Raw genomic sequence first — 57,671 nt, forward strand, 5'->3', positions numbered from 1 at the left:
TACCACCGGCATTGATATTGTGCTGACCGCTAAAATCATTGGTCCCCTCCAAGGTCACTGCCGCATTGGTGTTGATGGTACCGTCACCACTGAGTATGTTAGCCAGTGTATCGGCAGCGTTCAGGTTCAAAGTACCCACTACATCAACATCACCGCTACCCAAGGCATCGGCGGCAGTCAAGGTGACCGTTGCCGGAGCCGCTATCAAGGTATCTGCTGACAGGCCACTATTGGCAGCACTCAGGGTTAATGTGCCGCCATTAACGTTCAATGCACCGCCACCAGTCAGACCACCGGTTCCACTGGAAATACCACCACTGGTTATATCCAGTGTGCCATTAGCCAGATTCACAACACCCGCATTACTCAGTGCAGTAACGGTTTGTTGATAACCCGCTAGATTCACGGTGCCCAGTGCAGCAACATCAAGTAACGAGGTGCCACCCAGGGAATTATCCGCTCCCAAGGTCAAACTGCCAGCATTAACCGTGGTCGCGCCAGTATAATCGTTTGCACTATTGCTGATGGTCATGGCGACGTTATCTGAACCAATCGCCAAATTACCCGAACCGGTTACTTTTGCCGTTAACGTTGTGTTGGTGGCGCCATTGGAGGTCAACGTCAGGGTTTGAGTATCCTGTAAATCCAATTGGGTCAGTTGTTTATTGACTTTCAACCCCGTACCGCTGGTCATATCAAAGTCATAGGTATTAATGGAAACGAACTGGCTATTCTGTTGATAGTTTACGGTAGCCCCACCAAGCAGACTATTGCCTGACAAGTCTTGTAATTGGAGTCTCGCTAAATCAACACCAGAAAGTGTATTACTGCTTTGTACCAACGCAGTTGCGCTACCTGCGTTAAGATCCAACAAATTACCTGACGTCAGTAACGTAGTATCTACTTTAATAATCGAATCACCAGATACCGTGATTAACCCTAACCCAGTCCCCCCACCGGTGCTGATCAGATTGCCCGCAGCAAACTGCAGCGTACCGCCGTTCAACACCAGATTACCGACACTGTTTGTTCCGGCATCCATGGTGATCAAGCCACCGACAGAATCACGCAACGTCGCATTATTCAGCACATTAGGGCTCAGTGAGGATAAATTTAATGTCCCTGTACTGATATCAACAATACCAGTAAATGCATTACCGACCGTGGCACCAAAATTAAACACACCGGCAGTATTGCTAATATTCAACAAACCGTTGCCAGTCAAGACATTGGTCAACGTCCCGTTACTTTGAAGGTTCAAGACGCCATTCAAGTCGACGGCTGCAGTACCGAGTTGGTTGAATGCACTGGCATTCAATGTACCTGATGAATCAATCAACCAATTACCGGTAAGGGTGTTAGCGCCACTTAAGATAACATTAGCGCCTGATTGAACTTCGGCATCCCCTGCGCCGGTCAAAACTGCGGTAAAACCACCGTTATAGGTGCTACCAAACAGCAGTTTATTACCCGTAGCGACATTGACGTTACCACTGGCGATATTGTTAACATAGCCGAGGGTAATATTGGAGCTATTGGTCAGGTTAATGTTGGTGAAATTTTGTAACTGCGTAACATTATCTAAGCTACGAGTAGAGTTATTAAAGTTCAGAGTGTTAGTGCCGGTGCCAGCGTTAAGGTTACCTAACGAAGTGGTGCTAGCATTGGTCAAGTTATAAATATTGAAGGTATCATTACCCACGCCAGTATTAATGATATTATTGGTGGCGCCATCGTAAATATTAACGATATTGGCACCCGCCCCCAAATCAATAATACCGTTGCTGACCGACCCGTTATTGAGCGTTAGCGTATCCACACCCGTGCCACTGGTCAGTGAGCCCAAGGTGCCATTATTGGTAATAGTGTTCCCGCTATTCCCCATGGTGACACTGCCACTGATAAACCCGTTATTGGTCAGTGTCTCGGCGATGCTGTTATTAAAGGTTATCGCTGAAGCACCACCACTGGCATTAATATGCATATTAGGGCCAACAATAATGGATCCCCCTGTTGCCCCTGAAGTGGAAATCCCGGTGGCAGCCGCATTATTAACATTAATATCAAGATAGGCGTTAGTAAAATCCAAAGAGACGGTTGAACTGATCCCGGTAGCGGCACTGCTCCCAGTCAGGTTGATGGCATTGTTCGCTGTACCTGATTGGAAATTGAACCCTGCCAGACTAGTAAACACCGTACCAGCAATGGCATTAAATTGGGTGTTACTGAGGTTAACTGTTGCCGATGCCCCCTTGGTAATTGCCGCCCCAGTGCCATTGAGGTTAAAGATTGTCCCGGTCAATGACTGTGTACCGGTGTTAGATGCACCGATGGCCAAACCCACCGCACTACCGGTAGTGGTGATAGTCCCGTTGCTCAATACAAGAACGACGTTATTATCCAGCGTAATACCATTACCGGCAGTGGCATTGATAGTCCCGCCGGTGCTATCCACAGTGACTAACTTACCCGCAGCGCTACCGGTTAAGGCGATACCTGCACCAGCACTGTTGTTGATCACTCCACTGTTGAAAAGATTGACTGTACCCGTACCGTTATGGGCCAACGCCACCCCAGCAGTAGTGCTGTTAATGGTCCCGGCGTTGGTCACCTTCACCACGCGAGTGCCTGTATCGGTGACCGTAATCCCAGTGGCTTTTCTGATAACGCCACCAACATCATTAAGCACTACCACATTACCTGATGTGCCAGCGCTGACGTTAATACCACTACCCGCAGTCACATTGGTGGTACCATCAGAAATCGTTCCCGCAGAACGGATATAAATCCCGCCGGTACCCGTAGTTTTAGTAGCAAGAATGCCATCATAGGCTGCGTTATTACCTACTACCAGACTTGAACCAGTGCCCAGATTATAAATAACATCACGGGTTGAGGCTGGACCATTGTAGATCATGGCACTTGTTGTGGTACTGGGGGCATTACTGATTACATCCCCCGCCTCGTTATTCATACTAATCAACGCACCCGAGCCAAACACCCCGGTGCCGGTATTATAAGAACCTATCTCCACCCCAAAGTTAGCAACACCCAACGGGTTTTGGCCTGTAATGGCGAACGATACCTTGGCCCCATCATCAATCAAGAAATTATAGGCGGGGGTAGTCTTAGGATTCGCATTTGGGCCATTAGTCAGCCAGTTACCAGTAATGACAGAATCTGCCGTGCTGGTAAAATGGAGCATACTGTTAGCGGCGGTGCCATTACTCCAGAACACCGCAGGGTAGCTAGCACTGGGGATACCGTTTAAATCATATTGCCCCGTTATTGTTATATTACTGCCTAAAACCGATTGGCGATAAGTGCCCAAAGTCAAGGTAATCTGTTGATTGAAATTACCCAGTATAACCGGGCTATTATTGTCTGCACCCAGTGCAGTATCAGCCCCCATCGCCACCATTTTACCATCAGGTACCCTGTTAATATTATCCAGTGTTACCGCCAATCGGGTGGTGGCATCTTGGACATAAACGATGTGTGCTGTAGTACCGTCAACAACAGGCGATGTTGAGGTAATATCGCCAAAATTGACCAGTTTAAAGCTGGCATTGCCCGCAGCCCAGGCGGCATTATTGGTGGTTGCAGCTACCATATTAAAACCATTACTACCAATTCTTAGGTTATACCCCCCACCATCAATCACCAAGTCTCGTCTGGCATTTGCCGTCTGATTGACGGTGATACCCCCAGAATAAAGTGCGGTCAGATCGATATTGTCAGTTAACAATATGGTGGTGGCAGTACTACCCGTTCCGCTAGCACTTAATGCTGTGTTCAACTGAGCCGCTGTTGCCACCTTCACGCAGGTGGTGGGAGCCGCATCACATTCAGCTACCGTAATGGCATAAGCACTATTGTAAATAGCCAGGGAGGAGAACAAGGATAGGGCTATCGCGCTATTTTTAAATAATTTATTGGTTTTCGCGATGCCTTGCTGGCCTTGATGAGCACGGCTACTGTGACTGGCAGTTTTCTGCTTGGTGTTAGCCAGTTCACTGACCACCACCCAAAGTTGTAACGCCGCATTCCAGATCACTCGATAAACCTTGTTCATATTAATCCCTCAATTATGGTGCAACAGTCAGTTAACACCATTGGTGTCTTGCTGTAGGCTTGAAAAACTCGGTACTCAACCCCATTCAAGTTACCGCCAAACGGTAAAATGAAAACTAATTAAGCACCCAAAAGATAGCCTGCTACGTGGTTGGGACATCGCTCACAGCCAATACTCTGGCAGCTTGAATGATCACAGGATACTTAAAGCCTAGTTTGGTGCTGTTAAAAAGCAAGCAACCCGCTGGCTTTGGTAAAATAATTCTCATTGCAATTTTCCGAACCTTGGCTAGCTAGCTGATAATTCCTCCATATTTCCTTCATTCTTCAGCGGCAACCTCTGGCTAAACTAGTATGATGTAAGCATTATCATTGCTGGCAAATGATTGCCTGTACGCCTGCCCCGGGAGAGAGTGTTCTACACCATGAAAGTAAACCTCAAGCACCTGTCAGTGATTGTTATCGTGGTTATTGCCGCCGTCTTTATCTGGCGTCACTACTATTCCTCACCAAATCCTGCGTCACAGAACCCATCTTCACCGAGCCCAGCCCGACAGACTGCCGATAGCGCACCAAGTGCTGGCCCACAGGGTGCCAGTGGTAGAAGCGGTGGCAGGCGTAGTGCTCCCATGCCGCCTGTGCAGGCCGCCACTGCGACACAGCAAACCATGCCACGCTTTCTCTCTGGGTTAGGTACCGCCACCGCGGCCAATACCGTTACCGTCACCAGCCGAGTTGACGGCCAACTGATGGCTATTCACTTCACTGAGGGGCAGCAAGTGAAAGCTGGTGACTTACTGGTTGAGATTGACCCGCGCCCATACCAGGTGCAATTGACCCAAGCCTTGGGGCAACTGGCCAAAGATCAGGCAACCTTGGCAAATGCCAAACAGGATTTGGCCCGCTACCAGCAGTTGATCAAAAACAACCTGATATCGCGCCAGGATCTGGACACCCAACTCTCGCTGGTGCGCCAGAGCGAAGGGGCCATCAAGGCTGGTCAAGGGGCGGTGGACAGTGCCAAACTGCAAATCACCTATAGCCAGATTACCGCACCGATTGATGGCCGCGTTGGCCTCAAGCAGGTGGATATAGGTAACTATATTGCCAGCGGTAACAGCACCAACATCGTGGTGATTACGCAAACGCATCCGATTGATGTGGTGTTCACACTGCCAGAAAGCGATATCGCGGATTTAGTCAAAGCACAGAAAGCGGGCCCGGTGAGCGTTGAAGCCTGGGACCGCACCAATCAGCAGCAGTTGGCCAGCGGCTGGCTATTAAGCCTGGATAACCAGATTGATACCGCCACCGGCACCATCAAACTTAAAGCGCGCTTTGATAACCAGGATGACGCACTGTTTCCGAACCAGTTTGTTAATGCCAGGCTGCAGGTAGATACCCTGCATAACGCGGTGGTGATCCCCACCGCAGCACTGCAAATGGGCAATGAAGGCCATTTCGTTTGGATACTGGGTGAAGAGAATAAAGTCAGTAAGCATCGCGTCACGGCAGGTATACAAGACAAACATCAAGTGGTGATCACTGATGGGGTCAAGGTAGGTGAACGCGTGGTGACTGACGGTATTGATCGTCTGAGCGAAGGGATGCAAGTCGAAGTGGTGATGCCACAGCAAGCATCCGCTTCAACCGCCCCCCACCCGAAACAGCACGGTAAAGCGCAAGGTAAACCCTGATGCAGCCAATCTCGCCTCATTCAACAGGCGGGCCTTCCCGCCTGTTTATCCTGCGCCCGGTCGCCACCACACTGTTTATGGTGGCGATCATGCTGGCGGGTATTATCGGTTATCGTTTCTTGCCGGTGTCATCCCTGCCCGAAGTGGACTACCCCACCATTCAAATCGTGACGCTCTACCCCGGAGCCAGCCCGGATGTGGTGACTTCTGCCATCACCGCCCCCTTGGAACGGCAGTTCGGGCAGATGTCGGGGCTCAAGCAGATGGCGTCACAAAGTTCCGGTGGTGCCTCAGTCATTACATTGCAATTTCAGCTTGAACTACCGCTGGATATCGCTGAGCAGGAAGTGCAGGCAGCCATTAATGCCGCCAGCAATCTGTTACCCAATGACCTGCCTTACCCACCGATTTACAGCAAGGTCAACCCGGCGGATCCACCGATCCTCACGTTGGCAGTGACCGCCAGCGCCCTCCCCATGCCCCAGGTGCAGGACATGGTGGAAACGCGGATTGCACAAAAGATATCGCAAGTGAGCGGTGTCGGGTTGGTCACGCTTTCCGGTGGCCAACGCCCAGCGGTACGGGTCAAACTCAACCCCAACGCCGTCGCCGCTTATGGACTAAGTAGTGACTCCATCCGCACCCTCATCGGCAATGCTAACGTCAACTCCGCCAAAGGCAGCCTCGATGGCCCAACCCGTTCAGTCACCTTATCCGCCAACGATCAGATGAAAACGGTAGCCGACTATCAACAACTGATTGTCGCCTATAAGAATGGTGCCGCTATTCGTCTGCAGGATATCGCCACCATCGAACAAGGAGCAGAGAATAACCGCCTGGCGGCCTGGGCCAATCAAGTACCCGCTATTGTGCTGAATATTCAGCGGCAACCCGGCGTGAACGTACTGACCACCGCCGACAGCATCCGTAGCATGTTGCCGGAGTTGATCAAAAGCCTGCCGAAATCGGTGGATGTTAAGGTTCTGACGGATCGCACCACCACTATCCGGGCTTCAGTCAGTGACGTGCAGTTTGAGTTATTCTTGGCGGTCGCCCTGGTTATCATGGTGATCTACGTCTTTCTGCGCAATATTCCTGCCACCATCATTCCCAGCATCGCGGTGCCCCTTTCTCTGGTGGGGACCTTTGCTGCCATGCATTTCCTTGGTTTTTCCATCAACAACCTGACCTTGATGGCACTGACCATTGCCACCGGTTTTGTGGTGGATGATGCCATCGTGGTGATCGAAAACATTTCACGCTATATCGAAAAAGGCGAAAAGCCCCTTGATGCGGCGCTAAAAGGGGCCGGAGAGATCGGCTTTACCATTATTTCCTTAACCTTTTCCCTAGTGGCGGTGTTGATCCCGCTGTTGTTTATGGGGGATATCGTGGGCCGCCTGTTCCGTGAGTTTGCCGTAACACTGGCGGTGGCGATCCTGATTTCTGCCGTAGTGTCACTGACGTTAACACCGATGATGTGCGCACGCATGCTCAGCCATGAATCATTGCGCAAACAAAACCGTTTCTCCCGCGCTTCTGAACGTTTTTTTGAACGGGTTATCGCACGCTACGGTGTGTGGCTGAAAGTCGTGCTGAATCACCCTTGGCTCACCCTCGGGGTGGCACTCAGCACCCTGGTATTGACGGTTTTACTCTATCTGTTGATCCCCAAAGGGTTCTTCCCGGTACAGGATAACGGCATCATTCAAGGGACGCTGGAAGCCCCGCAAAGCGTGTCGTTCAGTAATATGGCTGAACGCCAGCAACAGGTGGCTGCCGAGATCCTGAAAGACCCTGCGGTAGAGAGCCTGACTTCCTTTGTTGGTATCGATGGCAGTAACGCGACCTTGAACAGCGGTCGTTTGCAAATCAATCTCAAACCGTTGAGTGAACGGAGTGAACGCATTCCTGCCATCATTACCCGTCTGCAACAACGAATGGCACAACTTCCTGGCGTTACGCTCTATCTACAACCAGTACAAGACCTGACTATCGACACCCAGGTAAGCCGCACGCAATACCAATTCACCTTGCAAGCCACCTCACTGGATGAACTGAACCAGTGGGTCCCCAAATTGATGGCACAGTTACAGTTGGCCCCACAACTGACTGATGTCACCAGTAACTGGCAAAACCAAGGGCTAGTAGCTTATGTGAATGTTGATCGTGACTCGGCCTCGCGCCTGGGCATTACCATGAGCGATGTGGACAACGCACTCTATAACGCCTTTGGCCAACGGCTGATCTCCACCATTTATACTCAGGCTAATCAGTATCGGGTGGTGCTGGAACACGACGTCAGTAGTACGCCGGGGTTGGCAGCATTAAATGATATCCGCCTGACCAGCAGCAATGGGGCCACCGTCCCCTTGAACAGCATTGCCAAAATAGAAGAACGCTTCGGGCCACTGTCCATCAACCATCTCGATCAGTTCCCGTCAGCCACTATCTCGTTTAACGTCGCGGGTCGTTACTCATTAGGTGAAGCTGTAGCGGCCATTACCTTGGCTGAGAAAAACCTCAATTTACCCAGGGAGATCACCACCCAGTTTCAAGGGGCGACCCTGGCATTCCAGGCGGCACTGGGGAGCACTCTCTGGCTGATTCTGGCGGCAGTGGTGGCGATGTATATCGTGTTAGGTGTGCTGTATGAGAGCTTTATTCACCCGATCACCATTCTCTCTACCCTGCCCACTGCCGGGGTGGGGGCGTTGCTGGCACTGATGGTGTCCGGGAATGAGCTGGATGTGATCGCCATTATCGGCATCATTCTGTTGATCGGTATCGTGAAAAAGAACGCCATCATGATGATCGACTTCGCGCTGGCGGCGGAACGTGAGCAAGGGATGACGCCCTATGATGCCATCTATCAAGCCTGCTTACTGCGTTTCCGCCCTATTCTGATGACCACCTTGGCGGCCTTGCTGGGGGCATTACCACTGATGCTCAGCACCGGTGTTGGGGCAGAGCTGCGCCGCCCACTTGGGGTTTGTATGGTAGGCGGGCTAATTATGAGTCAACTCCTGACCCTGTTTACCACCCCGGTGATCTACCTGCTGTTTGATAAGTTTGCACGTAACACCCGACAGCCAGTGGATACGCAGGAGTTATCGTGAAATTCTTCGCCCTGTTTATTCACCGGCCGGTGGCAACCACCTTACTGACGCTGGCTATCACTCTCGCTGGCGTACTGGGTTTCCGGCTGTTGCCCGTCGCGCCGTTACCACAAATAGATTTGCCGGTGATCTCAGTGAGCGCCAGCTTACCGGGTGCCGACCCGGAAACCATGGCCACCTCAGTGGCCACCCCACTGGAGCGAGCGCTGAGCCGTATTGCCGGGGTCAATGAAATGACCTCAATGAGTTCACTGGGTAGTACCCGGGTGATTTTGCAGTTCGACCTCGACCGCGATATCAATGGTGCCGCCCGTGACGTGCAAGCGGCAATTAATGCTGCGCAAAGCCTATTACCTAGCGGTATGCCAAGCCGACCCACTTACCGTAAAATAAACCCGTCCGATGCCCCCATCATGATCCTGACGCTCACGTCAGATACTTACAACCAAGGGCAACTCTATGACTTCGCCTCGACGAAATTAGCACAAAAAATTGCCCAGACCGAAGGGGTGGGTGATGTGTCAGTGGGTGGTAGTTCCTTACCGGCAGTGCGCGTTGAACTCAACCCCGGCGCGCTATTCAACCAGGGAATCTCCCTGGATTCGGTGCGAAATACCATCGCTAATGCCAATGTGCGCCGCCCACAGGGAGCAGTGGATTCTCAACAGCAACGCTGGCAAATTCAGGCCAACGATGAGCTAAAAACTGCCGCCGCTTATCAACCACTGGTGATCCACTATGCCAATGGTGCAGCAGTACGCCTGAGCGATGTGGCTAACGTAATTGATTCGGTACAGGATGTGCGCAACGCCGGGATGACTAACGCCCAACCCGCCATTATCCTTACGGTGACCCGCTCGCCCGATGCCAATATTATTGAAACCGTGGATCGTATCCGTGCTGAACTCCCCGCATTGCGCGAAAATATTCCGGCTTCGATTAAACTGGATATTGCTCAAGATCGCTCCCCCACCATCCGCGCCTCCTTGGCTGAAGTAGAACGAGCCTTGGTGATTGCCATTGGCCTGGTGATCCTGGTGGTGTTTATTTTCCTGCGTTCGGGGCGCGCTACCCTAATCCCCGCTGTCGCTGTGCCAGTATCATTAATTGGCACCTTCGCCGCCATGTATCTGTGTGGTTTCAGTTTAAACAACCTGTCACTGATGGCACTGACTATCGCCACCGGCTTTGTGGTGGATGATGCCATCGTGGTACTGGAAAATATCTCGCGCCATATTGAAGCCGGTATGAAGCCCTTTAACGCCGCATTGCAAGGGGTGCGCGAAGTGGGTTTTACCGTGCTTTCCATGAGCATCTCGCTGGTAGCGGTGTTTATTCCGTTGCTGTTTATGGGGGGACTACCCGGCAGGCTGTTCCGCGAATTTGCCGTAACCCTGTCAGTATCTATCGGTATTTCGCTACTGATATCACTGACCTTAACCCCGATGATGTGTGCCTACCTACTACGCTATCAACCTCAGCGCGAACCACGGCGAGCAAGGGGTTTTGGCCGCCTATTAATTGCTTTGCAACAGGGTTATGGCCGTTCGCTCAACTGGGTACTGGGTCATTCACGCTGGGTGCTGGTGCTCTTTCTGGCCACTATCGCCCTTAATATCTGGCTCTATATCAATATCCCGAAGACCTTTTTCCCTGAGCAGGATACGGGCCGTTTGATTGGGAACATCCAGGCAGACCAGAGTATCTCGTTTCAGGCGATGCGTCTTAAGTTGCAGGATTTTATGAAAATTGTGCGCGACGACAAAGATGTGGATAACGTCACGGGCTTCACTGGCGGTGCCCGAACCAACAGCGGTTCAATGTTTATTTCCCTTAAACCGCTGTCAGAACGCAGTGATACCGCACAACAGGTGATCGCCCGCTTACGAGCCAAACTGGCAAAAGAGCCAGGGGCCAGTCTGTTTTTAATGGCAGTACAGGATATTCGTACTGGCGGGCGGCAGTCTAACGCCAGCTACCAGTATACCTTGCTGGCAGATGACCTTAGTGAGCTGCGCCAATGGGAGCCTAAAGTACGTACTGCCCTCGCTGCCCTGCCAGAACTGGCCGATGTTAACTCTGATCAGCAGGATAAAGGTTCAGAAATGGACCTGACATATGATCGCGAAACCATGTCGCGGTTAGGCATATCCATCAGCGATGCAAACAACTTGTTGAACAACGCTTTCGGCCAGCGCCAGATTTCCACCATTTATCAACCCTTAAACCAATACAAGGTGGTGATGGAAGTTGCGCCGCCTTACACCCAGGATGTCAGTGCGCTGGAAAAAATGTTTGTGATTAACAATAGCGGCCAGGCGATCCCTCTTTCTTACTTCGCCAAGTGGCGGCCCGCTAATTCACCGCTGGCGGTGAATCATCAAGGGTTGTCGGCAGCTTCCACCATCTCGTTCAACCTGCCTGAGGGCGGGAACCTGTTAGAGGCGACAACCGCTATCGAGCGCACCATGACGCAGCTTGGGGTCCCGCCGACTATTCGGGGTACTTTTGCCGGCACCGCGCAACTGTTTCAGCAGACCTTGAGTTCACAACTGTTCCTGCTCTTTGCCGCCATTGCGACGGTATATATCGTGCTGGGGATGCTGTATGAAAGCTATATTCATCCGTTGACGATTCTGTCTACTTTACCCTCCGCCGGGGTCGGCGCCTTGTTGGCATTAGAACTGTTTGGGGCGCCGTTCAGCCTGATTGCCTTAATCGGTATTATGTTGCTGATTGGCATAGTGAAGAAGAATGCCATTATGATGGTGGATTTTGCACTGACAGCCCAACGTAAGGAGGGCATCGACGCCCGACAAGCGATTTTCCAGGCCAGTTTGATACGTTTCCGGCCGATTATGATGACCACCCTGGCCGCGCTGTTTGGCGCATTACCCCTGGTACTCGCCAGCGGCGATGGGGCTGAATTACGCCAACCCCTGGGCATCACCATCGTGGGTGGTTTAGTGATGAGCCAATTACTGACGCTCTATACCATACCGGTGATTTATCTGTACTTTGATCGCTTGCAGATAACATTGCGCCATGGCAAGAAACTGACGCCTCTACCAAATTAACCAGCGATAGCCTAATAGACAGCAGCAAGATGAAAGACAACGAGAGATGAACACCAAACAAACTGCATCAGTAAAATGGCAACTCTGGATTGTGGCATTCGGCTTCTTTATGCAGGCGCTAGATACCACCATCGTCAATACCGCACTGCCCTCTATGGCCGCCAGCCTGGGGGAAAACCCATTGCGCATGCAATCGGTGGTGGTTTCCTATGTGCTAACTGTCGCAGTGATGTTGCCAGCCAGCGGTTGGCTGGCAGATAGAGTAGGCGTCAAATGGGTGTTGTTCAGCGCAATTATACTCTTCACCTTAGGTTCATTATTCTGCGCCCGTGCAGAAACGTTGAATGAACTGTTGGTGTTCCGGGTCATACAAGGTATCGGCGGTGCCATGATGGTGCCCGTTGGCCGCTTGACCGTGATGAAGATCGTTCCTCGGGATCAGTATATGGCGGCGATGACCTTCGTCACTATCCCCGGGCAGATTGGGCCGTTAATGGGCCCGACGCTGGGGGGATTTTTAGTGCAATATGCCAGTTGGCACTGGATATTTCTCATCAACATTCCGGTTGGCATCATTGGGGCCATCGCGACCCTGTTATTTATGCCTAACTACCGCATGAAAACTCGCCGTTTTGATATTGGTGGTTTTATGTTGTTGGCGTTCGGTATGTCTACCCTGACGCTGGCGCTTGATGGCCACAAAGGCATGGGGCTTTCCCTCACCACTATCGCCATGTTGGTTGTGGGCGGTTGTGTCGCCTTGATGAGCTACTGGTGGCATGCTAAAGGCAACAGTCGGGCGCTGTTTCCGCTGCGGCTGTTTAAAACACCCACCTATCGAATCGGCCTGAACAGTAGCTTGCTGGCACGAATTGGCAGCGGGATGATACCCTTTATGACCCCACTGTTTCTCCAGGTCGGTATGGGGTTCTCACCTTTTCATGCTGGGCTGATGATGATCCCGATGATTATCGGCAGTATGGGGATGAAGCGGATTGTGGTGCGGGTCGTCAACCGTTTGGGTTATCGTCATGTGCTGATCGCCACTACCCTAATGCTGGCCTTCATCACCTTGTGTTTGCCGTTAATCGCCATGCTTGGCTGGTTTTATCTGCTACCGGTATTACTCTTCTGCCAAGGGATGGTCAGCGCTCTACGTTTCTCTGCCATGAATACCCTGACCCTGAAAGATCTGCCCAATCGCCTGGCCAGCAGTGGCAATAGCCTGCTGTCCATGGTGATGCAACTCTCCATGAGCCTGGGCGTCAGTATTTCAGGTATTCTGGTGGGCAGCTTTGCTCACCACCAGGTGGTTGCCAACAGTCCCGAAATCCACCAAGCCTTTATTTATAGCTATGGTTGTATGGCACTGATTATAGCGCTGGCCGCACTGGCTTTCGCCCAGGTACCCGCCGATACCACCGTTAACCGCCAGTTGAACAGCCGCTCAACGAGGACACCATGAAAATTGGCATCACCGGAAAGCTGTTTATGGGGATCTTCGCCACCTGTATGTTGGTGTTGATCACCATGCATTGGGGCGTTCGTATCAGCTTTGAACGTGGTTTTATCGACTACATCAAGCGCGGAAATGAACAACGCCTGACCCTGCTCAGTTACGCCCTGGAAGATCAATATCACCTCCACGGTAGTTGGGCATTCCTGCGCAATAAAGATCAATCGGTATACCAGATTATGCGCGCGTTTCAGCAAAATAGTGACAACAGTAGCAACCTGCCACCACAAGGTTGGCGAACTCAGTTCTGGGTCGTGGATAGTCAGTATCAGCGCTTAATCGGTCACTCAGGGCAGATTCCCAAAGATAGCCCCCGTTACCCGATCCGTTACAACGATCAGATCGTCGGTTGGGTCATCGCCACGCCCATCGAACGGATGACGCGCGACGCAGATATCAATTTTGATCGTCAACAGCAGCGCACCAGTTGGCTTATCGTTGGGCTCTCGACCTTGCTGGCTGCAGCAGTGACCTGGTTGATGTCTCGTGGCTTGTTGGCTCCCGTCAAACGGTTGGTGTCGGGAACACACCAATTGGCTGCGGGTGATTTCAGCACCCGCGTCACCGTAAACAGCCAGGACGAATTAGGCCGCTTGGCACAAGACTTCAACCACCTGGCCATCTCATTGGAGAATAACGAAAAAATGCGGCGGGAATTTATGGCCGATATCTCCCATGAGTTACGCACCCCATTAGCGGTGCTGCGTGGGGAACTGGAAGCATTACAGGATGGTGTTCGCCAGCCAACCCCCGCGTCACTAAGCTCACTGCAAGCAGAGGTATCCACGCTAACCAAACTGGTGGATGACCTATACCAGCTTTCTCTTTCCGATCGCGGTGCCCTTGCCTACCGTAAATTACCCGTAGATGGTGTGCATTTGGTGCAAATCGCCGTGGCGGTCTTCCGTGAACGCTTTCAGGCCAAACAGTTACAAATCATCACCCATCTGCCCGCCGAGGCCCCGCTGTTTGGTGATCCAGACCGCCTTAATCAGTTATTCAATAATTTGCTGGAAAATAGCCTGCGCTATACCGATGCGGGCGGCAAACTGGAGATCACCATTGAATGCTTACCAGGATGGGTACGGATGTCTTGGCAAGACAGCGCACCAGGGATGAGAGATCAACAACTGGCGCGTATCTTTGAACGTTTTTACCGCGCGGAAGGATCCCGTAACCGTGCCAGTGGCGGTTCTGGGTTAGGACTCGCCATTTGCCAGAATATTGTCGAAGCCCACGGGGGAAAGATAAATGCACAACACTCGCCTTTCGGTGGTGTGGGCATTACAGTAGACCTTCCCTATACCGGTGAATAACAAGGTATCCGAATGGAAAACACAACGCTGCCACAGCAGATCATGATTGTGGAAGATGAACCCAAACTGGGTCAATTACTGGTGGATTATCTGCAAGCCGCTGGCTATGACACCTGTTGGCTGACCCATGGCAGTGAAGTGGTGCCCGCTGTGCATCAACATCCCCCCGCCCTCATCTTGTTGGATTTAATGCTCCCGGGTTGTGATGGCTTAACTATCTGCCGCGAGTTACGCCGTTTTACTGATATTCCAGTGGTTATGGTGACGGCCAAAATTGAAGAGATTGATCGCCTGCTGGGACTGGAGATCGGAGCGGATGACTATATCTGCAAACCCTACAGCCCCCGTGAAGTGGTTGCCCGGGTGAAAACCATTTTGCGCCGCTGCCACCGACCGTTGACCCCTCCGGAAGCTGACGCCCTGCTACATATTGATGAAAGCCGTTTTCAGGCCAGTTATCAGGGGCATATCCTGGATCTGACCCCGGTAGAATTCCGCTTGCTAAAAACCTTGGCTTGCCACCCCGGCAAGGTATTTTCACGTGAGCAACTGCTAGATAATCTGTACGATGATTACCGTGTGGTTACTGATCGCACCACCGACAGCCATATCAAAAACCTGCGCCGCAAGCTGGAACAGATCGACAGTGAGAAAGCCTTTATCCGTTCGGTATACGGTATGGGCTACCGTTGGGAAGCGGAACCGTGTAGCCTATCATGATGGCTAATGACATGCCCTGGCTTTATCTTCAAGCCCCCAGCCGTAGATGCTCATCTTGGTTCCACTTGCTGGTGCCCAATAATTCATTAGAATGAGCGCGGGTTAACAGATAATTTTTCATTTCTGTGCGCTGTAACACATTACCATTGTGATGCAACGCTCCTTTTCAGTCGATTGACTACACTTACTTTCACTTGTTTTGTTGCAACCAGCAGGAGAAGGAAGATGGCAAACGGTCGCTATGAACTTAAGAAATCCAGTAACGGGCAGTATCACTTTGTGCTTAAAGCCAGTAATGGTGAGGTTATTCTTTCCAGTGAAAGATATGCCAGCAAAGCATCCGCAGAAAATGGCATTGTTTCGGTGCAGACCAACTCCCCTCTTAAAGCCCAGTTCGAAATAAAAATCAGTAACGACAACAAACCCTATTTTGTATTAAAAGCCCGAAATCAGCAGGTGATTGGTACCAGCCCGCTGTACAGTTCTGAACTTGCAATACAAGACGCGCTTCAATCTGCGGTGCTATATGGCCCTTCCAGCGAAGTATACGATTTAAGTATTTAAGTCTTATGCCGTTCATGCACCATGAGCGCGAGTGAACTGCATAGCAGCGATATCCGCTTTATTCTTCAAGCGGCTGTGGTGTTGGCTACGTCTAAATACTGGGCTTTTCCTGAGCCTCCCCCCTGGCGGGGGCGCTGCAAACCACCTGAATTATTTTGAGTATCTCGCGGAATTCTTGCCAGTAGTTGCTGATTTCTTACCAGAGTGCCGCTACAATCCCCTGCTTTTGCTGCACCACACGGTGGTGCAGTGCTGACCTGAAATCAGACCGAGAACCACTACTATGTCCACACCTGAATTGTCCACACCTGAATCGTTTATACCTGGGTCGTTTACACCTGAACTGCTCTCTCCAGCGGGAACGCTGAAAAACATGCGCTACGCTTTTGCCTACGGTGCTGATGCCGTCTATGCTGGCCAGCCACGCTACAGCCTGCGAGTGCGTAATAACGAATTTAACCACGAGAACCTGGCGCAAGGCATTAATGAAGCCCATGCGCTGGGTAAAAAATTCTATGTGGTGGTGAATATCGCCCCACATAATGCCAAACTGAAAACCTTCCTGCGCGACCTAAAACCGGTGATTGCAATGGGGCCAGATGCGTTGATCATGTCTGACCCGGGTTTGATCATGATGGTGCGTGAAGCCTTCCCACAAGTGGACATCCATCTCTCAGTACAGGCAAATGCCGTCAACTGGGCTACGGTAAAATTCTGGCAACAGATGGGGTTAACGCGCGTTATCCTGTCGCGGGAATTATCACTGGATGAGATTGCCGAGATCCGCAGCCAAGTGCCGGAAATGGAACTTGAAATTTTTGTCCATGGCGCATTATGTATGGCCTATTCGGGCCGCTGCCTGCTTTCTGGCTATATCAACAAACGTGACCCTAATCAGGGCACCTGTACCAATGCCTGCCGTTGGCAGTACAAGACCGAAGAGGGTAAAGAAGACGATAGCGGCAATATCGTGCATCTGCACGAACCTATTGCGGTACAACAAGTTGAACCCACTCTGGGGGTTGGCGCCCCCACGGATAAGCTATTTATGCTGTCTGAGGTACAAAAGCCCGGTGAGTATATGAGTGCCTTTGAGGATGAACACGGCACCTATATCATGAATTCAAAAGATTTGCGTGCCATTCAGCATGTGGAGCGCCTCACCCAGTTAGGGGTACATTCACTGAAAATAGAAGGCCGCACCAAATCATTCTACTACTGTGCCCGTACCGCGCAGGTTTATCGCCGTGCTATTGATGATGCCGCTGCGGGCAAACCGTTTGATCCCAGCCTGCTCACCACGCTGGAAGGGTTAGCACACCGTGGCTATACCGAAGGATTCCTGCGCCGCCATACCCATGACAGCCACCAAAATTATGATTATGGTGCTTCGATTTCTGAGCGTCAGCAATTTGTTGGGGAATTTACCGGTGTCCGCCGTGATGGTTGGGCTGAAGTCGATGTAAAAAATAAATTCTTGCTCGGTGACAGTGTGGAAATGATGACGCCAACCGGGAACATCGTATTCACACTGGATAAAATGCAAAACAAGAAAGGCGAAGCCATCGATAGCGCACCCGGTAACGGACATATCGTTTATTTGGCGATCCCAGAAGATGTCGACATCAATTATGCATTACTAATCCGTAACTTACCGACAAGTAATAGCATAACTAATTGATAATATTTATATTTTATAAAAATCCTTTTTTATCGCCCCTCACTGGGGCGTTTTTTAGCAAATATTAGAATCAGATCACATCAATTAGAGAGTGAATTGGTTATTATCACCACGCTTAAAAATAAGAACGAAAATATTTGCATAGCAATAATAGGAACCACCTCCTTAGCCAGTCCAATCTCCCTTGGGCTGGCCTTTTCTTTTTTACTTCCTTTAAAAATATTTAAATTAAATAAATCCGTAATCTACCCCCTCTTTTTGTTTTATTGAAACAGGTAATTGATTTTTATACTTCCTAAATAATTCGAGTTGCTTGTAGGCAGCCAGCGATAGAATCGTTCAAATGTACATACTGGTACGGTTTGGCTTCGCGGGTCGAAGCCAAATGTCGTCACATCGCAACTTCGCTCCCGCTGGGTCATATTGCAGGTTGAGTATTCTGGCCAGGTGCCTGACACCAATTATTTTGTGCATTAATCCCACCATCGGGTGAGGTATAGCCTAAACAACCGAGGATCGAGTCAAACAATTCAGCATGACGATGGGTTCTCCCCACCCGCTGCTCGGCCTGTAATTGTTCAAAGGCAGTAAGGTGCTCGGGTTGCGCCAAAAACTTATCCGATGCCCATACCATCAATGGCACGCGAAATTGCTCTGGTGGTGCCATTTCACGCGGGATACCGTGGAAATGGGAGTTATCATCAATTGACTCGCCGTGGTCTGAGGCATAAAACACCAGCGCTTTCTTATCCCGCATTTGGTCAATGATATTTGCGATAAACGAATCGGTATACAACACACTGTTATCAAACGCATTAATTAACTGCTGCTTACTACAAAAATCATCCACGCCCATGCACTCCGGCTGGTAACGGGCATAACTGCGTGGATAACGTTGGGAATAGAGATAATGTGAGCCTTTGGTATGCAAAATAACCAAATGTTTACCCGCCGGATAACGCCTAAGCGACTCCTTTAACTCATCCACCAACAGCATGTCATCAACGGGTTTACCATCATTACGTTTCTCAGAAGCAATCAATTCACGAAATGAGTAATTATCAGTATTTGCATTGTTGTAGAACCATATTTCGCTCTGCATCGCGAATAACTCAGAGGTGAAACCTAATGATTTCATGACAGAGAATACGTTTTGCTCTTTCAGAGTGCGTTGCGGGTTATCTTCTGTGCCGCCTTCGCGTACAAACATACAACGCAGGGAGAGCTTGGTAGAGGTATCACACGAAGTACCGCGAAAGGCGACTAAATTCTTCTCTTTACTCAGGCGCGGGGTGGTATCGCGTGAATATCCCAGCATCCCCATATGATCCCAACGGGTGGTTTCACCGATAATAAACACAACATAGGTTTCATCAATGCCAACTGGCGCGACATAAGTATGGTGTTCAGCAGGATCATACAGCGTTGCCGCATCATACTTTTCATCGTATTGCGTGTAAGCGTATAAACCCAATGCAGCCAACCAGTTAGAAGGCAAATAAGAGTGAGCAACTACACCACCGTAACTGGGTAAATCCACGGTATTCAACAGTTCATCCGCACGTTGTACTTTATCCAGATAGCGTAAAGGCAACCAAACCAGCCCGACCGCAACTATCATCAACACTATCGGTTTGATACGCTGCCCCGGCGTCTTGAATTGCTCCAGCAGGGTAAACCGCAGGTTATTTTTCCAGATAAGTAACAAAGGCAAGGTACTGACCAGCACTATCCAGATAACAAAATGCAACCCAATGACTTCTTTGGAAAGGTCTGTATCTGTAGTTAAGACAGAAATCACAATGCCATAGCCGATCACAACATTGAAAAAAGTCATGTAATAGCTGGCAGCGACTGAGATTAATACCAGCAGAGTGGCGATCACCCGATAAAACAACCGCCCACCGAGGGAGATCACTCGCATCACAAAAAAGGTAAACAGAATAATGGCCATCACTTCTGTGATAGCTGACACCAATGCTATACCTTGGACACCTTGGCTAAATGAGTCAAAACGGCGATAAAAGACAGAAATATTCAGGAAAATGCCAATGTAAAAAGCCAGCAACAAAGAGAGACTTTGCTGCGATAAAGATTTTACTCTGTCCATAAAACGCCAGATCTCCAAAAATACTACTCAGGGGTTGAATCGAGACTATAAAAATTTTTGTGTAAACTGCTGTTTATTATAAATAAAAATAGTCACCGAACATGCTCATAAACGGCGTCACGGCTGGATTCCAATCTCGTGGTGGCATTGTCCACTTTTTAGCAATCTGGTGTAAAGCTAGATACAGCAACTTCAGCACCGCAACTCACTTGGGAATGACCGTCTGCTCTTGGTAATCTCACGCAGGCTAGCATTGATTTGAACGCTGCTTACAGCGGCCCCGTTAGGAGCGAGGCGCAGGAAGAGTCGAGTATCTGGACGCAGCAACACCCAAGCCGCTTGAAGTATGAAGAGTATATCCCATGATTTCCCCCGCCACTTGAATACTCGTGAGTAACGCTCCCCACCTTCACGCTCTCTGAACGTTTAAAAAACAGTCAACCCCACCGTTCATTGTCACGCCAGCCTTGAGGGTGATCTAACCCTCTATCCCTTTCTCGGTCTCATTCATCGTTTAAAACTTACTTTCCTTTTATCTATAACTTTCGAAATAAAATATTTTTCTTTTAATGTGATCCATTTAAAACAAACAAAACATAAAAGTGACTATCGTGACACCTATGGCCACGGAGAGCAGATCAACTCCCAGCCATAACGTCCATCACAGGAGAAAAGTAATGATTGAGCTAATAACCCACGGAGCAGAATGGTTTATCGGGCTGTTTCAAAAAGGGGGGGAAGTGTTCGTTGGTATGGTAACGGGCATTTTACCCTTGTTGATCAGCTTATTAGTGATCATGAATGCGTTGATTAACTTTGTTGGTCAGCACCGAATTGAACGCTTGGCACAGCGTTGTGCCGGTAACCCGTTCTCCCGTTATCTGCTGTTACCACTGGTAGGTACTTTTGTATTTTGTAATCCGATGACGTTAAGTCTCGGGCGTTTTATGCCAGAGAAATTCAAGCCGAGCTACTACGCCGCAGCATCCTATAGCTGTCACTCGATGAATGGCCTATTCCCCCATATCAACCCTGGTGAACTGTTTGTCTTCCTGGGGATCGCCAGCGGACTGACCACGTTGGGGCTGCCACTGGGGCCGCTGGCAGTGAGCTATTTCCTGGTCGGGTTAGTCACCAACTTCTTCCGTGGCTGGGTCACGGACCTCACTACTAGCCTATTTGAACGCAAGATGGGGATCCAACTGGATCGTCAGGTTCAACTTTAATCCGTGGAGTGCAGCATGAGTACTTATATTCGTATTGAAAAAGGGGCTGGCGGCTGGGGTGGTCCATTAGAACTCCCGGTGGTACCCGATAAAAAAATTGTCTATATCACCGCCGGTACTCGCCCGGCCATCGTCGACAAACTCAATGAACTCACTGGCTGGCCTGCGGTGGATGGTTTCAAGGAGGGCGAACCTCCCGCCGCAGAAATTGGTATTGCGGTTATTGATTGCGGCGGTACATTACGCTGCGGTATCTACCCAAAACGCCGCATCCCTACCATCAATATTCACTCCACTGGCCGTTCCGGTCCACTGGCCCAATTTATTCTGGAAGATATTTACGTTTCTGGGGTTCGCCAAGAGAACATCAGCCTGGTTGAGCAGGAAGCGCCGGTGACTTCACAGCCACCAGCACCAGCCAAAGTGCGTGATTACGATAGCAGCAAAAAAATCACTGAACAGAGTGATGGCCTACTGGCCAAGGTCGGCATGGGTATGGGATCGATAGTGGCGGTGTTCTTCCAAGCCGGTCGCGACACCATTGACACGATACTAAAAACCATCCTGCCTTTTATGGCTTTTGTCTCGGCATTGATTGGTATCATTATGGCCTCCGGGTTAGGTGATTTTATCGCCCATGGCCTGACTCCCCTTGCCAGCAGCCCAATTGGTTTGGTCACACTGGCGCTGATCTGTTCCTTCCCGCTGCTTTCCCCCTTCCTCGGCCCTGGTGCGGTCATCGCTCAAGTTATCGGCGTACTGGTGGGGGTGCAAATTGGTCTGGGTCATATTCCTCCTCAATTGGCGCTACCAGCACTGTTTGCCATTAACGCCCAAGCCGCCTGTGACTTTATTCCGGTGGGCCTGTCACTGGCAGAAGCCAAACAAGACACGGTGCGCGTTGGCGTACCTTCGGTTCTGGTGGGGCGCTTCCTTACTGGTGCACCAACCGTCTTGGTCGCCTGGGCCGCATCAGCCTTTATTTATCAATAAATGAAACAGAGGAAAATTATGAACACCATTTTCCAGACCACCATTACTCAAATCGGCGATTGTGCCCGTGATGCCCTGCTGGACAACATGATAATCACCTTTCGTGAAGGTGCCCCGGCGGATATTGAAGAGTATTGCTTTATTCATCAACACAGCGATACCACCGGGGAATTGCGCGTGGGTAGCGTGATGCAGTTGGGGGAAAAACAGTACCCCATTACCGCCGTTGGCAGCGTTGCCAACCAAAATCTACGTGAACTGGGGCATGTCACCGTCCGTTTCGATGGCGAAGCACACGCCGAATTCCCCGGCACCATTCACGTCACCGGGGTAACCCCCACGGATATTCCCTTGGGTAGCACATTTAAATTTATCGCATCATCAGGAGTCGCTCATGTCTGAAGTAGCTGTAGTGATAGGCGGTGGCCAAACATTGGGCGCTTTTCTCTGTCATGGCCTGGCACAAGCGGGTTACCGTGTTGCCGTGGCTGATCTGAATGCCCATAACGCCCATCTGGTGGCACAGCAAATCAATCAGGAATATGGCGATCAACGTGCCAAGGCTTTCCAGGTGGATGCCACCGATGAAGCCAGCGTGATAGCGCTGGCTGGTGAGGTTAATGGCGCTTTCCACCAGGTGAATTTACTGGTGTACAGTGCGGGCATTGCCAAAGCCGCCCCTATTACCGATTTTCCATTAGGTGACTTTGATCGCTCGCTGCAGGTCAACCTGGTGGGTTATTTCCTCTGTGCCCGAGAGTTCTCCCGCCTGATGATCCGCGATGGTATTGCCGGGCGTATTATTCAGATCAATTCCAAATCCGGTAAAGTTGGCAGCAAACATAATTCCGGCTACAGCGCGGCCAAATTTGGCGGCGTCGGGTTAACACAATCGCTAGCGCTCGACCTGGCGGAGTATGGTATTACCGTGCACGCACTGATGCTGGGTAACCTGCTCAAATCACCGATGTTTCAATCTCTTTTGCCTCAATACGCGCAGAAATTAGGCATCAAACCGGAAGAGGTGGAAAAATATTACACCGATAAAGTACCCATGAAGCGGGGTTGCGATTATCAGGATGTGCTGAATGTACTGCTGTTCTATGCCAGTGATAAAGCATCCTATTGCACTGGCCAGTCGATCAATATTACCGGGGGCCAAGTAATGTTCTGACCGGGCTTTTAGCGCTAAGCCGATTTTAACGCTGACCGGGCTTTTCGAACTAACTGTACTACCATCCCACGTCAAGCGGCAGGGCCCCCCTGCCACTTGCACTCATTGAGATAACGAGAGGAAAATCGCCCCATGACTAATGCCCTGATCTGTTTTGCTGTGATCGCCTGGCTGATGCAAATTGTTCTCGGTTGGTGGCAAATCCAGCGCTTCAACCGTGCTTTCGACCGTTTATGTCAGTTGGGCAACGTGGGGGTTGGCCGTTCCGGTGGCCGATTCAAACCCCGGGTGGTATTGGTACTGGCCTTCGACACACAACAGCGCGTGTGTGGCAGCCTGCTGATGCGCGGCCTGACTATTTTCGCCCCCCCCAAGCCGCTCCCCCAGTTACATGGTTTGCATCAACAGGCGCTACGCCCGGAGGTGATCTTTCCCGAGGATCGGGCCTGCCAAACTGCACTAGCATTAGCGATCACATCAAAATCATGATATTTTCACATTAAAAGACATTACCTTTCATAGTGAATTATTCACCGAGAGGAATGCTCGACTCTTGTGAACAGGAATCGCTATGAAACCAAAGCAGCGGCAAGCCGCTATCCTTGAATATTTGCAGCGGCATGGCAAAACCAACGTTGATATTCTGGCAGAACATTTCTCCACCACCGGCACCACTATCCGTAAAGACCTCACCTTACTGGAAGAACAAGGCGAAGTGATCCGCACCTACGGCGGGGTGGTACTCAGCCGGGATGAGGGCGATCAACCTATTGACCGCAAAACCCATATCAATAGCGAAAAAAAACGCCAGATCGCCTATGCGGCGAGCAAACTGATCGATGATGGGGATTCACTGATCTTCGATACGGGGAGTACGGTGTTGCAGATGGTACCGCATTTGGCACAGTTCAATAATATTACGGTGATGACCAACAGTTTGCATATCGTCAATGCGCTGGTGGAGCTGGATAACGACCAAACCATTCTGATGCCCGGCGGCACCTATCGTAAAAAATCGGCCTCTTTCCACGGCAGTCTGGCGGAATCGGCATTTAAGCAATTTAGTTTCGATAAGCTGTTTATCGGCGCTGATGGCGTCGATCTCCATGCCGGGGTGACCACCTTTAATGAAGTGCACAATGTCAGCAAGGCGATGTGCGAAGCCGCCAGCCGCATTGTACTGCTGGTGGACTCATCCAAATTTGGTCGCAAAAGCCCCAATGTGGTGTGCGAACTTAGCGCCGTCGATACCTTAATCACCGATAACGGCATTAACCCTGATTATTTGGCCGCACTGCAGGCCAAGGGGATCAATATTATTCTGGTGGGAGTGCCTGATGAATAACAGCAATGCACTGATCAATTTTGCCCGTGAAACATTAGAAATTGAACTCAAAGAGGCACAGCGTCTGCTGACTCGTCTGGATGATAACTTTGTCCGTGCTTGTGAGCTGGTGTTGAATTGCCAGGGCAAAGTGGTGGTTTCCGGCATTGGTAAATCTGGGCATATCGGCAAGAAGATTGCTGCATCACTGGCTAGCACCGGCACCCCTGCTTTCTTCGTCCATCCTGCTGAAGCCCTGCATGGCGACCTCGGTATGATTGGTGTTGATGATGTGGTGATCTTTATCTCCTATTCTGGTCGCGCCAAAGAGTTGGAGCTGATTCTGCCGCTACTGGCAGAAAGCAACATCCCGGTGATCGCCATGACCGGTGGCAAAGAGTCACCGCTGGCGCTGGGCGCTGCCTGTACCTTGGATATCAGTGTCGAGCACGAAGCCTGCCCGATGGGTTTGGCACCCACCTCCAGCGGGGTCAATACCCTGATGATGGGCGATGCGCTGGCGATGGCGTTGATGCGCCAACGGGGCTTTAATGCTGAAGACTTCGCCCGTTCTCACCCTGGGGGGAGTTTAGGGGCTCGTCTGCTCAATCGAGTCCATCACGTGATGCGTAGTGGCGATCGCCTGCCAAAGGTTGAGGAAAATGCCACAGTCATGGATGCCATGTTGGAGCTAAGCCGTACTGGCCTTGGGCTGATTGCAGTATGCGACCAGCAGCAAAAAGTGGTCGGGGTGTTTACCGATGGTGACCTGCGCCGTTGGTTGGTAAAAGGCCATAGCCTTAACGACAGTTTGCGCCCAGCGATCACTCGCCCAGGTTACCGGCTGCCCGAACAGTGGCGTGCCGGGGAGGCATTGGAAGCGTTGCACAAGCAGCGCATCAGTGCCGCCCCGGTGGTCAATACTGATGGTGTTCTGGTGGGTGCCATCAATCTGCACGACTTGCATCAAGCCGGGATTAGCTGAAACAGAACGGCCTGGTTCACCAGGCCCATCGCTAAAAAGTCACTTACCACCAGGCATGGAAATGATGCACCGGACCAATCCCTTGCCCCACTTCAAGTGTGTCCGCTTGCTGTAAGGCTAATTGCAGATACGATTTTGCTGCCGCCACGGTCTGTTGCCAACTCGTGTGGCGTGGGCGTAATGCCGCCAACGCCGCCGAGAGGGTGCAACCAGTGCCATGGGTGTGCCGGGTGCTGATACGTGGTGAGCTGAATCGCTGTTCAACCCCGGGCATAAATAGCCAATCCGGGCTTTCACCTTCAGTCAAATGCCCCCCTTTCATCAACACCGCCTGGCACCCCATCGCCAATAGCGCCCGCCCCTGCTCACGCATCTGCTGTTCTGTTTCCGCCGGTTGGCAAGCCAATAAAGCGGCTGCTTCAGGCAAGTTGGGGGTGATAATCGAAACCAAAGGCAGTAATTCACGGCGGATAGCCTCTACCGCCGCCGGGTCCAGCAAAGGATCGCCGCTTTTAGCCAGCATCACCGTATCCAGCACCACATAAGGCAGAGCATAATGGCGCAACCGTTCAGCAACCGCTAAAACAATATCTGTATTCGCCAACATGCCAATTTTGGCACTATCAATGCGCACATCGCTAAGCACTGAATCGAGTTGCGCCGCAACAAAAGTGGGCTCGATGTAATATACCGACTGTACCCCTTGGGTATTTTGTGCCACCAGCGCGGTAATCACCGACATACCATAGGCCCCTAATGCGGAGAATGTCTTCAAGTCCGCCTGGATCCCGGCACCACCACTAGGGTCGGTGCCAGCAATGGTTAAAGAATTAATCCGTTTCATTGCAGATCCTCCGCACGTAATTGATAAAGTGCATCAAGAAACGCCGGGGTAAAACTCCCAGGACCAGCGCAGCGCTCGGTGGCTTGGGCACCGCATAACGCCATCACACGGCAAGCGGTGGCAACATTATCCAATCGGTCACCCGGAAGGCTGCAAAATGCCGCCACCACCGCCGATAAAGCGCACCCGGTGCCCACCACGCGGGTCATCAAAATATCGCCGCCGTTTACCGCCCAATCGCGCTCCCCATCAGTGATGTAGTCGACCTCCCCGGTCACCACCACCACCGCGCCACTCGAGCGTGCCAAGGTACGCGCTGCGGGTAACGCCGCCAAGGAATCATCCAGACTATCGACACCGCGACCACTGGCTTGCAGGCCACTGAGCGCCATCACTTCTGAAGCATTACCGCGGATCGCTGCCGGGTGCAGAGTCAGCAAATGCCGTGCAAAGGCGGTACGATAATCCAGCCCACCGACCGCAACCGGGTCTAACAACCAAGGTTTCCCTGCCTGATTGGCGGCATCAATGGCCGCTAACATCGCCTCTGCCTGTGGCCGGTTCAAGGTACCGATATTAATCAACAAGGCATCCGCCAAGCGGCTGAACTGTGCCGCTTCTTGCGCTTCCACCACCATCGCTGGCGAAGCCCCTAGCGCTAACAGCACGTTAGCCGTGAGTTCTTGCACCACTTCGTTGGTTAAACAGTGCAGCAATGGCGGGTTACGTTTGAATTGGTTAAAACAGGCCGCGGCACGACTGCCGGGTAGTACATCAGGTCGAGTGAACATATTCCTCCCAACCGGCGTTCAAGAAGGCGGGTACCGGTTGAGATACCAAGACTTCCCTACGCTGGCATAATCCAGATCAGGTAATACGGGTAAAATCTCAGCCAATACTAACGGTACAGGCACCCCGAGTCAGAACTTGCCATTATTGGGGCTGGATAGGATAAGGTCAACCGCCTGTTTAGAATACTGAGTGAAGAATGCAAAGCTATAAAAAAGGAAAACGTGTTCAACAACGGGCTACAGGTTAGTCTCTAGTCGCTCGCCAATGGCACTGCCTACAGGTTGCTAAAGTGAAACGAGCCATAGCTCCGGGTAGAGGAGACGCTAGTCTATCAGTAGACATGAATGCTCTCTTCACTGACTGGCTGAAAACAAAATGCCCAGAAGCCTCGAAAGCAAATAGGCAATCCATCTGGAACAAGCACTGTAAACCCCTTTACGATCTGCCGCCTAACAACCTGACCTATCAGCATGTGTACTCACTGCTCATCGCTCTGGGGCCAACCAATGCGGCACATAGAGCATGCCAGATTGTTCGTGCCATGATGTTATACGCCTTCCAAGCTCATGGTATAGAAAGCCAACCAGGGCAGCCAGTATACGTTCCTCAGAAATTATCTGAAGTACATGATCGAAAAACTGTGGCTGCCGTTATCGGTAAAGTTCGTGAAAATTGCCGGAGTGCAAAACAGTACCGCACTCTCTGGCACTGCCTTGGCGATACTCCATCACATGCAGCAATGCGTTTCCTGATGGTCACCGGGGCCAGGAAGAGTGAAGTAACGAAGATGACATGGTCCGAGCTGAATTTGGAAGCTAAAATCTGGACTCTGCCCGCCACAAGGACAAAAACCCGGCAAGAACGCATCTACCCTTTCCCCGAAGTACTCATTGAGCTGTTAAAGGAATGGGCTTGGACTCGAAAAGACAGTGATAGCCTTGTTTGGGGCTACATTGGTGAGACAACGATGGCACATTCAGCAGAACGCTTACGCCCGATTGTTGGCAATGATTTCACGACACATGATATTCGCTATAGCGCCGCGTCATTGATGAGTGGTGAGGCAGGTATTGATCCGATGGTTGTCGATTTGCTGTTGGGGCATAGAGTTAAAGCGGTTACATCCAAGATTCTTGCGACTTACCAACCTAAAGCTTTTCAGGAGAATGTGAATGCTGCCTGGCCTGTTTGGTTTAAGTGGTTTGAGCAAAATATTCTATTTGAAGAAGAAAATTCATGATGCATTGGTGTGTTAATGCTGATAAATAAAGCTTATTTAGTTGGAATTAGTAAAACCTACGCTTTAGCCTACACTTTCATAACCAGTTGATTTATTTGTTGTTACTACCCTGCTGCACTTTGACAGATTAGTCAAGAAGTTTACAAAAAACCGCAAAGTTACACTAAAGGTGAATTTACAAGTAAAATACTAAACTATTTTATCCACTCGGCAAGAACCGCCTCAAGCTTGGCCAGCGCCTGAGTATGCTTATCTTTTGGTATGTGCCCAATATTTTGCAACTTCCATTTTACCGCTGGCAAATGCTGAATCTGCTCTTCAGGAGCCAGACTCCAGTCCGGTTGACCACTTTTGAAAGACATCAAAAAATCATAATCCCGCTGCATGAATTGTGCTTTGAGAGCAGTAACCATTAAGTTGGGTATCGCATTGAGTTCTTCAAGAGAGACCGCATCGAATATCATTCCATTAAATTCATTTGCGTATGGCAGAGAAATATCTTTCCAATGAGGATCTAAAATTTCTGATAACGGGCGCTTATGTCCCAGTAGATAAGTGATGAAACCATTAAATATCTGGCGATCAATACCCTGCGTTTCAAGCAGCATTTTGACGTCATAAAAATCACGGGGATGTTGCCTATCCAGCGCAGCACAAAGCTTTCCACCATAGAGATCGGCAAGCGATACAACCTGAATAGCAGCGAAACCGAACTCATCTTCTACCGCTTCAACAACATCACGTTCTTCTGGGGGATACAGCGTACCTCGCGCAACAGGCGAAACTTCTATCTTTATCTGTGCCTCCTGAGAAGAAACAACAATGCGCATTTCATCAGGATTATTCGTTTGTAGTACCGCCGAAATGCCAGCCTGTTGTTGCAGTATTTCAGCAATACGCGTCAAAGCAGCCCGAACGTTTGGCAATGCCTCATCTCTGCTTTCCAGCAGAATGTAAGCCAAATCGATATCAACCGATAGACGTGGAAAATCACGGACAAATAAGTTTATTGCCGTCCCACCTTTTAGCGCAAAGCATCGCTCTAATGCCACAACAGGTAATGCACTAAGCAGCAACGCAACTTGCCGATAATAAGGTGATTGCTTATCCATGTGAGATCCCTCTGCTAACAAAACTCTCTGGAACAGTGATCTGATATTTTTGATCCAGCTTGCCACCAGATACGATCTGTCGTTTCCCGGCACCCAAATCAATGCTGGTTTTATCTATTCGCTTAACCCATGCATGAGCATAGTGATCGGCCAGAAACAGGTAAAGGCGGTTAGTTTTCACTGCGCGACTGGATTGCAACAACACTTCGACTTTACGTGGACTCAGATTTACCAACCCCTGAAACAGCTCCGCAGCGTGCTCAAATGAAAGCGAACCTGGGACTGCGTTAGCAATCTCGTAAGCAGCTAATTCCAGTACACTCGCTCTCAACCGCTCTCCTTTAATTTCTACCTCTGTCAGATATTTTTCGTCATGCATATTGAGCTTCTGATTAGAAAGTAAAAGCCACTCCACATTGGGAAATTCTTTGAACCACTTTGGCAACGAAGCTTTGTCATCTACGCAAAGCCAAATTGCCTGACGCGTTAAGTGAAGATAATGAGAGCGTCCCTGCCAGGTCAAGCTAGTAAGCCCCGCCAGATGCACAGAAATCCCCAGCTGATTTTGCAAGCATAAGACGGCATCGTTCCACTGAGGCTCGCGCCCACTTCGCACGTATACCCCAGCTCGTAGTTTTTGCAACCAGTTGCTGTGCATATACTTATTGGCTAAAGAAGGACTAATACCATTTTTTGTCAGCCAGGACTGTAGTACCAAGGAGCCGGGCGCACTGTTCTGTAAAAGCCAGTTTAGTTTTGAAGCCATACATTAACCATTGGTTTAATAATACAACTAAAATTAAACCATCAAATTGATGATCTTTCAATATTGAACTTAAGTGCTCAGATTTTCTGGGAAGTCTAAAGTGAAGCATGCCTACTATCTATAACGTAATGAAATTCATCAAAGACACATTATTAGCATGGGAATTATAACTAAAGGTTATTAACTTTCCATTATTTGTAGTATTTTTTTCTATCTATTGAAAGATTAACAACTCATCCCCATTAATTTTAAATTGGCTAACATAGCGCCAACAAACAATCTGGATGTCCCGGTAAGTATCAAGGTAGTTGTCGTCCTCAGTTAATTTATGCAGCCTGTTTTTCCCGCTCTGGGTTGAGCGTGACGCTATCCTTCCATTGCTTTTTCGCATAATCAAGAGTGAGCCGTTCGAAATCCTGCCAATTCGCAGGTGGAGACTATTTTCACTACAATTCCTGCCATAAATCCATCACTGAAACATAACACTCGCGAACCGGGCAATATTAGAAAACATTTTTGGATAGCCTAACGGCTCTGTCATACTCGCTCAATCTCTCCGGCATAAAACCATTTGATAGGATAAGGTCAACCATTCGGTCAGAGCCAGCAAAGTGAAGCCGTATTAATTTTTTATAATAACGCACTAATCTTACTCAGTAATCGCGCGGGGATAAGCATGGGATCTGGTTGGCGGTACCTCGATTCCCCCCGAGGTCATTTTGTTTGACCTCAGGAAGGTGAGACGACCAGAATACTGACCTGTGAGCAATATCCCTGGTTGGCAAAAGCATTGACAGGCAACTGGTCGAAAGCCAAATCTTCACAAATTGGCAATAAAGCTAATCAATCAGAGGCTATCCACCGGTAATTTAACTTTATCTATGACTTTGCGTAAAATAAAGCTTGAATGTAAACCACTTACTCCAGGCATTTTTGTTAGTCTATCTAGAAGAAAACGCTCATAATGCCTCATATCTTTAACTATCACTTTTAAGATATAATCGGCAGATTGCCCCGTAACTATATTGCACTCAATAACTTCCTCCATTTTTATCACTTCCTCTTCAAAATCTGCAAATCGGTCAGTTGTATGGCGATCCATCTCTACTGCCAAATAAATTTGAAGGTCGTACCCTAAAATCTCCGGGCTCAGTAATGTGACATAACGACTAATGACTCCCGCTTCTTCTAATTGTTTTATCCTTCTGGCACAAGGTGTTGGTGAAATCCCTACTTTTTCGGCTAGCTCTATATTGCTAATTCGACTGTTATCTTGAATGATATTTAATATTTTCTTGTCAACTCTATCGAGAGAAATAGCCATTTTTTATCCTGAAAAATGAGAGTGGCATTTAACCCAGAGATATTAACCTCATAATCCTCTGGGTAATTATTATCAATAAACTATGCTTAGTAGGATTATCCCTGGCATAGTTCGTATCTTCCCAGAGCATTAAGTAATGCCTGGAATGAAGCCTGAACAATATCTTGGCTCCTACCTATACCACAGTAACGTTGCCCATTAATATTCGCTTGAATATATGCCATGGCTTCCGAACTCTCATTTTCGCCCAAGGTATGCTCATTATAATTTACGATATCAATTATATAGCCAAGCTCTTTGGTGATAGCACGCACAAAAGCCTCTAGCGGTCCATGCCCCTCAGCCTTGATATCAATGACCTGCTTTTCTTTTTTCAGACTAACATTTAGCTTAATATTTTTATTATCATAATGAATATTAAACCCATCTATTGAGTATGCATTTTCAACTTCAAAATAGCTCTCATTAAATAGTTTTGCAATAATTTCAGATGATACTTCACCTTCAATTCTTTCTGCTTCATGTTGTACTATAGGGCTAAAATCAACCTGCATCCAGCGAGGAAGTTGCCAGCCATATTCGTTTGCCAGTATATAACCTATCCCCCCTTTACCCGACTGGCTATTGATACGAATGACCTCTTGGTAGGTACGCCCTACATCCTTAGGGTCTATAGGAAGATAGGCAACCTGCCAAGCAGTCCCTGGTTGATATTTTTTTAGGCATTTATTAATTGCATCCTGATGGCTTCCTGAGAATGCAGCAAAAACAAGTTCACCAGCATAAGGATGGCGTGGATGAACATTGATCTGCGTACAACGCTCAACAGTCCGGATAATATGATCAATATTAGCAAGGTGGAGTTCAGGATCTACGCCTCTGCTATATAAATTCATGGCTGCGGTGATAATATCCATATTGCCGGTACGCTCCCCATTACCGAGCAAAGTCCCTTCAACCCTATCTGCCCCAGCCAGCAAGCCAAGCTCTGCAGTAGCCACCGCACAACCACGGTCGTTATGGGTATGAAGACTAATAATAATATTTTCCCTATGTATTATATGATCACATACCCACTCTATCTGGTCTGCATAAACATTGGGCGTTGTCATTTCTACCGTAGCTGGCAGATTAATGATGGTTGGACGCTCTGCGGTAGGTTCCCATATGGCATTAACGGCATTGCATACTTCTACAGCATAATCCATTTCAGTCCCTGTAAAGCTTTCCGGGGAATATTGAAATTGCCACTGTGTTTCCGGATATTGCAATGCATAGTTTCTTACCAAAATTGCACCTTGCACCGCGATTTCTTTAATTTCATTTTTCGATTTACAGAATACTTGTTCGCGCTGTATGGTGGAGGTCGAGTTGTAAAGATGAATAATTGCCTTGCGTACACCTTTTAAAGACTCGAAACTTTTCGCAATAAGTTCTTCCCTTGACTGAGTCAAGACCTGGATGGTGACATCTTCAGGAATAAGATCATTCTCAATAAGATGACGAATGAAATCGTAATCTGGCTTTGATGCTGCGGGAAAGCCAACTTCTATCTCTTTAAATCCTACCTCAACGAGTAAGTTAAAAAGCTCTAACTTTTGCGCAGGTGACATGGGGTCAACAAGCGCTTGATTACCATCTCTGAGATCAACACTACACCAAATGGGCGCTTTTTGGATTATCCTATCAGGCCAGCGACGGTCATCCTTTTTCAACGGGTTATAGGGCAGGTACTTATTGTGATTAAAAGAACTCATATCATGACCTTTTTGTAAGAGTAACCACTCTGTTTTTTAGACTTAAATAATACCCTATCATATTGGGATATAAACACCATTCTAAGTCGATAATTCACCAAATATTAGCTAATAAATGATAAAAAAATGAGTTTTTTAGTGAATCCATGATCACCCAGAGATCTGAAACATTCACTGTTATAAATCTTCCTACATCCTGATTAAGCCTCTGCAAGGATAGTATTATGCGTAAAGCCTGCTTCACTAAACTGCAAAATGGCATTTGAATCGATCATGATTTGGCCTCCAGCCGAACACGCCACGAATTGACTCTTTCTTCCACGGTTCCCATGGCTGATTTTTATGCCAATGGAAACATCAATGTCCAACAAGAGAAAAGCCGGAGTTCTATGAAAACCTGCTTTAAGCCCCTTCAGCTCAGGTTGCATGTTCCTTGCTCACCGATCAATTTGAGATTGGCCCAGCTTTTACATTACTGGCCGCAAACTCCGACAAAAAGCATCAAGTGTCCAGCGAAGCCATTGTCCTACAGATGGGATAAGGTCAACCGCCTTGGTGAGGTTCAGGATTCGCTTTTTAAATGCTAATAAATCGCCTTTTGGCTGCACCGAGCAACGGTTTGGATAACGCGCGCTGTTGTTCTTGCGCTTCCCTTGTTGTTAACTAGACTAATTGAATATCAATGACATTCTCTCTACCGGGGAAGTCATCAAGCTAGGCCCTCGCCAATCGCCGCACTGTGAGTTCTGGTGGAATTATCTTGGTCGCAGGGTGAAAATCGCAAGAGAGAAGCCCGTGAGCACAAATTACGAAGCCTTGTTCAATAACAGTTATGACCGGATCACCAGCAAAGATCGCGGAGATCAGTTTTTCTCTCATTTCTATAAATTGTTCGTTGAGAGTACCCAAGGGCTGAGTATCTTTCCGGTGTCTGATGATCATCTGCAGCAACAAAAAATTATTTATAAATCATTTTTTTATATGCTTTCCGTTGCCACCACACATATCGTCTCTGACTATCTGGAGCGTGTTGCCCGTGAACAGAGTGCCCAGGGCCTGAATCTGCCCGCTGCGGTCTTCGCTTATTGGCGCCGTGCCGTTTTGCAAACCGTGCGGGATCTCGACCCGTTATGGGATGAAGATGTTATCACTGCGTGGGCTATTTTTATGGCACCAGGGCTAGAGTTTATGCGGCGTCAGGCAGAGTTGCACCATGACGCGAATAAAGGCAACCACCATGAATCCTAACCTGTTATTACCCGCACTCGATGCCACCCATGCTGCATTGCTGGTTTATGATGCCGATGAGCGGCTATGTTATTGGAATAGCAAGGTCACTGATTATTATCCGGTGCTGGCAGGCAAATTACAGCAAGGTGTTACACTGCAAGACATTGTCGGTGTGATGATCAATACCCGCCATCAGGCGGCCAATCAGCAGAAAAGCGCCAGCTTGGCCAAAACACTGCTTCATCATTATCGGCAAGAATCACACTATGAAATTCGTGAGATTGCCAACCATACCTTTTATATACAACATAACCGTATTGCCACGGGTGGAATTATCAGTCTGCATACGGATATTAGCCACTTCGCTGATATTGCCAGTAGCCGACAAACTCAGAACAATAATTTTATTCTGGCCGCAGAAGCCTCACGCATCGGTATTTGGGATTGGGAATACACCCAAGATCGGTTACATGTTAATGATGCTTTATTATCGTTGCTCGGTATCAGCCATAATGAAAATGAGTATACCTCGGCCCTTTGGCAGCAAGTCATTCACCCCGATGACTTACCTTTGTTATTGCAAGGTGTTGACCAAGCCAATAAAGAACTATCACCGCTATTTTCCTGTGAAGTGCGCATTAAACACCACTGTGGTGATGAGCGTTGGGTATTGATTCAAGGGCAAATTATCTCTCCAGATATTAACGGAGAATTGATGCGAGCGGTGGGGACCCTACAGGATATCACCGAGCGGAAAGAGGCAGAAACCTCCTCTCAGCAAGCGGTAGAGCTGGCCCACGCTGCCAACCAGGCCAAGAGTGAGTTTCTGGCCAATATGAGCCATGAAATTCGTACCCCAATGAATGGTATTCTGGGGATGACCCAATTGTGCCTGGAAACCAATCTCAATAAAGAACAACGCGATTATATCAATATGGTGTATTCTTCAGCCCGCGCCTTATTGAAAATAATCGATGATATTCTCGACTTTTCCAAAATAGAAGCAGGTAAAATTATCCTTGAACTGGAAGATTTTGCCCTACGCCCGTTGATCCATGAAATTACACGCCCATTAACGCCCAAGTTTTCCGAAAAGGGGCTGGAATTAATCGTTGATATTCACCCCAATACCCCGGCAATCGTACACAGTGATGCACTGCGCTTGCGGCAGGTGATTACCAACCTGATTGGTAATGCACTCAAATTCACCCACACAGGCGAAGTGGTATTACAAATTACCCCAGCGCCAACCCCAGACGATAGGCTAACGTTTAGTATCATTGACACCGGAATAGGCATTCCTGCTGAAAAGCAGGCGGTGATCTTTGAGTCATTCAGTCAGGCAGACAGTTCTACTACTCGCAAATATGGTGGTACTGGGTTGGGATTAACCATTTCAGCGCGACTGGTGGAAATGATGGGGGGCAAATTGCAGGTTTCCAGCCAGCCTGAGCAGGGTAGCTGTTTCTATTTTTCACTGCCGATTAATGCCAACGAAACGGCCCCAACCCGTGCGACGGTGGTGCTACCAAGTTGGTTAAAAGGAATGGATGTTTTAGTGGTGGATGACAACGCCACTAACCTGCGCTTGCTGTTTGATATGCTACGCAATAACGGGTTTAAACCCCAGACGGTGAATTCCGGGCGAGCAGCACTGGAATTGTTAAATGAAGGCCAGCGTTTCCCACTGATTCTGCTCGACTCCCAAATGCCAGAAATGGACGGTATGGCACTGGCGCTGGAAATTATGTCCACCCCCAGCTTACGCCAGTGCAAATTGATTATGCTCAGTTCCATGAGTAACCAGCTAGATACCGGGGTGCTGCGTAAAGTTGGGGTTTCCAGTTTTCTAACCAAGCCCATTGATGTTACCGAACTTCTGGAAGCCATCATCGATACCTTTAATCCTGAGGAAGTTCCGATCCCACCGCCCGCCTCCACCATTGCGCCGACACCGCCCCCGGTAGTCAATAGTCATGCTCTACATCTGCTGGTGGCGGAAGATAATCTTATCAATCAACAACTGGTGATTAATTTTATCCGCAAACTGGGGCATACCTGTGATGTGGTAGGTAATGGCAAGCTGGCCCTGCAGAAGTTACAACAGAATCATTATGATGTGGTTTTAATGGACTTGCAGATGCCCGAAATGGATGGCACCGAGGCAGTACAACAACTGCGCGCCAGTGAATCATTACAAGCTGGCAAGCATCAGCCGATTATCGCCATGACCGCTCATGCGATGAAAGGTGACCGTGAAAGATGTCTGGCCCAAGGGTTTGATGGCTATATCAGTAAACCCATTTTGCTGGACAACCTGGGAAGCGAAATTAAGCGGATGCTTACCGGTGACCCAGCTGCACCAGCTACACCAGCCACGCCCAAGGAAAATATCTTTGATTATGAGCAGAGCATCGCTCAATTAGGTGATGATAGAACCTTATTCAGCGAATTAGCGGCGATCTTTATTGAAGAGATCCCTACCCTCCAGCAAGCCCTGGCCAATGCCATAGAAAAACAGGATATTGAAGCTATTCGCCGTAGTGCCCATCAGCTAAAAGGGGAATGTCTGCATTTTGCCTGCCCCCCGTTGGAAAACAAGCTGAGCCAGATTGAACAGGCTGCCGCAGCAGGTAATATGGCGGTAATTACCAAGCAATATCATGGTGTTGATGAGTTATGCCAACAATTACAAGCGGAATTACTCGCCTGTAAAGATCAGCTTTAAACAGCGTTGATACCCAGCAGGCTTAGGGATAAGCCCGCCATGATAGGTCTTCGCAGCCATCAGGCTTGCTTACTTCCGTGAATCAAATAGTTACTCTTACCTGCTGATTTGGCACGATACATCGCTTGATCTGCCTGTAATAACAGCGTCTTGATGGTGGTGTCGTCACCGGTATAAATAGAGGCTCCTATACTGGCGGATACGTTTATCGCATGCCCAGCAATAAACGCCAACTCAGCCAGTTGAGCCAAGACCTGCTGACAAAAAGCCCGGATTTGTGCCTCAGGATCAGTTAATTGCCCAAGCACAGCGGTAAATTCATCCCCCGCCAATCTGGCAACAAACCCCCTGTTTTGGATACAATCACTCAGTAAATTGGCGAATATTTTCAACACGTTATCACCAAACTCATGTCCCAGATTATCGTTTATCTGCTTGAAACCATCCAGATCAATAAACAATACCGCCATCGGTAACCCAGTCGCCAGGCATTCGGCCCTGGATAATTCCAAATGATGAAGAAATGCCCTGCGGTTAGGTAAGCCAGTTAGCATATCGTGAGTGACGTCATATTCCAGACGTTGCTGCAATCTTTTTAGCTCACTGATATTCATCGAAAGGATATAGAACCCCTGAGTTTCACAAGGTACCAGCGTGGTATGAACCGCCAATAAGCCCGCCTGAGTCTTAAGTTCATTCTCAAAACTGACCGTTTCCCCTTGCAACGCTTTTTCAATCATCGGTTTGGCGACAAGATAAGCCTGCTCACCCATAAATTGCCGCAAGGTCATGGTCTTTAGTGACGCCTCATCAATACCAAACCAACGCTGATAAGCACTATTGGCAAACTGATAGACTTCATCTGTACCCACTTGGCTAATCAAGGCTGGCATATTATCAGTAATGGCCCGCAAACGTTCTTTTTCTGCATTCAGTTGATACTGGGCATTTACCCGGCTTTCAATCTCCAGATTCAGTTTATTCACTACCGTATTTAATTCTTGGGTGCGTGATATCACCCGCTCCTCCAGCTCCTGCTGCAAGATACGCAAATTATTTTCAGCTAATTTACGTTCACTGATATCAACCAGCACGGAGATCAAATGATGCGGCGAGCCATCAGACAAACGGTTAAGCGCGACGGTCAATTCGACCCAAACCAGCGTGCCGTCGAAGCGGAAATAACGTTTCTCCATCGAATAGGTGGAGATTTCATTTGCCAGTAGCTGCCTCAGCAACTCCAGGTCATTATCCAGATCATCCGGGTGTGTAATGTCCTGGAATGTCCGCGCCATCAACTCCGGCTCACTGTAACCCAGAATGTCACATATACGCGGATTGACCCGTAACCAGTAACCCTCTAATGAAACCAGCGCCATCCCCACAGCCGCCTGAGAGAATGTCTGCTCAAACAGCGCTTCGGAACGTTCCAAATTCAATTTCAAACTTTCGGTATAAATATCCCGCTCTATATTGTGTAAATACTCTTCGATAACTGCAGCAAAATCCTGCAAGTCGGTAGCTTTTTTTGCTGAAAAATCATGCGGTTGCTGGTCGATAATACAAAGCGTACCTAACGGTAAACCATCAAGCGACAACAGAGGTTGCCCGGCATAAAAACCGATATGGGGAGGCCCCTGAACTAACGGATTATCAGCAAAACGCGGATCCAGAGCGGTATTGGGGACAATAAAGGTTTCCCTCTGTAAAATGGCATGCCCACAAAATGAGATCTTTCTTGGTGTTTGCGGCGCATCCAGACCAAAACGCGACAGAAACCACTGCCGATCCCGGTCGATCAAAGAAATTAAGGCAATCGGTACGCCAAAATAACTGGCCGCCAGGCGAGTAATTCTGTCGAGCTTTTCTGTTGCCCGACTATCCAGAATATGCAATGAATCCAATACACATTGGCGCAATGGCTCATTAGCGGGTATGCAAGGTTCGATCATAATCCCCCCAATGCTTCGTTAGCTGGACAACGAAAGAATCTCATGTTGGATCAATGGATAAATTTTTCATCAAGGTCAGCAGATTATGCCCATCTGCAGTTTGGTAGCTCACCTCATCCATCACCGATTGAATCAATATCAATCCCATCCCCCCTTCCGGCCAACTGGCAGGATCAAGAGGGTCCGGTGAAAGTGTAGGTGATGTTACCCAACGCTGCAGAATGCTATCAGGAATGGGCACACCCAAATCTGAGAATGTTAAGATTAACCGCCGGTCATCATGGGCTAACGTGATAGTCACATTTTGATGGTCATCGTAATTTACGGCATGTTTAACAATATTGGTAAATGCTTCGCATGAGGCTAAATCAACCTGATAAACAAGCGCCGGGTCCAGCGAAAAAGGAGCAACAAATTCATATAATGCATCGCTCAGCTTCGCCAGACTCTCCAGGGATGCCGGTAAACAGAGTGTAGTCTTGACACTAGCCATATGGCCTCTCCTTCATATACCTCTCATACTTCAAATTGCTTGGGTGTTGGCTGCATCTATTCGCACCCGTTACATAGTGAGCTATGCTCCTGGCGACTCTCGGATTTGCCGCCTACAAGCAAATCGAATTATTTTGGGTATACGCCACCAGTTAGTCTCAACGGTTTATCAGTTTAAGCGCCGATTCACGATCGCTGCTAATGGTAAAAATCCGATCCATTCTCGTGAGTTTAAACATGTTCTGGATATTGCTATTCAATGAGCAAAGTGCCAAATCACCCCGGTTATTGAGCGTCTTAAGCATTGAAACCAGCGCGCCAAGGCAACTACTGTCGATAAAATCCACCTGGCTGAAATCCAGCAGCAGGCAATTTTTACCTTGCTCAATCATAGAGAGAATTTCTTGCTTAAAAACGACAGCGACGGAGGCATCAAGACGACGGACCAGAGGCGAAATAATTTCAACACCATTCTCAGACTGGATTTCAAAGTTCATAACTGCTCCTTTATTCATTCACTGTATCAAACTGATCACTCTTCAAGCATTATCCGGCACGACAATGCGCTCAATCGCCATCAGCGAAATATCATCAGTAAACAACTGATGTGATACCACCGCCGGTTGCCGACTATTTTCATGTTCACTGCTGCGCCATAGACTCAGCGCATGTTCAACTTTTGCAAAAATCTCTGCTTTCGCCAGGCCACGACATTCCGTCAGTAATGCCTGCAAACGCTGCTCACCATAAAGTTCCTGATGCTTATTCTCACACTCAGTCACTCCATCGCTATAAAGATAGAGCCGATCCCCCGCTTGCAGGTTAAAATAAGTGTCTTGGTATTCCGCATTATCAAATAGCCCGATGGGCATGCCCCCATCGCCCACAGAACACAATTCGCCATCAGCACGGACAATAAAGGGCGTAGGATGCCCCGCCTGACAAAGCACCGCTTCACCATTACAGGTATTGATGACACCATAAATCAGCGTGTAGTAGCTGGTTACCTGATCATTATCCAGGCAAAAACGTTGATTGAGCGCCTCGACCACGCGATGTGGCGCGGCTGGGACCTGTTCCCCACTTGCTGTTTGGTGCAGCAATAACTGGCTACTGATGCGCCCTGCCAGAAACTCCCGCGAAACCGCCAGTGAAAGCATCGCCGCACTGATGCCATGCCCGGCAACATCAACACTGAAAAAAGCAATATGTTGTTCTCCCAAGGGGAAATAATTCAATAAGTCCCCAGAGACATAAGCGGAAGGTAAAAACATCCAATCAAACTCAAATCCAGACAACAACAGATTGTGACTGGGCAAAAAACTATGTTGCAGTTTAGCGGCAGCCTGGAGATCGGATTCTATTTGATGATAAGCATAAGAGAGCTTCTCATTGCGTGCTTCTAGGGTACTTTCGAGTAACAGTACCCGCTCTGCCGCATGCAACCGAGCACGAAGTTGATTTTGATTAACCGGCTTCGACAAAAAATCATCCGCCCCCGCCTCCATGCCGGTCAATAAATCTTCCATGGATTGCCGAGCCGTCAGCAGAATAACGTAGATATAATGACCAAAATCATCATTGCGGATAGCTTGGCATAAAGCGACGCCATCCATTACCGGCATTTCCCAGTCACTGATCACGATATTAATCGGTTGTTCAGCCAACTTTTGTAACGCTTGCTGTCCATCCTCGGCCTCACAGACGTTAAACCCCCATTTGAGTAACGTCGCCGCCATCAGGTGCCGATAACTTTTTGAATCATCTACGATCATTATGGTGACCTGCAGATCGGCTGCAGGTTGGCCATTGGTAATCAGTTCCATAGGTTCCATAAAATGATGACCCTTTACCCCAAAAAAATCATTCAGCGCGAGTTGATAATAGTCTTGCTAGCCCATGGTCTTTGCTATGGGCCAGCAGCTTCAATGGTGGCGGTTGATAAACCACATTAACAAGGGATCCCCCAAATTTCTGTCGCATACCCTTTGATGGTACGGTCACTGGAGAAGAGCCCCATACCCGCGATATTTAATAGTGCCCGCCGATGCCACTGTTGCTGATGGGCGAAATCATGCAACACCTGCTCTTGAGCCACACAATAGCTGTCAAAATCGAGCAGATGGCAATAATGATCGCCTTCGGTCAACATGCGGTAAATCGGCAGGAAAAGTGATTTATCCAGATTAAAACGCCCAGAAACCAAGGCGTCAACCGCCTCCCTAGTCACCGGATTATTGCTATAGACATGATTATGGGACCCCGCAAACCGATGAGCATTGATTTCCGCCGCATTGGCCCCAAAAAGATAAAAATTGTCTGCGCCCACGGCATCACGGATTTCAATATTAGCGCCATCCATAGTACCGATGGTCAAAGCACCATTCATCGCAAACTTCATATTACTGGTGCCCGATGCCTCGGTTCCCGCCGTCGAGATCTGTTCAGAAAGATCCGTCGCGGGAATAATATGCTCAGCCAAGGAGACCTTATAATCCTCAAGAAATAGGACATTCAGTTGCCCCTTGGCACGAGGATCGTTATTAATGGTTCTCGCGACTTCATTAATCAACTGAATAATCAGTTTAGCCATCGCATAGCCAGGGGCGGCTTTTCCTGAAAACAGATGCACTTTAGGCTGTAGAGTATTGCCAGACTCTACAATGCCTAAATACAGATGTATCACATGCAAAATGTTCAGTAGTTGCCTTTTGTATTCATGAATACGCTTTACCTGGCTGTCAAATAGAGCTTGGGGATCAAGTTTCACCCCCTGCCGAGTGGCAACCAGTTGGCACAGAGCCCGCTTGTTATGCAGCTTAATCGTCTGCAACTCCTCCAATACCCCACTGTCATTCGCCAGTTTTTTCAACCCTTGCAGTTTATCCAGGTCGGTAACCCAACCAGGGCCTAATTCACGCGTCAGAAAGGTGGCCAGCCTTGGGTTAGCTTGTTGGATCCAGCGCCTTGGCGTTACACCGTTAGTCTGATTGGTGAACTTCTCCGGCGAGATAAAATAAAAGTTGGGCACTAATTCTTGTTTAATCAGTTCAGAGTGCAACTTGGCCACACCATTCACCTTGTGGCTACCAACAATAGCCAGGTTGGCCATGCGTACTTTCTTCTCGCCCCCTTCTTCAAACAGTGACAATGAAGCCAGCAGTTCTGGTCTGTCAGGCCATTTTTCTGCCACTTCGCTCAGGTGACGGTGATTAATTTCGTAGATAATTTGCAAATGGCGCGGTAACAGTTTTTCAAACAAGGTCACTGGCCAGGTTTCAAGTGCTTCGGGCATCAGAGTATGGTTGGTAAACGCACAGGTTTTTTGCGTGATCCCCCAAGCAATATCCCAATCCAACCGGTGCTCATCCACCAGAATTCGCATCATTTCGACAATCGCTAACGCCGGGTGCGTATCATTAAGCTGTATGGCAACCGCATCAGGCAGTGTAGTGATATCCTCTGAACGGGTAGCAAATTCCTGGAAAATATCACGTAAGGTACAAGCAACCAGAAAGTATTCCTGTGTCAGGCGTAACTCTTTTCCCGATTGTATTTCATCAGCCGGATAAAGAATTTTTGAGATATTTTCCGAGGCTATTTTTTGGCTAACGGCGCGTAGATAATCCCCACGGTTAAAAATATGTACATCAAACGAATCAGATGCACTGGCGCTGTATAAGCGCAATTTGTTAACGGTTTTACCCCCATAGCCAGTGACAAAATAGTCGTGAGGAACCCCGACAATCACCTTCCAATCCATCCACATCGGGTTGTAATTACCATCTATATCTTCGGTAACTTCAATATGCCCGCCAACAGGAATTAACATCAGTTGCGAATGATGATCAATTAGCCAAGGGGAGTGGATGGCATGCCAATCATCCGGCTGTTCAACCTGTTTACCATTCTGAATCGACTGCTTAAATAACCCATACTCATATTTAATGCCGTGACCCGATGCGGCAATATCCAGGGTAGCCATGGAGTCGATAAAACAGGCCGCCAAGCGCCCTAACCCACCATTGCCTAATGCAGCATCAGGCTCTTGGCCGACGATAGCGTCAAAATCAAAACCCAACTCGCCAATGGCTTGGCTGGCAGCCGATAACAACCCGACATTCATCAAATTATTACGCAGCGACTGACCCAGCAAAAACTCCATGGACAGATAATAGAGTCGTTTTGATTTTGCGGCTTCCTGATAACCTTTGGTTTCGAAGAAACCGTCTAATTGGTAATCTCTTATTGTTAATGCCAGCGCATTAAAGATATCAGCATCAGTGGCATCCTGCAGTTCAAGGCATAAACTGTACCTCAACTTGCTGATTATATTATTTTTAATCTCGTCAACCCCAGGCAATTCAACACGTGTCTGCTTTGTATTCATTTTCATCCCTACCCAAGCCGTGTATCTGAGTGTTTTCTTCGATATGAGCAGATATTTACCCGCTCAAAGTAATCCGATAAGTATAGACGGCTTTCAACTATTCAAAGGGAAATTGCAAGGTTATGACAGGTTATCGCTAAGTGGCTTAAAAGCGTGCAGATTAGCAGCTTTATCTGCTTACTGGATAAAAGTAGGCCAGTGAAATCTGAATTTCCGCCATTTAATAGTGGAGAATGCGATGCAACAATTTGCTTAGCGTTGAAGGAGCTCAGTATGGGTTTAGCAATCGGATTAATTGCCAAAGATCACAAATCTCCAATCGGGCTGGGCAATGTCACTAACGCTTTATGGAAAAACAGGGCAAAATCCTTGCCATCCGGCGGCTAGGTACTCTGGTCGTTTGTTTGCCTTTTACCGCAATTTCATAATGACTTTAGAGGTGTTAAGAATGAAAAATCCCAAAGTAAGTAAAGTTAAGCGGTCTCTTACTGGCTTATGTGTCGGCTTAGCGTTTTGCGCTTTTTCTGCTCAGGTTATCGCTCAGGATAATCATTTTGATCGCATCGTTAACTTGCCTGTTGTTGAAAATCGACCTACCGCTGAAACAGTACTCACCTTGCGTGACGAGCTATTATTTCAGCGTGCGACTCAAGCCTATCTTTGGGCAATGCCATTAATTAATACCCTCGGAATGAAACAAGGTTCGGAAGCTCAGTTTGGCGCAGGCTATAACGTTATGCCCATATGGAAAAAGCGTTTGGATGCAAAAACGTTGATTACAACCCCCAATGCCGACGTCATTTACGCCATTAGTTATCTGGATTTAGGAAAAGATGGCCCCTTGGTTTTTGAAGCACCACCTCAATTACAGGGTGTTTTATTGGATTTTTGGCAACGACCGATCCCTGTGGATGGCGGGAAGTTCTTCGGTGATGTCGGTTTCCCTGGACCGGATCGTGGTAAAGGGGGGAAATTTTTATTATTACCGCCAGGTTACCAAGGTGAAGTACCCGAAGGCTATTTCGTCTACCGTTCACAAACTAACAATGTTCTGGTCTTCTTGCGTTCTATGTTTCAGGATAACAATACTCTAGAACCTGCGGTTAAACGCATTGAGAGCGCTAAAATCTACCCGCTGAATGGGCAGGCCAAGGCTAAACCCATGCAATTCCCCGATGCCTCCGGGGTACCGGTCAACATGCTGCCTGCGAGCAGCGATATCGCTTTCGACCAGCTTAAATCTTTATTAGATAGTGAAGGTCATCATTTAGCTGATAATGATAGCTTAGGTATGCTCGCTTCTATTGGTATTAGACAGGGGCGGGATTTTAAACCTGAGGCACATACCAAAGACATTTTAAACCGTGCGGCACAATCTGCTTATAAAATAAGTCGTTCTATTGGTTTCCAAACTAATGTAAGTGGTCGAAATTTCCAAATTTATCCTGACCGTCAATGGATTAACCCACTTAGCGATATCACCCCTAAAAATCCCCAAAGTGAGTTAAGTTTAACTTGGCATTGGAATGACAGCGGTATTCTGGATTTGGATACCCGTATTTGGTATTTCACCAATTACTTTGCTGTCAGCCCCGGAATGGCCACCACCACCCCAGGTACCGGGGCAATGTTCTTGATTGGTTTCACTGATCACAATAAACAACCGCTTTCAGGTGGCAAAAACTACAAACTCACTCTACCGGCCAATGTGCCCGTTAATCTATTTTGGTCAGTCACACTTTATGAAGCTGAAAATGGTTCAATGCTGACAAATGGGCAACCCTTCCCTGCATTGAGCGGGCGCGCCGACCTGGAGAAAAATGCAGATGGTAGTATCGATCTCTATTTTGGTCCCGAGGCCCCCAAAGGAAAAGAGCGTAACTGGATAGCAACAGTGCCTGAGCGCGGTTGGTTTTCGATTATTCGTCTCTACGGGCCAACGGAAGCTGCATTAAATCGCCAATGGAAACCCAGTGACATCACGCCAATTAACTAACCTGAGCGTGGGATAAAAAATTGAAGTCAATGCCTGTTCCAAGGTCGGTTATTTAGCCAAAGAAACAGATCTAAAAAGGAACAGGCATAAATCAATGTGTGCTGGACAGCTTAAGCAGAATAGGCCATAGGTGTCCAAAGCTCATTCACATCATCGCCATTTGTCATCATTTAACCTGCTATATGCGTGAATTTATTAAAAAAACAACATGATATGCAGAAATATAATCAATTTTTACAAGCCAAGGTTGATGCAGGGCGAGCCTCAGGCTATCTGACCATTACCACGGTCATGGCAGTACCCTCTACATTTTTTCTGCTTTTTCAATGTGGCACAATGCCTTATTGCCCCTTCAAGTCTTATACTCACAACCACATCCAAGAAGGTTGAACGCGGGAGATTGCCGCAGGCCCGACAGAGACATAAATTATTACCCCGCTAAACGCCAAACCTCACCCTTCACTTTTATCAGACCATGAACAGCGTTGAGATTCTCTGTAAGAGAACAATAAAAACGGGTGTAAAACCCACCAGCACTTATATACTGACGACGTATAGACGTTATCAGTACCTATGTAGCGGGGGGTTATATGACAAAACAAGCTGTTTTTACTATGAAAATTGAGCCTGAATTACGCTCGGAGTTTATGGCGGCAACAAACGCTATTCATCGCCCTGCTTCACAAGTTATGCGTGAACTGATGCGAGAATTTATTAAAAAACAAAAAGATACACAGGAATATAATCAATTTTTACAAGCCAAGGTTGATGCAGGGCGAGCCTCTATGCAGGCTGGAAAGGGACGTTCTAATGATGACGTTGAAGCTAAATTTTCCGCTCTGCGTAACCAACTCAAAAGCAAATCATGAAAGTCGTTTACAGTCTCACGCAAAAATAGTTATCCCAACAGGGTATCAATGCACCTCTTACTGGCTGATTTTCTATCAACCATAAAAAATGCCATTAATGATATAAAAAATCATCAATGGCATTAATTTTATTAAATCAATCTATTAAAGAAAGATCTTATTCCATTCAATTGTATACAATACAAAAAAACACTTATTTTACAAAAAGTTAAAATCCAACAATTCCAAAACACCATGAAAAATACCACAATAAAAATGTACACAAGACAGCAAAATCAGCATTGTAATGGCTCAAGGCCCGCATCGTTGTTAGCATGCATTCTCATAGGTAATCCAGATGCGGGACTCGAATTCAAGTAGCGAGTGTCAGGATCAAGCTTGATGTAGCCATTCGTCTGCTAAAGCCGAGTTCCCCCCCCATAAAAATTTTCGTGTCAATAAATTAATGTTATCAAACCCTAGCTCGTCCCATATTAGATCAAGGAGAGACAATGAGCTTATTCCAAGTAGACCGAACACAATTTCCTATTGGCCAAGGTGGCTTTCATGCAACTGTCGTACACATGCCTCGCGGGAAGAACCTGAGCATGGTGATCGACTGCGGAGGTGCAGACAAAAGTCATCGCAGCCGACTGATCAAGATATTCTCTGAAGGTAAACGCCAGCACGACATTTTGGCGATTAGCCATTTCGATGCAGACCACATTAACGGCGTCGATGATTTGCGCGAAGCAGGCATCAAGTTCAACACCGTGTTCCTGCCACATGTGGAGGTCCAAAGCTACCTACTGTGGATGACCTTGAAGCTCAGTATCAGCGAGGAAGACCCCGAAAAATTGGCTCATATTGTGCAAACTAGCGGTCGCCTATATGGTGGTGATTACGGGTCCGTGGTGCTCGTCGGCCCTCCAAGTTTGCTACCGATAGATGAGCGCCGAGACGATCTACTTGAAGATAACGACCTAGCCAACGTATTGAGTGATGATGCTTACAAAGCAGTACAAAAAGCTCGCGGATTACCCGGACAGGTCTTTTCATGTTCTCAGTCACTGAACATAAGGGAGATAGATTGGCTTTTCCGCTTTTATTCACGCGAATGGACTTTCCCTAAAGATGCGAAATCCATTTGGGATCTAGAATTTTTAGACGGTTTGAAAGCTGTAGTGAACATAACTAAGCAGCAAATGAATACTCACGCATGGACCAGTTTCTCCACCCAGTTAATAACTGAGTTGAAGGCGAAGATCGCTCCCTCCGATGCAGAGAAAGTAATGTCACTAATAAGCGTGCAGCCACCAAAAAATGACCCCCGATTTAAGCGATTGGTAAAACTGAGGAATGAAATAAAGAATGCGAAAAATGGTGGGCTCAGTTGTAAGTACGTGCTAGGCCAACTGTACGAGCTCAGCGAGACACTTAAGGATTACAACGATGCCTCGATGTGTGTTTACTCTGGACCGGCACAGCGTGGCACCGGTGTTCCGCGCGAACAATTTTCCCGTTCGGTCCACCAAGGGCGCAGGGCACTGCGCACAGAACCCCTGGACGGTGTATATTCCCGTGAGGTAGGCTGGATCTCTACGGGTGATTCCGACTTTTCCACTCAAGAAAAGCTACGAGACTTCCTGTGGCACTACTGCACTGAAATAGCCCTAACATCAATCTTCGTGCTTCCGCACCACGGTTCGCGTATGAGCTACGACCCGAACTTGGACCTCTTACGAGAACTGTCCGCCAACCTTTGCGAAAGACCGTTATTCATCGCACCGGCAAATCCGGAAAACAAGACATATCACCATCCCCATTGGCCGGTAGAATCCACTTGCCGGAAGGCCGGTGACTTCTATATCGTCGATCAGAGCCTCGCTTCATTCTATGCAGAATCCGTAAAAACAGTATGTAGCCTACCAAGGATTTTCATTTTTGATTAGCAGCTGATTTCACTCATCTGATTAGAGTCGAGATTAATGCTTCCAATCAAACTGGTAGGAAAATGTACACCGAATCTACTAAGGCCAAGAGTATGAACCAAGCCTTGCTAAACAACAGCATACCCCTAAGAGCTAGAAGACTTACAACCAAGGAGATCGCAGAGCTTCGGCGGGATATGGCCGAGTCATCAGCCAAGATGCGGACAGAATTGGCACGTAGACGGAACGATTGCCCGACTAAACAGGACTGGTTATCACCCGCGTAACTGACAAACCCCACAGGGCAGGATGTACGTTGAGCGCCGCAGGTGCGAATAAGGGCCGGTGAAGAGGCTCGCCATGCTTGCATGGTGGGCCTACTTCACACATCCTGCCCTCAGATCAGCATTGTATCTCTCGGGGATTCTCAATAGGAAAGAGCTGTTATCGCCATACATAGGATTAAGTAATGTACTTACGCCAGGAAAAGATCTGAAAAAAGATAAAACGTCATACAAAACAGTATGATTAGTACGCAAACACATATGCTTTACTTAGCTAAACCCAATAGCTTTACACATAGTTTCCGTGCACTTTCCTACGAGCCCCCTCAATCAGCTTACAGGGCTAGATCCTTTACTGGCGTTCAATTCTCGGCCTCTGGCCGATTGCGCAGTCCGACAAGGTGTAACCGTCCGCATAAAGCAGACGGTTACACCGCCTGGAGATCCTGAGATATCCTGAATATCCTGCCAAAACAGTCAAAAATCGGGCGGGTGTACCACGCTTTCGGGCGCCTGTGCCACACCTTAGGCCTCCACGCTATCGGGCGCCTGTACCACGCCTCACCCTATTTTCATCAGTGATTTCTATCCCCAGCTTGGCAAAGCCAGCGGCATCACGTTTCAATCGCCTACGTCCGTCGCGTATCTTTTGACTAGAAGCATCACCACCGCATACCGCACGGATCAGGGTATCCATGTGCCAGCCTCCTGCTGGATCATGCTTATGTGTCAACACATGCCGAGCTACCGCTTGACTGATCCCATACTTGAACCTCGCGATAGGCGCTGGCTGGTAGTGAAGGGATAAGTCGTGCTCCATCAACATGACTAAGACCGCGCCCAATCGGACACGCCACAGATTACGCTCTCCACCTGTCAGAGGATCTCGACGAGTCATCGACGAGGGTATTACATGATCAATCAGGCCACCGATAATTGGAAAATCAAACTGCTGTGTCTCTATAGCGATAGTTGCCGCTCTCAGTTCAACCAATAGCTTCTCTATTTGGGTAAGGCTGTATTGATAATCGGATAAAATCCGACGAAGCTGCGCAGGGTCTACCAGAAGCTCCACTCCACCATCGGACACATCTCGCTTTCGCTCGGCGACGAAGAGCATAGACTCTACAAGGTCAGCATGGCGCTGCCCTAGCCTTCCGGTCACTCTGCAGCGCCCAAAGCGGGTCTCCATCCACTGTCCCTTACTCTCGACGGGTCGCTGGCTTGGCTGATAAATCATCACTCTAGCCTGTAACACTGTGCTGGTCGGAGCGACCTTATTACCAGTTGTCATCATCACCCCTTACCACTGCTTTAGGCTTCACTAACAGCTGTCTCTTTATCCTCTCCAGCACAGCCGGCTTGAGAACGCCCCCCTCATGACGACGCAACCAACGCTCGGGAAAAGGTGCTCCATAGTTGGCTTTGCTTACACCAAAGCGGACGAAGTAACCGCGTTGGCCGTCGTTGACCCCCAGCTCTTCGGCTTCCTTTGGCGTCATCCCCGAAAGGTAGGATTGCCAACGGATGTTATCGACCAATACAGATGAACCACGGCTGGCCTGCTGTTAGTCACCAGAACCCATCATGGTCGCCCCCTTGCTGGAGTGATGGAGAAATACGATAGCGCAGCCCGTTTCGACAGCGATGGCCTCCATCCGGCCAATCACCTGCGACATTGGCCCGCTGGCGTTCTCCTCCTCGATATGGAAGCGCCGCAGAGTATCCAGGATCAGCAGGCGCCTGCCCTCTGCAACTTGTCTAAGTCCGTCAAACCACGCCGAAGACATAATGTCAGGACACCGACCGATCAGCGGCTCAATCAGTAATCCATCAGCTACCGCCTGCTGCTCTGTAAGCGTGAGATGTGCACCCAATACATGCAACCGATGATGGATCGTGGCGATCGGGTCTTCAGCTGGCAGGTAAGCCACAGCGCCTGTGAGGAATTCACCGATCTTCAGTAGATCTGGGCCTCCAGCAATCTGTGTCGCAAGCTGTAAGGCCAACATGGACTTACCCGCCCCACCAGGTGAAACAATTGCACCTACAGTTCCCGCTACCATATTTGGTAGAACGTAATCGATAGGCGGCGGCAACTCAGTAAAAGCGGCCATGAGATCGAGGGCCATGATATTAACCTCCAATAGTCTGGCCGGGGCGTGAAGCATGGAATCCAGAAGACTTGCGCTCTTCAATCCATTTTTCGACTTCCGACAGATCCCAAGCAACATTTCTGCTTGTCAGCGCAATACGGCGTGGGAATTCACCCCGCAGCTCCATGTTGTAAATTGTTCGCGCAGAGAGTGGGATCATGTCCAAAAGTGCTTTTCTATTAATGAGGGTCTTAAATGCCATTGTTTGCATGTGTTTGCCTCCAGCAACCAGTGAAGGCGCCATAGTGCCAAGCAATACAACTTGAGTAAGCGCATTAGTTGGCTAAAATGGTTGACATGAAAAAAGCACCAAAGATAGTCATCTGGGAAAACTGCGATCATCACATTTCGGCTGCCATCCAGCAGTTTGAAGAACTCTGGCTACCATACTCAGTCTCATCACGCCGCTACCCCATCCTTCGCTTGATCAAGGAAGTCCTCGACCACGCTGTAAATAGCTACATAAAGACTCTTCCAGCAAACTACACAGGGTATCTTCCTGGTGCGGCGGTCGGTGTACCTTTCAGTGAAATTGTAAGACTGGTAGGGCTAGAAGCCATGATCCGTATGCAACGGCAGTTGTTGCGACAGTTCATCAAAACTGAAGACCAACAAACACCGATAGACCTTTGCTTTGTCGCTACGCTTGAATCTTTGATTGGATTAGTCGGGTGCTGCGCATGTAAATTACCCAAAAGGTCTACCTCCAAAAAAGGTATCAACCTGAACAAGCAACGAAAACATGGATTTTGCGAGTTCTGCGGGAATATGACTGAGTTTTCTACCTTTATGGCAACGGTGGAGGATAACCGGATCAATAATTCCGAACTCGAAGATCACAAGAAATTAGAGCTCAGTAACCAGTATTGCAGTGAGCATCGACCCAAGCTGGTAACTGGTGAGTGGAACCCTTTATATAGAAGAGCAAAACGCTCACTAACACAATTTAATATCGAACTTGCCAGGCTGACTCATCAGTGCACCAACCGATCCAGACCTAACGGACTATCAGGCGATGAACTGATAGATAAATACTTTTTCCAATTGATGCTGAGATTAATCTTGCAGCCAGCAGACGAAGAAAAATTGCGCCACCTAGCTCGTAGGATGGTGGATTCAAAGCTATCAGACACCAAGAAAATGATGTTAGTACTCAGACAATTGGGGTTCAATCAAACAGAGATTGGTCAACGGATACTAAATGCCAAGAAACAGCCAATAACACGACAAGCTGTATCTAAAGCGTTGGCGTCAGTTCGCAAGGAGTTCCAATTATGAGTGCATCTAAGACTGATAAAATTTTTTAGCTGCTAAAATATACCCGCTCAGCCTTGAGCAGATGCTCTCTATCCACATTGATAGAAAGCATCGATTCTAAAGATACATTAATTTTTTATTAAATGGGCAGGGATAAATTACCTAGGCCATATTCAGTTTTCACCCAATATGGTCGTACCATCTATAGTATCGACCCCCGCCGGAGCCAATAATTGCTGTATCCAGCCAATAGCATGCCCTCGGTCAACGCACTGGGAGAAAAACGCACGTTGCTTTGCTCTGGTAAAGGCAACAAAGAAAGTGTTTAGCTCTTCACCGCGTTGTGGCGTAAGGCTCCACCAGGTCTGATTGTCGAGCCCATAAAATATCATCGTGTGGAACTCAAGACCTTTGCTTTTATGGACGGTCATCAGAGCCACTTGGCCAATACCTTCAAACTCATCCAGCGCCTCCATCCAGCTGCTGCTATGTTCTGCGCACTCTTTCAGGAGTGTGACAAATCCACTCCATACCCTCTCAAAGTCCCTTTCCCGCTGATAGGCGGGAAAAGATTGCCGAAGTGCAGGGGTTCCGACAAATTCAAGAAGCATCTCTGCAATCTCTTCCGCTGCATCCGGATCAGGCTGGCGACGCACCAACTCTTCCCTTAATTGGCGGACGAATGCTTCAAGCTTAACCAGTAACCGTTCCTGCGTGAGATCGTTATCCGGATCAGCAGCCTCCAGAAACAGATAGTTCTGCTGGGCCTGCTCCCAGTTTTCCGGGCTTCGGTTCGTCGCTCCCAGGCGGAGCAAAGGGACGAATATGCTGGTCAGTTCTTCACCAAGTAGATCTTGTATTTGAATTTCACCGACTGACCGGGCCGCATTTCTGATCCTGAGACCTCGTGCCGCAAAAGCAGGGGCTATCTCACTCTCCACCTGATCTGCCCGCATTCTGATCAGAATTGCTACATCATGTGGCGCAACACGCCCTGACTGAACCTCACGCCTCACCCATTCAGCCAGATAATTGTTCTCGTCATCTGCGTTCCGAAATTGCCAGATAGCAGAAACCTCACCTTCAATTTCACGGGTCCCTTGTGCCTGCACAGCTTCCACATTGCCGTCTATCCGGCGAGCAATCTCGTGCTGAATAAGAACAAGATCCGCATGTGACCGCCAGTTTGAAAGCAATGTGATACGCCTCGCACCAAAGTCGTTCTCAAACTGGTCGAAGGCGTCATTCATGGCTCCCGCCCATCCCATGATACGCTGCTTATCATCGCCTACTGCCGTAAAAACAGCATCGCTACCATCGAATGCCGTTTGCAACAAGTCGTACTGGGCATAGGTGGTATCCTGGTATTCATCAAGAAAGACAATGGGATACGTTGCCTGTAAGGCCCGACGGATATATGCATTTTCCTGCAGCAGCAGTTTTACAAGCCTATTTATCATCGGGAAGGACAGAGAGATCTCGTCGCCTCCGAAGAATTGTTCATGCCAGTAATCTGCTAACGCACGATGTACTTCAGATCCATTTGACAAGTCAATTGACAGGTCTGTCAGAAGAAGCCTTCCCTCAAGCTGTTGAACACTCACACCGTGATAGCCGTGACGTTCAAGAAAATCCTCATAATCCCGACGAAATGGCGTAACGATCTGATACGTGCCAGGCGAATTGAACGGCTCAGGTAAAGCAGGACGGAACCGGTCCAGAAGTCCCTTGGTGAAGGCATCAAAAGTCATTGAATCAAAGCGCCGCGCCTGATCTCTCGGGCAACGCTTTGCAACCCTTTCAGCGAGGTTTCGGGCGGCATCTTTTTTAAAGCTGATGGCCAGAATACGTTTGGGGGCCGGACAAATGCTTGTCTGCAGAAGATAGGTCGCCTTCTGTGCCAGAAACTCAGTTTTTCCCGCACCGGCACCAGCGGTCACGAGGATGCTACTATCGGTTTCACGTAAAGCCTCCCATGCTCTGCCTTCCAGACCACCGACCCCCTGAGGTACCCAGTCGTCTCTTCTTACGCGGATCATTCCCCGACTCCTGGCAGATTTAGTTTATGCATTACGTACTCAATAAGGGCCCTAAGCTCAGCAGGAGCTGACGCAGAAACATCGCCATTAGGGATACGGGAAAACGCAGCCAAATGGGTCTCTGGCTTACTGCGGCTCAAGAACAAATACGGATACCATTTAAAAGCATCATCATAGAGCTCGGTATACAAGGCTGGGGTACCACCTGTTTTAAGTGTGCTGACCTTTTTGGCTTGAATAGCAGCAGCACTACTCTGGGGTCCATTGCCACCTGGATTGGCAACCTGATAAGCGGTTGGAAAGGCGAGCAACATGGCAAAATCGAGATCAATGGGATAGGAAAAGAAAACACCTTCCCTCCTGAATGCTTGAAGCCATTGACCTTGCAGGCCTTCATTATAAAGCTGTTGGTCGGTAAGCTGAGCAGCATTAGCACCATTGGTGCTCCCAAAATTACTCCCGATATCGGCCAAATTCTGAAGGCAGCTTCTCATGGCATTCGCCCCACCATGTCGGCGCCCCAGGTCAAGATCGAGCAATGTGGCATGTGGAATCTCAAGATCATTCAGCAGCCGCCAGAAATGCGCCACGAACCGTCCTCCTAGTGGGACGACAGGAACAAATGACGGGTCAAGTGGCACCTCCATATCTTCCGCTATTTTCGGAATGACGACGCGCTCTGAATCCCCTTCACCTAGGATTACAAATCGCGCGAAATAAAGTTCGGGGTATGCCTTTACGGCCAGCCTGACATACACGCTGGCCTCAACATCATCTTCAGGCAAGGTCAGTTCTCGGATCGATGAGCACCGGGCGTTCCGGTCCATACGAAAATATCTCACTTCCTCCGGCTCTATCCGACTCAGGATAGCCGGGGAATGGCTGGATAGCAGAACCTGCGCAGAAGGCAGTGCACCGATCTCTCTCGCCTGTTTGATGATGCGAGACAAAAAGAACGGTGACAGGTTGTTTTCTGGCTCTTCGATGGCAAGAATCGTCAGGTGAATACGGCGTAACTTATCCTGTTCAAATGAGCTGTCATCAGCAGGCAAAGAAAAAGCTTCACGCTCGCTTTCTAGCGTTGCCGCTGTAAGGGCTATATGAAACAGAGAACGCTGACCGTCACTCAGCTCGGACAAACGGCGCTCCTGACCTTCTTCATCAGGCGTAAAGGTAAATTCCGCTTTACGAACAAGCTCCTCAAAACGGTTTTCGATGAGCCTCAAGCGTGGCTTACTGTCTGTATCAGCTTCATAGACCTGTTGCCAACGCTTCGAAAGACGCTGCAGCAGAAACTGCGACGGCTCCTCTTCCTCGAAACTGCTCTGGATCTGACCGGCACTATCAGAGCTTGCATCCCTAAATGCCGTCGACCATTTGGCAGCCTGCCATAACCGCCCTTTTAGAAGAGCGGTCACCTGAGTAGTCGCATCACGATTTGCCGGTAAGTAAATAAACTGGATCGAAGAGCGCTCTACAGCCTGAACCCTGGAGCAATCATCCCATTGAAAATTATCATCTAGGGCTCTTATCCAGCGTATATCCTCTTCAATTGCCCCTTCCGGCGTACCGTCATCCGTCCATGTTGCTTGTAGTCGTATCCGGGCCTTAAGGGGCTCTCCCTCACCGGAAGCAGCCATCTGATTGAAAAACTCCGGAACAGCATCAAGAGGAGCTGTGTCTTGCTCTTCCAGTTCAGGGAAGGCAAGTACCGCTTCGACAAACAGACTGTCGCCAGACTGCAGTTCCTGCCGGTCAATAGGTATGTGAAAATCCCGACGCTGTACCGACCGCTGCGTTGGTGATGTACCAAACAACCGGGACACAGCTTGCAGCACTGCCGTCTTTCCGGAACCGTTTCCGCCGACAAGTATCGTCAGTTCTTCCTCGAAATTTAGCTCGACCACCTCATGCCCGAAACAACGGAAATTCTGTAGTTTTATCTTCTCTATTTTCATCCCTGATTACCTTTTTGTAAGAGATGCCTTTAAAAGTTAGCGAGCCCCTAAATAACCCACTCATCGATCATATCAGCCCAGTCCTGCAACATCGCAGTGCGCTGCTCTCGATATTCAGCCTTGTTATATACCGCTCTCACGCCCTTTTGCTCATGAGCAAGGCATTTTTCGATCCAATCAGTGTTATAGCCAGCTTCATGTAGCAGGGTGCTAGCCGTGCGTCTCAAGTCATGGGGACCAAATTTGGCGAGCGGCTTGCCTTCTTTCTGTGCCAGTGTGTAGGTCATGGTCATCACCCGATTCAGGGTGGCACTGCTCATGGGCAAATCTGAGTCGTAACGGGATGGCAGTATATAGTTAGAGCCACCAGAGAAGGTCTTCAACGCGATCAGGATGTCCAAGGCTTGTCTGGATAGAAACACCAGGTGGGGGGGCCGTCGCTTCATCCGCTCTTTTGGGATGGTCCAAAGAGCGTCGCTGAAATTGATCTCGCTCCAGGTCGCATTTGTCAGCTCACTTTTGCGCACCATGGTCAAAAGCAGTAACTTTACCGCTGCACGTATGGAGGGCGATGTGCCAATCCGCCCCATATATTCATACATAAGCCGGATTTCTGCAGGCGACAAAGTTCGATCTCGCGGCTCAAATCTGGCAATGCTCGTTGGTCTAACAAGGTCAGCTGGGTTTTCAACCTTCTGCCCTCGCTCGATGGCCCAACGATAAATCTGCAGCACTATGTCACGGGTATGAACAGCCGTTGCTGGAGCCCCTCGCTCCACAATGGCATCCGTCAGCATGCGCAAATCTTCATGGGTGATCTCGGTCAGCTTCTGGTTGCCAAATTTCGTTTCCAGTTCCCGAGCATAGACAGAGCGACGCATATCACGGGTGGAGTCCGCCATCTGGTAACCTCGCAACCACTTTTCCGCCCAAGCACCAAATGTTTCAGCATCTTTTACCCGAGCCTTTTTACGAGCCTTCTCCTTAGCCGGAGACTTA

General features: G+C 48.6%; 43 protein-coding genes, 1 pseudogene and 1 riboswitch (1 of these 45 running past the window's edge). Of the genes and pseudogenes, 22 read left to right on the forward strand and 22 right to left on the reverse strand.

Annotated elements, in window-relative coordinates; genetic code table 11:
* Positions 1-4,075 (reverse strand): ESPR-type extended signal peptide-containing protein (locus tag AC2A06_RS10555; RefSeq protein WP_484380233.1); only part of this gene is annotated, 4,075 nt, incomplete at its 3' end.
* A gap of 424 nt (positions 4,076-4,499) precedes the next feature.
* On the opposite strand from AC2A06_RS10555, the gene AC2A06_RS10560 reads away from it, so the two are divergent.
* The 8 genes from AC2A06_RS10560 to trhP all read left to right on the forward strand — a co-directional run bounded on the left by AC2A06_RS10560 (position 4,500) and on the right by trhP (position 17,764).
* Positions 4,500-5,771, forward strand: coding sequence for an MdtA/MuxA family multidrug efflux RND transporter periplasmic adaptor subunit (locus AC2A06_RS10560; RefSeq protein ID WP_484380234.1), 1,272 nt, complete (start codon positions 4,500-4,502; stop codon positions 5,769-5,771).
* On the forward strand, positions 5,771-8,890 hold the full coding sequence (locus AC2A06_RS10565) for an MdtB/MuxB family multidrug efflux RND transporter permease subunit (RefSeq protein WP_484380235.1): 3,120 nt from the start codon (positions 5,771-5,773) through the stop codon (positions 8,888-8,890). Before AC2A06_RS10560 ends, AC2A06_RS10565 begins: the two co-directional genes overlap by 1 nt.
* The gene (gene mdtC / locus AC2A06_RS10570) at positions 8,887-11,967 is read left to right on the forward strand and encodes a multidrug efflux RND transporter permease subunit MdtC (RefSeq protein ID WP_484380236.1); all 3,081 of its coding nucleotides are present in this window, start codon (positions 8,887-8,889) and stop codon (positions 11,965-11,967) included. The genes AC2A06_RS10565 and mdtC overlap by 4 nt, the downstream gene beginning before the upstream one ends.
* Before the next feature lie 46 nt (positions 11,968-12,013).
* On the forward strand, positions 12,014-13,432 hold the full coding sequence (mdtD, locus tag AC2A06_RS10575) for a multidrug transporter subunit MdtD (protein ID WP_484380237.1): 1,419 nt from the start codon (positions 12,014-12,016) through the stop codon (positions 13,430-13,432).
* On the forward strand, positions 13,429-14,799 hold the full coding sequence (baeS, locus tag AC2A06_RS10580) for an envelope stress sensor histidine kinase BaeS (protein WP_484380238.1): 1,371 nt from the start codon (positions 13,429-13,431) through the stop codon (positions 14,797-14,799). The genes mdtD and baeS overlap by 4 nt, the downstream gene beginning before the upstream one ends.
* 12 nt (positions 14,800-14,811) lie before the next feature.
* Positions 14,812-15,519: an envelope stress response regulator BaeR gene (gene baeR / locus AC2A06_RS10585; protein WP_484380239.1), complete on the forward strand. Its 708-nt coding sequence runs from the start codon at positions 14,812-14,814 to the stop codon at positions 15,517-15,519.
* Between the two features lie 225 nt (positions 15,520-15,744).
* Positions 15,745-16,083, forward strand: coding sequence for a YegP family protein (locus tag AC2A06_RS10590; RefSeq protein ID WP_484380240.1), 339 nt, complete (start codon positions 15,745-15,747; stop codon positions 16,081-16,083).
* Between the two features lie 283 nt (positions 16,084-16,366).
* The gene (gene trhP, locus AC2A06_RS10595; protein ID WP_484380241.1) at positions 16,367-17,764 is read left to right on the forward strand and encodes a prephenate-dependent tRNA uridine(34) hydroxylase TrhP; all 1,398 of its coding nucleotides are present in this window, start codon (positions 16,367-16,369) and stop codon (positions 17,762-17,764) included.
* A 418-nt stretch (positions 17,765-18,182) separates the two neighbouring features.
* Here trhP and eptB read toward each other — a convergent pair whose 3' ends face one another.
* Entirely contained in the window at positions 18,183-19,874 is a 1,692-nt protein-coding gene (gene eptB / locus AC2A06_RS10600; protein ID WP_484380242.1) for a kdo(2)-lipid A phosphoethanolamine 7''-transferase, read from the reverse strand.
* A gap of 76 nt (positions 19,875-19,950) precedes the next feature.
* A pseudogene (locus AC2A06_RS10605) lies at positions 19,951-20,132 on the reverse strand (IS256 family transposase); the annotation flags it as partial.
* A gap of 419 nt (positions 20,133-20,551) precedes the next feature.
* Here AC2A06_RS10605 and srlA point away from each other — a divergent pair.
* The 7 genes from srlA (at position 20,552) to gutQ (ending at position 25,576) form a co-directional block, all read left to right on the forward strand.
* The gene (gene srlA / locus AC2A06_RS10610; RefSeq protein ID WP_023492587.1) at positions 20,552-21,100 is read left to right on the forward strand and encodes a PTS glucitol/sorbitol transporter subunit IIC; all 549 of its coding nucleotides are present in this window, start codon (positions 20,552-20,554) and stop codon (positions 21,098-21,100) included.
* Positions 21,101-21,115: 15 nt separating this feature from the next.
* Positions 21,116-22,093: a PTS glucitol/sorbitol transporter subunit IIB gene (gene srlE, locus AC2A06_RS10615; protein WP_484380243.1), complete on the forward strand. Its 978-nt coding sequence runs from the start codon at positions 21,116-21,118 to the stop codon at positions 22,091-22,093.
* A gap of 18 nt (positions 22,094-22,111) precedes the next feature.
* Positions 22,112-22,495 (forward strand): PTS glucitol/sorbitol transporter subunit IIA, encoded by a 384-nt coding sequence (srlB, locus tag AC2A06_RS10620; RefSeq protein WP_473197230.1) that lies wholly within the window; start codon positions 22,112-22,114, stop codon positions 22,493-22,495.
* Positions 22,488-23,267 carry a sorbitol-6-phosphate dehydrogenase gene (gene srlD / locus AC2A06_RS10625; RefSeq protein ID WP_484380244.1) on the forward strand — a complete coding sequence of 260 codons (780 nt, stop codon included), beginning with the start codon at positions 22,488-22,490 and terminating at the stop codon, positions 23,265-23,267. Before srlB ends, srlD begins: the two co-directional genes overlap by 8 nt.
* Positions 23,268-23,399: 132 nt before the next feature.
* A complete protein-coding gene (gene gutM, locus AC2A06_RS10630) occupies positions 23,400-23,756 on the forward strand; it encodes a transcriptional regulator GutM (protein WP_023492591.1) in 357 nt (118 codons plus the stop codon).
* Between the two features lie 82 nt (positions 23,757-23,838).
* Positions 23,839-24,612: a glucitol operon DNA-binding transcriptional repressor SrlR gene (srlR, locus tag AC2A06_RS10635; RefSeq protein WP_484380245.1), complete on the forward strand. Its 774-nt coding sequence runs from the start codon at positions 23,839-23,841 to the stop codon at positions 24,610-24,612.
* The gene (gene gutQ / locus AC2A06_RS10640; protein WP_484380246.1) at positions 24,605-25,576 is read left to right on the forward strand and encodes an arabinose-5-phosphate isomerase GutQ; all 972 of its coding nucleotides are present in this window, start codon (positions 24,605-24,607) and stop codon (positions 25,574-25,576) included. Before srlR ends, gutQ begins: the two co-directional genes overlap by 8 nt.
* Before the next feature lie 43 nt (positions 25,577-25,619).
* Here gutQ and thiD read toward each other — a convergent pair whose 3' ends face one another.
* Positions 25,620-26,420, reverse strand: coding sequence for a bifunctional hydroxymethylpyrimidine kinase/phosphomethylpyrimidine kinase (thiD, locus tag AC2A06_RS10645; RefSeq protein WP_484380247.1), 801 nt, complete (start codon positions 26,418-26,420; stop codon positions 25,620-25,622).
* Positions 26,417-27,211: a hydroxyethylthiazole kinase gene (gene thiM / locus AC2A06_RS10650; protein WP_484380248.1), complete on the reverse strand. Its 795-nt coding sequence runs from the start codon at positions 27,209-27,211 to the stop codon at positions 26,417-26,419. Before thiM ends, thiD begins: the two co-directional genes overlap by 4 nt.
* Before the next feature lie 36 nt (positions 27,212-27,247).
* Positions 27,248-27,348: riboswitch (TPP riboswitch) on the reverse strand.
* Between the two features lie 204 nt (positions 27,349-27,552).
* Here thiM and AC2A06_RS10655 point away from each other — a divergent pair.
* Complete coding sequence (locus AC2A06_RS10655) at positions 27,553-28,452, forward strand: tyrosine-type recombinase/integrase (RefSeq protein WP_484380249.1); 900 nt, start codon at positions 27,553-27,555, stop codon at positions 28,450-28,452.
* 194 nt (positions 28,453-28,646) lie between these two features.
* On the opposite strand, the gene AC2A06_RS10660 is transcribed toward AC2A06_RS10655, so the two are convergent.
* From AC2A06_RS10660 to AC2A06_RS10680, 5 genes are all read right to left on the reverse strand, one after another.
* Positions 28,647-29,564, reverse strand: a complete 918-nt coding sequence (locus AC2A06_RS10660; RefSeq protein WP_484380250.1) for a nucleotidyl transferase AbiEii/AbiGii toxin family protein — start codon at positions 29,562-29,564, stop codon at positions 28,647-28,649.
* Entirely contained in the window at positions 29,557-30,330 is a 774-nt protein-coding gene (locus AC2A06_RS10665) for a type IV toxin-antitoxin system AbiEi family antitoxin (protein ID WP_473197224.1), read from the reverse strand. The genes AC2A06_RS10660 and AC2A06_RS10665 overlap by 8 nt, the downstream gene beginning before the upstream one ends.
* Before the next feature lie 847 nt (positions 30,331-31,177).
* Positions 31,178-31,654, reverse strand: coding sequence for an Lrp/AsnC family transcriptional regulator (locus tag AC2A06_RS10670; RefSeq protein WP_484380251.1), 477 nt, complete (start codon positions 31,652-31,654; stop codon positions 31,178-31,180).
* Positions 31,655-31,749: 95 nt separating this feature from the next.
* Positions 31,750-33,411, reverse strand: a complete 1,662-nt coding sequence (gene leuA / locus AC2A06_RS10675; RefSeq protein ID WP_484380252.1) for a 2-isopropylmalate synthase — start codon at positions 33,409-33,411, stop codon at positions 31,750-31,752.
* 200 nt (positions 33,412-33,611) lie between these two features.
* Entirely contained in the window at positions 33,612-33,839 is a 228-nt protein-coding gene (locus AC2A06_RS10680) for a hypothetical protein (RefSeq protein ID WP_484380253.1), read from the reverse strand.
* Between the two features lie 367 nt (positions 33,840-34,206).
* Between AC2A06_RS10680 and AC2A06_RS10685 the strand changes: the two genes are divergently transcribed.
* Together AC2A06_RS10685 and AC2A06_RS10690 are read left to right on the forward strand one after the other, a co-directional pair.
* Complete coding sequence (locus tag AC2A06_RS10685) at positions 34,207-34,659, forward strand: Globin (protein WP_473197223.1); 453 nt, start codon at positions 34,207-34,209, stop codon at positions 34,657-34,659.
* A complete protein-coding gene (locus tag AC2A06_RS10690; RefSeq protein WP_484380254.1) occupies positions 34,625-37,369 on the forward strand; it encodes a PAS domain-containing hybrid sensor histidine kinase/response regulator in 2,745 nt (914 codons plus the stop codon). The genes AC2A06_RS10685 and AC2A06_RS10690 overlap by 35 nt, the downstream gene beginning before the upstream one ends.
* A gap of 59 nt (positions 37,370-37,428) precedes the next feature.
* Here AC2A06_RS10690 and AC2A06_RS10695 read toward each other — a convergent pair whose 3' ends face one another.
* From AC2A06_RS10695 to AC2A06_RS10715, 5 genes are all read right to left on the reverse strand, one after another.
* Positions 37,429-39,321 (reverse strand): sensor domain-containing diguanylate cyclase, encoded by a 1,893-nt coding sequence (locus tag AC2A06_RS10695; RefSeq protein WP_484380255.1) that lies wholly within the window; start codon positions 39,319-39,321, stop codon positions 37,429-37,431.
* Between the two features lie 40 nt (positions 39,322-39,361).
* Positions 39,362-39,814, reverse strand: a complete 453-nt coding sequence (locus tag AC2A06_RS10700) for an ATP-binding protein (protein WP_484380256.1) — start codon at positions 39,812-39,814, stop codon at positions 39,362-39,364.
* 157 nt (positions 39,815-39,971) lie between these two features.
* Complete coding sequence (locus AC2A06_RS10705) at positions 39,972-40,310, reverse strand: STAS domain-containing protein (RefSeq protein ID WP_023491876.1); 339 nt, start codon at positions 40,308-40,310, stop codon at positions 39,972-39,974.
* A 42-nt stretch (positions 40,311-40,352) separates the two neighbouring features.
* On the reverse strand, positions 40,353-41,648 hold the full coding sequence (locus AC2A06_RS10710) for a PP2C family protein-serine/threonine phosphatase (protein WP_484380257.1): 1,296 nt from the start codon (positions 41,646-41,648) through the stop codon (positions 40,353-40,355).
* Positions 41,649-41,764: 116 nt separating this feature from the next.
* Positions 41,765-44,203: a glycogen/starch/alpha-glucan phosphorylase gene (locus AC2A06_RS10715; protein WP_484380258.1), complete on the reverse strand. Its 2,439-nt coding sequence runs from the start codon at positions 44,201-44,203 to the stop codon at positions 41,765-41,767.
* Positions 44,204-44,651: 448 nt separating this feature from the next.
* Here AC2A06_RS10715 and AC2A06_RS10720 point away from each other — a divergent pair, with 448 nt between their 5' ends.
* From AC2A06_RS10720 to AC2A06_RS10730, 3 genes are all read left to right on the forward strand, one after another.
* A complete protein-coding gene (locus AC2A06_RS10720) occupies positions 44,652-46,199 on the forward strand; it encodes a DUF1254 domain-containing protein (RefSeq protein ID WP_484380259.1) in 1,548 nt (515 codons plus the stop codon).
* A gap of 590 nt (positions 46,200-46,789) precedes the next feature.
* On the forward strand, positions 46,790-47,068 hold the full coding sequence (locus AC2A06_RS10725; protein WP_484380260.1) for an antitoxin of toxin-antitoxin stability system: 279 nt from the start codon (positions 46,790-46,792) through the stop codon (positions 47,066-47,068).
* Positions 47,069-47,559: 491 nt separating this feature from the next.
* Complete coding sequence (locus AC2A06_RS10730; RefSeq protein WP_484380261.1) at positions 47,560-48,999, forward strand: MBL fold metallo-hydrolase; 1,440 nt, start codon at positions 47,560-47,562, stop codon at positions 48,997-48,999.
* 801 nt (positions 49,000-49,800) lie between these two features.
* Here the strand turns inward: AC2A06_RS10730 and AC2A06_RS10735 are convergent.
* Genes AC2A06_RS10735 through AC2A06_RS10750 form a run of 4 tightly spaced genes read right to left on the reverse strand, consistent with a single transcriptional unit; the run spans position 49,801 to position 51,629 of the window.
* Positions 49,801-50,556, reverse strand: coding sequence for an ABC transporter ATPase (locus tag AC2A06_RS10735; protein WP_240822755.1), 756 nt, complete (start codon positions 50,554-50,556; stop codon positions 49,801-49,803).
* Positions 50,543-50,803, reverse strand: a complete 261-nt coding sequence (locus AC2A06_RS10740) for a hypothetical protein (RefSeq protein WP_484380262.1) — start codon at positions 50,801-50,803, stop codon at positions 50,543-50,545. The genes AC2A06_RS10735 and AC2A06_RS10740 overlap by 14 nt, the downstream gene beginning before the upstream one ends.
* A 27-nt stretch (positions 50,804-50,830) precedes the next feature.
* Positions 50,831-51,394 (reverse strand): AAA family ATPase, encoded by a 564-nt coding sequence (locus AC2A06_RS10745; protein ID WP_484380263.1) that lies wholly within the window; start codon positions 51,392-51,394, stop codon positions 50,831-50,833.
* A gap of 4 nt (positions 51,395-51,398) precedes the next feature.
* Positions 51,399-51,629 (reverse strand): helix-turn-helix transcriptional regulator, encoded by a 231-nt coding sequence (locus tag AC2A06_RS10750; RefSeq protein ID WP_033134993.1) that lies wholly within the window; start codon positions 51,627-51,629, stop codon positions 51,399-51,401.
* Between the two features lie 86 nt (positions 51,630-51,715).
* On the opposite strand from AC2A06_RS10750, the gene AC2A06_RS10755 reads away from it, so the two are divergent.
* Positions 51,716-52,696, forward strand: coding sequence for a LuxR family transcriptional regulator (locus AC2A06_RS10755; protein WP_484380264.1), 981 nt, complete (start codon positions 51,716-51,718; stop codon positions 52,694-52,696).
* A gap of 152 nt (positions 52,697-52,848) precedes the next feature.
* Here AC2A06_RS10755 and AC2A06_RS10760 read toward each other — a convergent pair whose 3' ends face one another.
* The 3 genes in view from AC2A06_RS10760 to AC2A06_RS10770 are tightly spaced (at most 47 nt apart) and all read right to left on the reverse strand, a layout consistent with a single transcriptional unit that may run on beyond the window.
* Positions 52,849-54,714, reverse strand: coding sequence for a UvrD-helicase domain-containing protein (locus tag AC2A06_RS10760; protein WP_484380265.1), 1,866 nt, complete (start codon positions 54,712-54,714; stop codon positions 52,849-52,851).
* On the reverse strand, positions 54,711-56,672 hold the full coding sequence (locus AC2A06_RS10765) for an ATP-dependent nuclease (protein WP_484380266.1): 1,962 nt from the start codon (positions 56,670-56,672) through the stop codon (positions 54,711-54,713). The genes AC2A06_RS10760 and AC2A06_RS10765 overlap by 4 nt, the downstream gene beginning before the upstream one ends.
* A 47-nt stretch (positions 56,673-56,719) precedes the next feature.
* Positions 56,720-57,671 carry the 3' portion of a tyrosine-type recombinase/integrase gene (locus AC2A06_RS10770; RefSeq protein WP_484380267.1) on the reverse strand. Its footprint extends 236 nt past the window's final position, so only the last 952 of its 1,188 coding nucleotides appear in the window; the start codon falls outside the window, past its right edge; its stop codon occupies positions 56,720-56,722.

The organism is Serratia sp. HNCC26DJ244 (assembly GCF_057180565.1).

What these genes read in the sequence shown, in the direction of transcription:
- AC2A06_RS10560 (WP_484380234.1), top strand. Translation starts at nt 4,500, where the DNA reads ATGAAAGTAAACCTCAAGCACCTGTCAGTGATTGTTATCGTGGTTATT.
- AC2A06_RS10565 (WP_484380235.1), top strand. Translation starts at nt 5,771, where the DNA reads ATGCAGCCAATCTCGCCTCATTCAACAGGCGGGCCTTCCCGCCTGTTT.
- mdtD (WP_484380237.1), top strand. Translation starts at nt 12,014, where the DNA reads ATGAACACCAAACAAACTGCATCAGTAAAATGGCAACTCTGGATTGTG.
- baeS (WP_484380238.1), top strand. Translation starts at nt 13,429, where the DNA reads ATGAAAATTGGCATCACCGGAAAGCTGTTTATGGGGATCTTCGCCACC.
- baeR (WP_484380239.1), top strand. Translation starts at nt 14,812, where the DNA reads ATGGAAAACACAACGCTGCCACAGCAGATCATGATTGTGGAAGATGAA.
- AC2A06_RS10590 (WP_484380240.1), top strand. Translation starts at nt 15,745, where the DNA reads ATGGCAAACGGTCGCTATGAACTTAAGAAATCCAGTAACGGGCAGTAT.
- trhP (WP_484380241.1), top strand. Translation starts at nt 16,367, where the DNA reads ATGTCCACACCTGAATTGTCCACACCTGAATCGTTTATACCTGGGTCG.
- eptB (WP_484380242.1), bottom strand. Translation starts at nt 19,874, where the DNA reads ATGGACAGAGTAAAATCTTTATCGCAGCAAAGTCTCTCTTTGTTGCTG.
- srlA (WP_023492587.1), top strand. Translation starts at nt 20,552, where the DNA reads ATGATTGAGCTAATAACCCACGGAGCAGAATGGTTTATCGGGCTGTTT.
- srlE (WP_484380243.1), top strand. Translation starts at nt 21,116, where the DNA reads ATGAGTACTTATATTCGTATTGAAAAAGGGGCTGGCGGCTGGGGTGGT.
- srlB (WP_473197230.1), top strand. Translation starts at nt 22,112, where the DNA reads ATGAACACCATTTTCCAGACCACCATTACTCAAATCGGCGATTGTGCC.
- srlD (WP_484380244.1), top strand. Translation starts at nt 22,488, where the DNA reads ATGTCTGAAGTAGCTGTAGTGATAGGCGGTGGCCAAACATTGGGCGCT.
- gutM (WP_023492591.1), top strand. Translation starts at nt 23,400, where the DNA reads ATGACTAATGCCCTGATCTGTTTTGCTGTGATCGCCTGGCTGATGCAA.
- srlR (WP_484380245.1), top strand. Translation starts at nt 23,839, where the DNA reads ATGAAACCAAAGCAGCGGCAAGCCGCTATCCTTGAATATTTGCAGCGG.
- gutQ (WP_484380246.1), top strand. Translation starts at nt 24,605, where the DNA reads ATGAATAACAGCAATGCACTGATCAATTTTGCCCGTGAAACATTAGAA.
- thiD (WP_484380247.1), bottom strand. Translation starts at nt 26,420, where the DNA reads ATGAAACGGATTAATTCTTTAACCATTGCTGGCACCGACCCTAGTGGT.
- thiM (WP_484380248.1), bottom strand. Translation starts at nt 27,211, where the DNA reads ATGTTCACTCGACCTGATGTACTACCCGGCAGTCGTGCCGCGGCCTGT.
- AC2A06_RS10655 (WP_484380249.1), top strand. Translation starts at nt 27,553, where the DNA reads ATGAATGCTCTCTTCACTGACTGGCTGAAAACAAAATGCCCAGAAGCC.
- AC2A06_RS10660 (WP_484380250.1), bottom strand. Translation starts at nt 29,564, where the DNA reads ATGGATAAGCAATCACCTTATTATCGGCAAGTTGCGTTGCTGCTTAGT.
- AC2A06_RS10665 (WP_473197224.1), bottom strand. Translation starts at nt 30,330, where the DNA reads ATGGCTTCAAAACTAAACTGGCTTTTACAGAACAGTGCGCCCGGCTCC.
- AC2A06_RS10670 (WP_484380251.1), bottom strand. Translation starts at nt 31,654, where the DNA reads ATGGCTATTTCTCTCGATAGAGTTGACAAGAAAATATTAAATATCATT.
- leuA (WP_484380252.1), bottom strand. Translation starts at nt 33,411, where the DNA reads ATGAGTTCTTTTAATCACAATAAGTACCTGCCCTATAACCCGTTGAAA.
- AC2A06_RS10680 (WP_484380253.1), bottom strand. Translation starts at nt 33,839, where the DNA reads ATGCAACCTGAGCTGAAGGGGCTTAAAGCAGGTTTTCATAGAACTCCG.
- AC2A06_RS10690 (WP_484380254.1), top strand. Translation starts at nt 34,625, where the DNA reads ATGACGCGAATAAAGGCAACCACCATGAATCCTAACCTGTTATTACCC.
- AC2A06_RS10695 (WP_484380255.1), bottom strand. Translation starts at nt 39,321, where the DNA reads ATGATCGAACCTTGCATACCCGCTAATGAGCCATTGCGCCAATGTGTA.
- AC2A06_RS10700 (WP_484380256.1), bottom strand. Translation starts at nt 39,814, where the DNA reads ATGGCTAGTGTCAAGACTACACTCTGTTTACCGGCATCCCTGGAGAGT.
- AC2A06_RS10705 (WP_023491876.1), bottom strand. Translation starts at nt 40,310, where the DNA reads ATGAACTTTGAAATCCAGTCTGAGAATGGTGTTGAAATTATTTCGCCT.
- AC2A06_RS10710 (WP_484380257.1), bottom strand. Translation starts at nt 41,648, where the DNA reads ATGGAACCTATGGAACTGATTACCAATGGCCAACCTGCAGCCGATCTG.
- AC2A06_RS10715 (WP_484380258.1), bottom strand. Translation starts at nt 44,203, where the DNA reads ATGAATACAAAGCAGACACGTGTTGAATTGCCTGGGGTTGACGAGATT.
- AC2A06_RS10720 (WP_484380259.1), top strand. Translation starts at nt 44,652, where the DNA reads ATGAAAAATCCCAAAGTAAGTAAAGTTAAGCGGTCTCTTACTGGCTTA.
- AC2A06_RS10725 (WP_484380260.1), top strand. Translation starts at nt 46,790, where the DNA reads ATGACAAAACAAGCTGTTTTTACTATGAAAATTGAGCCTGAATTACGC.
- AC2A06_RS10730 (WP_484380261.1), top strand. Translation starts at nt 47,560, where the DNA reads ATGAGCTTATTCCAAGTAGACCGAACACAATTTCCTATTGGCCAAGGT.
- AC2A06_RS10735 (WP_240822755.1), bottom strand. Translation starts at nt 50,556, where the DNA reads ATGACAACTGGTAATAAGGTCGCTCCGACCAGCACAGTGTTACAGGCT.
- AC2A06_RS10745 (WP_484380263.1), bottom strand. Translation starts at nt 51,394, where the DNA reads ATGGCCCTCGATCTCATGGCCGCTTTTACTGAGTTGCCGCCGCCTATC.
- AC2A06_RS10750 (WP_033134993.1), bottom strand. Translation starts at nt 51,629, where the DNA reads ATGCAAACAATGGCATTTAAGACCCTCATTAATAGAAAAGCACTTTTG.
- AC2A06_RS10755 (WP_484380264.1), top strand. Translation starts at nt 51,716, where the DNA reads ATGAAAAAAGCACCAAAGATAGTCATCTGGGAAAACTGCGATCATCAC.
- AC2A06_RS10760 (WP_484380265.1), bottom strand. Translation starts at nt 54,714, where the DNA reads ATGATCCGCGTAAGAAGAGACGACTGGGTACCTCAGGGGGTCGGTGGT.
- AC2A06_RS10765 (WP_484380266.1), bottom strand. Translation starts at nt 56,672, where the DNA reads ATGAAAATAGAGAAGATAAAACTACAGAATTTCCGTTGTTTCGGGCAT.